At 60.0% G+C, this 56,910-nt stretch carries 54 protein-coding genes (1 of these 54 only partly in view); 15 read left to right on the forward strand and 39 right to left on the reverse strand.

Features of this window, described 5'->3' with window-relative positions; genetic code table 11:
* Positions 1-35 precede the first annotated feature (35 nt).
* From H7H48_RS00855 to H7H48_RS00885, 7 genes are all read right to left on the reverse strand, one after another.
* A complete protein-coding gene (locus H7H48_RS00855) occupies positions 36-875 on the reverse strand; it encodes a phosphatidate cytidylyltransferase (RefSeq protein WP_229446950.1) in 840 nt (279 codons plus the stop codon).
* Between the two features lie 20 nt (positions 876-895).
* Positions 896-1,612: an isoprenyl transferase gene (locus H7H48_RS00860; RefSeq protein WP_255663315.1), complete on the reverse strand. Its 717-nt coding sequence runs from the start codon at positions 1,610-1,612 to the stop codon at positions 896-898.
* A 39-nt stretch (positions 1,613-1,651) separates the two neighbouring features.
* A complete protein-coding gene (gene frr / locus H7H48_RS00865; RefSeq protein ID WP_229446951.1) occupies positions 1,652-2,212 on the reverse strand; it encodes a ribosome recycling factor in 561 nt (186 codons plus the stop codon).
* 12 nt (positions 2,213-2,224) lie between these two features.
* Positions 2,225-2,971: a UMP kinase gene (gene pyrH / locus H7H48_RS00870; protein WP_229446952.1), complete on the reverse strand. Its 747-nt coding sequence runs from the start codon at positions 2,969-2,971 to the stop codon at positions 2,225-2,227.
* Positions 2,972-3,062: 91 nt separating this feature from the next.
* Positions 3,063-3,986 carry a translation elongation factor Ts gene (tsf, locus tag H7H48_RS00875; protein WP_229446953.1) on the reverse strand — a complete coding sequence of 308 codons (924 nt, stop codon included), beginning with the start codon at positions 3,984-3,986 and terminating at the stop codon, positions 3,063-3,065.
* A gap of 103 nt (positions 3,987-4,089) precedes the next feature.
* The gene (rpsB, locus tag H7H48_RS00880; protein ID WP_229446954.1) at positions 4,090-4,884 is read right to left on the reverse strand and encodes a 30S ribosomal protein S2; all 795 of its coding nucleotides are present in this window, start codon (positions 4,882-4,884) and stop codon (positions 4,090-4,092) included.
* A gap of 162 nt (positions 4,885-5,046) precedes the next feature.
* The gene (locus H7H48_RS00885; RefSeq protein WP_229446955.1) at positions 5,047-5,880 is read right to left on the reverse strand and encodes a cell envelope integrity EipB family protein; all 834 of its coding nucleotides are present in this window, start codon (positions 5,878-5,880) and stop codon (positions 5,047-5,049) included.
* A 228-nt stretch (positions 5,881-6,108) separates the two neighbouring features.
* Here H7H48_RS00885 and H7H48_RS00890 point away from each other — a divergent pair, with 228 nt between their 5' ends.
* The 3 genes from H7H48_RS00890 (at position 6,109) to H7H48_RS00900 (ending at position 8,544) form a co-directional block, all read left to right on the forward strand.
* The gene (locus tag H7H48_RS00890; RefSeq protein ID WP_229446956.1) at positions 6,109-6,576 is read left to right on the forward strand and encodes a RidA family protein; all 468 of its coding nucleotides are present in this window, start codon (positions 6,109-6,111) and stop codon (positions 6,574-6,576) included.
* On the forward strand, positions 6,576-7,286 hold the full coding sequence (locus H7H48_RS00895; protein WP_229446957.1) for a glycerophosphodiester phosphodiesterase: 711 nt from the start codon (positions 6,576-6,578) through the stop codon (positions 7,284-7,286). Before H7H48_RS00890 ends, H7H48_RS00895 begins: the two co-directional genes overlap by 1 nt.
* A gap of 85 nt (positions 7,287-7,371) precedes the next feature.
* Entirely contained in the window at positions 7,372-8,544 is a 1,173-nt protein-coding gene (locus tag H7H48_RS00900; RefSeq protein ID WP_229446958.1) for a GNAT family N-acetyltransferase, read from the forward strand.
* Positions 8,545-8,550: 6 nt separating this feature from the next.
* Here the strand turns inward: H7H48_RS00900 and H7H48_RS00905 are convergent, their stop codons facing one another.
* Positions 8,551-8,880, reverse strand: coding sequence for a multidrug efflux SMR transporter (locus H7H48_RS00905; RefSeq protein ID WP_229446959.1), 330 nt, complete (start codon positions 8,878-8,880; stop codon positions 8,551-8,553).
* Between the two features lie 107 nt (positions 8,881-8,987).
* Between H7H48_RS00905 and H7H48_RS00910 the strand changes: the two genes are divergently transcribed.
* Positions 8,988-9,413 carry an HIT family protein gene (locus H7H48_RS00910; RefSeq protein WP_229446960.1) on the forward strand — a complete coding sequence of 142 codons (426 nt, stop codon included), beginning with the start codon at positions 8,988-8,990 and terminating at the stop codon, positions 9,411-9,413.
* 25 nt (positions 9,414-9,438) lie between these two features.
* Here the strand turns inward: H7H48_RS00910 and H7H48_RS00915 are convergent, their stop codons facing one another.
* The 4 genes from H7H48_RS00915 to clpS form a co-directional block, all read right to left on the reverse strand.
* Positions 9,439-9,789, reverse strand: a complete 351-nt coding sequence (locus H7H48_RS00915; RefSeq protein WP_229446961.1) for an AzlD domain-containing protein — start codon at positions 9,787-9,789, stop codon at positions 9,439-9,441.
* The gene (locus tag H7H48_RS00920) at positions 9,786-10,535 is read right to left on the reverse strand and encodes an AzlC family ABC transporter permease (protein WP_229448041.1); all 750 of its coding nucleotides are present in this window, start codon (positions 10,533-10,535) and stop codon (positions 9,786-9,788) included. Before H7H48_RS00920 ends, H7H48_RS00915 begins: the two co-directional genes overlap by 4 nt.
* Positions 10,536-10,644: 109 nt before the next feature.
* Positions 10,645-13,104 (reverse strand): ATP-dependent Clp protease ATP-binding subunit ClpA, encoded by a 2,460-nt coding sequence (gene clpA, locus H7H48_RS00925; RefSeq protein WP_229446962.1) that lies wholly within the window; start codon positions 13,102-13,104, stop codon positions 10,645-10,647.
* A gap of 8 nt (positions 13,105-13,112) precedes the next feature.
* Positions 13,113-13,442, reverse strand: a complete 330-nt coding sequence (clpS, locus tag H7H48_RS00930) for an ATP-dependent Clp protease adapter ClpS (RefSeq protein WP_229448042.1) — start codon at positions 13,440-13,442, stop codon at positions 13,113-13,115.
* A 352-nt stretch (positions 13,443-13,794) separates the two neighbouring features.
* Here clpS and H7H48_RS00935 point away from each other — a divergent pair, with 352 nt between their 5' ends.
* Positions 13,795-15,156, forward strand: a complete 1,362-nt coding sequence (locus H7H48_RS00935; protein ID WP_229446963.1) for a D-alanyl-D-alanine carboxypeptidase family protein — start codon at positions 13,795-13,797, stop codon at positions 15,154-15,156.
* A gap of 47 nt (positions 15,157-15,203) precedes the next feature.
* Here H7H48_RS00935 and H7H48_RS00940 read toward each other — a convergent pair whose 3' ends face one another.
* The 8 genes from H7H48_RS00940 to H7H48_RS00975 all read right to left on the reverse strand — a co-directional run bounded on the left by H7H48_RS00940 (position 15,204) and on the right by H7H48_RS00975 (position 22,686).
* A complete protein-coding gene (locus H7H48_RS00940) occupies positions 15,204-15,899 on the reverse strand; it encodes a DnaJ domain-containing protein (RefSeq protein ID WP_229446964.1) in 696 nt (231 codons plus the stop codon).
* Positions 15,896-16,633 carry a VWA domain-containing protein gene (locus H7H48_RS00945; RefSeq protein WP_229448043.1) on the reverse strand — a complete coding sequence of 246 codons (738 nt, stop codon included), beginning with the start codon at positions 16,631-16,633 and terminating at the stop codon, positions 15,896-15,898. The genes H7H48_RS00940 and H7H48_RS00945 overlap by 4 nt, the downstream gene beginning before the upstream one ends.
* A gap of 66 nt (positions 16,634-16,699) precedes the next feature.
* Positions 16,700-17,134: a DUF1489 family protein gene (locus H7H48_RS00950; RefSeq protein ID WP_229446965.1), complete on the reverse strand. Its 435-nt coding sequence runs from the start codon at positions 17,132-17,134 to the stop codon at positions 16,700-16,702.
* A 71-nt stretch (positions 17,135-17,205) separates the two neighbouring features.
* Positions 17,206-18,606, reverse strand: a complete 1,401-nt coding sequence (locus tag H7H48_RS00955) for an L-serine ammonia-lyase (RefSeq protein WP_229446966.1) — start codon at positions 18,604-18,606, stop codon at positions 17,206-17,208.
* Positions 18,607-19,194: 588 nt separating this feature from the next.
* On the reverse strand, positions 19,195-20,004 hold the full coding sequence (locus H7H48_RS00960) for a YdcF family protein (RefSeq protein ID WP_229446967.1): 810 nt from the start codon (positions 20,002-20,004) through the stop codon (positions 19,195-19,197).
* Positions 20,005-20,044: 40 nt separating this feature from the next.
* Positions 20,045-21,526, reverse strand: a complete 1,482-nt coding sequence (gene gatA / locus H7H48_RS00965; protein WP_229446968.1) for an Asp-tRNA(Asn)/Glu-tRNA(Gln) amidotransferase subunit GatA — start codon at positions 21,524-21,526, stop codon at positions 20,045-20,047.
* 72 nt (positions 21,527-21,598) lie between these two features.
* Positions 21,599-21,886 (reverse strand): Asp-tRNA(Asn)/Glu-tRNA(Gln) amidotransferase subunit GatC, encoded by a 288-nt coding sequence (gene gatC / locus H7H48_RS00970; protein ID WP_229446969.1) that lies wholly within the window; start codon positions 21,884-21,886, stop codon positions 21,599-21,601.
* A gap of 92 nt (positions 21,887-21,978) precedes the next feature.
* Entirely contained in the window at positions 21,979-22,686 is a 708-nt protein-coding gene (locus tag H7H48_RS00975) for a metal-dependent hydrolase (RefSeq protein WP_229446970.1), read from the reverse strand.
* A gap of 124 nt (positions 22,687-22,810) precedes the next feature.
* Here H7H48_RS00975 and ruvX point away from each other — a divergent pair, with 124 nt between their 5' ends.
* On the forward strand, positions 22,811-23,296 hold the full coding sequence (gene ruvX / locus H7H48_RS00980; RefSeq protein ID WP_229446971.1) for a Holliday junction resolvase RuvX: 486 nt from the start codon (positions 22,811-22,813) through the stop codon (positions 23,294-23,296).
* Here the strand turns inward: ruvX and H7H48_RS00985 are convergent.
* Together H7H48_RS00985 and H7H48_RS00990 are read right to left on the reverse strand one after the other, a co-directional pair.
* Positions 23,242-23,574 (reverse strand): DUF6105 family protein, encoded by a 333-nt coding sequence (locus tag H7H48_RS00985; RefSeq protein ID WP_229446972.1) that lies wholly within the window; start codon positions 23,572-23,574, stop codon positions 23,242-23,244. The genes ruvX and H7H48_RS00985 overlap by 55 nt on opposite strands.
* Positions 23,574-24,146, reverse strand: a complete 573-nt coding sequence (locus H7H48_RS00990; protein ID WP_229446973.1) for a hypothetical protein — start codon at positions 24,144-24,146, stop codon at positions 23,574-23,576. Before H7H48_RS00990 ends, H7H48_RS00985 begins: the two co-directional genes overlap by 1 nt.
* A 163-nt stretch (positions 24,147-24,309) precedes the next feature.
* Here H7H48_RS00990 and H7H48_RS00995 point away from each other — a divergent pair, with 163 nt between their 5' ends.
* Entirely contained in the window at positions 24,310-25,248 is a 939-nt protein-coding gene (locus H7H48_RS00995) for an AEC family transporter (protein ID WP_229446974.1), read from the forward strand.
* Here H7H48_RS00995 and H7H48_RS01000 read toward each other — a convergent pair.
* Positions 25,230-26,858 (reverse strand): acyl-CoA dehydrogenase family protein, encoded by a 1,629-nt coding sequence (locus H7H48_RS01000; protein WP_229446975.1) that lies wholly within the window; start codon positions 26,856-26,858, stop codon positions 25,230-25,232. The two genes, H7H48_RS00995 and H7H48_RS01000, sit on opposite strands and share 19 nt — an antisense overlap.
* 203 nt (positions 26,859-27,061) lie before the next feature.
* Here H7H48_RS01000 and H7H48_RS01005 point away from each other — a divergent pair, with 203 nt between their 5' ends.
* From H7H48_RS01005 to dprA, 4 genes are read left to right on the forward strand one after another with little or no spacing between them, the layout of a single operon-like run.
* Entirely contained in the window at positions 27,062-28,024 is a 963-nt protein-coding gene (locus tag H7H48_RS01005) for an aspartate carbamoyltransferase catalytic subunit (RefSeq protein ID WP_229446976.1), read from the forward strand.
* Positions 28,021-29,307 carry a dihydroorotase gene (locus tag H7H48_RS01010; protein ID WP_229446977.1) on the forward strand — a complete coding sequence of 429 codons (1,287 nt, stop codon included), beginning with the start codon at positions 28,021-28,023 and terminating at the stop codon, positions 29,305-29,307. The genes H7H48_RS01005 and H7H48_RS01010 overlap by 4 nt, the downstream gene beginning before the upstream one ends.
* A 29-nt stretch (positions 29,308-29,336) precedes the next feature.
* Positions 29,337-29,951, forward strand: coding sequence for a glycerol-3-phosphate 1-O-acyltransferase PlsY (plsY, locus tag H7H48_RS01015; protein ID WP_229446978.1), 615 nt, complete (start codon positions 29,337-29,339; stop codon positions 29,949-29,951).
* Positions 29,948-31,081, forward strand: a complete 1,134-nt coding sequence (gene dprA / locus H7H48_RS01020; protein WP_229446979.1) for a DNA-processing protein DprA — start codon at positions 29,948-29,950, stop codon at positions 31,079-31,081. Before plsY ends, dprA begins: the two co-directional genes overlap by 4 nt.
* Here the strand turns inward: dprA and H7H48_RS01025 are convergent.
* Positions 31,043-31,273, reverse strand: coding sequence for a hypothetical protein (locus tag H7H48_RS01025; RefSeq protein ID WP_229446980.1), 231 nt, complete (start codon positions 31,271-31,273; stop codon positions 31,043-31,045). The genes dprA and H7H48_RS01025 overlap by 39 nt on opposite strands.
* A 284-nt stretch (positions 31,274-31,557) precedes the next feature.
* Here H7H48_RS01025 and topA point away from each other — a divergent pair, with 284 nt between their 5' ends.
* The 4 genes from topA to H7H48_RS01045 are packed head-to-tail and all read left to right on the forward strand — an operon-like array spanning position 31,558 to position 37,740.
* Positions 31,558-34,179: a type I DNA topoisomerase gene (gene topA, locus H7H48_RS01030; protein WP_229446981.1), complete on the forward strand. Its 2,622-nt coding sequence runs from the start codon at positions 31,558-31,560 to the stop codon at positions 34,177-34,179.
* A 4-nt stretch (positions 34,180-34,183) separates the two neighbouring features.
* Entirely contained in the window at positions 34,184-36,523 is a 2,340-nt protein-coding gene (gene rnr / locus H7H48_RS01035) for a ribonuclease R (protein ID WP_255663316.1), read from the forward strand.
* Positions 36,523-36,969, forward strand: coding sequence for a DUF983 domain-containing protein (locus H7H48_RS01040; RefSeq protein ID WP_229446982.1), 447 nt, complete (start codon positions 36,523-36,525; stop codon positions 36,967-36,969). Before rnr ends, H7H48_RS01040 begins: the two co-directional genes overlap by 1 nt.
* A gap of 30 nt (positions 36,970-36,999) precedes the next feature.
* Positions 37,000-37,740 carry an NUDIX domain-containing protein gene (locus H7H48_RS01045; RefSeq protein WP_229448045.1) on the forward strand — a complete coding sequence of 247 codons (741 nt, stop codon included), beginning with the start codon at positions 37,000-37,002 and terminating at the stop codon, positions 37,738-37,740.
* A gap of 114 nt (positions 37,741-37,854) precedes the next feature.
* On the opposite strand, the gene H7H48_RS01050 is transcribed toward H7H48_RS01045, so the two are convergent.
* The 15 genes from H7H48_RS01050 to H7H48_RS01120 all read right to left on the reverse strand — a co-directional run.
* Positions 37,855-38,676: a sulfite exporter TauE/SafE family protein gene (locus H7H48_RS01050; protein WP_229446983.1), complete on the reverse strand. Its 822-nt coding sequence runs from the start codon at positions 38,674-38,676 to the stop codon at positions 37,855-37,857.
* A gap of 85 nt (positions 38,677-38,761) precedes the next feature.
* A complete protein-coding gene (gene dusA, locus H7H48_RS01055) occupies positions 38,762-39,778 on the reverse strand; it encodes a tRNA dihydrouridine(20/20a) synthase DusA (RefSeq protein WP_370633299.1) in 1,017 nt (338 codons plus the stop codon).
* A 351-nt stretch (positions 39,779-40,129) separates the two neighbouring features.
* A complete protein-coding gene (locus tag H7H48_RS01060; protein WP_229446985.1) occupies positions 40,130-41,551 on the reverse strand; it encodes a sulfatase in 1,422 nt (473 codons plus the stop codon).
* A gap of 2 nt (positions 41,552-41,553) precedes the next feature.
* Positions 41,554-42,474, reverse strand: a complete 921-nt coding sequence (locus tag H7H48_RS01065; protein WP_229446986.1) for a carbohydrate kinase family protein — start codon at positions 42,472-42,474, stop codon at positions 41,554-41,556.
* On the reverse strand, positions 42,471-43,502 hold the full coding sequence (locus tag H7H48_RS01070) for an ABC transporter ATP-binding protein (RefSeq protein WP_229446987.1): 1,032 nt from the start codon (positions 43,500-43,502) through the stop codon (positions 42,471-42,473). The genes H7H48_RS01065 and H7H48_RS01070 overlap by 4 nt, the downstream gene beginning before the upstream one ends.
* A 3-nt stretch (positions 43,503-43,505) precedes the next feature.
* A complete protein-coding gene (locus H7H48_RS01075; protein WP_065815939.1) occupies positions 43,506-44,339 on the reverse strand; it encodes a carbohydrate ABC transporter permease in 834 nt (277 codons plus the stop codon).
* Positions 44,336-45,211 (reverse strand): carbohydrate ABC transporter permease, encoded by an 876-nt coding sequence (locus tag H7H48_RS01080; RefSeq protein WP_229448049.1) that lies wholly within the window; start codon positions 45,209-45,211, stop codon positions 44,336-44,338. The genes H7H48_RS01075 and H7H48_RS01080 overlap by 4 nt, the downstream gene beginning before the upstream one ends.
* Before the next feature lie 143 nt (positions 45,212-45,354).
* Entirely contained in the window at positions 45,355-46,620 is a 1,266-nt protein-coding gene (locus tag H7H48_RS01085; protein WP_229446988.1) for an ABC transporter substrate-binding protein, read from the reverse strand.
* 79 nt (positions 46,621-46,699) lie between these two features.
* Positions 46,700-48,262, reverse strand: coding sequence for a hypothetical protein (locus H7H48_RS01090; protein WP_229446989.1), 1,563 nt, complete (start codon positions 48,260-48,262; stop codon positions 46,700-46,702).
* Positions 48,259-49,521 carry a Gfo/Idh/MocA family protein gene (locus H7H48_RS01095; protein ID WP_229446990.1) on the reverse strand — a complete coding sequence of 421 codons (1,263 nt, stop codon included), beginning with the start codon at positions 49,519-49,521 and terminating at the stop codon, positions 48,259-48,261. Before H7H48_RS01095 ends, H7H48_RS01090 begins: the two co-directional genes overlap by 4 nt.
* 75 nt (positions 49,522-49,596) lie before the next feature.
* Positions 49,597-50,580 (reverse strand): hypothetical protein, encoded by a 984-nt coding sequence (locus tag H7H48_RS01100; protein ID WP_229446991.1) that lies wholly within the window; start codon positions 50,578-50,580, stop codon positions 49,597-49,599.
* A 165-nt stretch (positions 50,581-50,745) separates the two neighbouring features.
* The gene (locus H7H48_RS01105) at positions 50,746-51,975 is read right to left on the reverse strand and encodes an NAD(P)/FAD-dependent oxidoreductase (protein WP_229448050.1); all 1,230 of its coding nucleotides are present in this window, start codon (positions 51,973-51,975) and stop codon (positions 50,746-50,748) included.
* Between the two features lie 173 nt (positions 51,976-52,148).
* Positions 52,149-53,801, reverse strand: a complete 1,653-nt coding sequence (locus H7H48_RS01110) for an OFA family MFS transporter (RefSeq protein WP_229446992.1) — start codon at positions 53,799-53,801, stop codon at positions 52,149-52,151.
* Positions 53,802-54,066: 265 nt separating this feature from the next.
* On the reverse strand, positions 54,067-56,085 hold the full coding sequence (locus H7H48_RS01115; protein ID WP_229446993.1) for a HAMP domain-containing sensor histidine kinase: 2,019 nt from the start codon (positions 56,083-56,085) through the stop codon (positions 54,067-54,069).
* Positions 56,078-56,910 carry the 3' portion of a sigma-54 dependent transcriptional regulator gene (locus tag H7H48_RS01120; RefSeq protein ID WP_229446994.1) on the reverse strand. The gene runs 568 nt beyond the window's last position, so the window shows 833 of its 1,401 coding nt (coding positions 569-1,401); its start codon lies off the right edge, out of view; it ends in the stop codon at positions 56,078-56,080. The genes H7H48_RS01115 and H7H48_RS01120 overlap by 8 nt, the downstream gene beginning before the upstream one ends.

Below are 56,910 nucleotides of genomic sequence, written 5' to 3' on the forward strand. Positions count from 1 at the left end.
TCGCGGCAGTTCCATGGCAAATGGTTCCGGTGTCTTCAGATCCTGAAAAGAGCGTGAGCCGGCGACTCTGCACCGCCCAAAAGCGCCGCCAACAGATAGAGCACCAGGGCAGCCGCCATCAGCCCATCCACCCGGTCCATTACCCCGCCATGGCCGGGGATGAGATTGCTGGAATCCTTCACGCCATTTCTGCGCTTGAGCGCCGATTCGAACAGATCGCCGACCTGAGAGACAATGGCCAGTATGAGCGCGATCAAGGCAATCAGAACGGCACCATGAGCCGCGCTCTCATGAAGCGCGAAAGCGCCACCTGCAAGCACGGCGAAAACCGTTCCGCCGAGTGCGCCGCTCCATGTCTTTCCAGGTGAAATGGAAGGGGCAAGCTTCGCTCCGCCCAAGGTCCGGCCGGTAAAATAGGCCATAATGTCCGTCGTCCAGACGACTGCAAACAGGAAGAGAATCGCAAACAGACCCGATCGGTCATCAGCCCTAAGATGTACAAGCGCCAATGTGGGCGCGGTGGCATATGCGAGCCCTGCAACCAATCCAAAACCGGTTCCGGACGCCCAGCCCTGCAATGCCAGGAGGAGAAGCGCCGCCGCAAGGCCAAGAAACAGGATCGTTGCCGGCTGCCCAAACACCATCAACACCATGATCGCGGCCAGCAATGCAGCACCGAGACCGGTGTGCATATTCAGGCTTCGCTCCGAGCGCATGGCGCACCATTCATAGAAAATGGCGCCCGCCATGACCGCGGACATCAGCCGAAACGGCAAACCGCCAAAATACGTAATCAGGAGAACAGCGAGGCCAAGAACAATCGCCGAAATGATGCGCAATTGCAGATTGCTACGCGGGCGACCGGGTGCCGGCATCCCCTCCTCCCCACGCTCGTTCATAGGACGGCTTCGCGGGCTCCGACACCGCCGAAGCGGCGCTCGCGGGCATTGAAGGTGGCGATGGCGGTTTCAAGATCGGCGCGACCGAAATCGGGCCAATGACAGGGCAGAAAGACAAATTCCGCGTAAGCGGCCTGCCAAAGCAGGAAATTCGACAAACGCTGCTCGCCGCTCGTTCTGATGATCAGATCCGGGTCGGGAATGCCGGCGGTGTCGAGATAACCACCAAACGCTTCCAGATCGACGGCGCTGGTGTCCAGTCGGCCCGACTGCACGTCGCGCATCAATGCTTTCGCAGCCCGCAAAATCTCGTCGCGCGCGCCGTAATTGAACGCGATCACCAGGTTCATATTGGTGTTATCCGCAGTCAGATTCTCGGCTTCCAACAGGAGCGACTTGATGTCCTTTTCCAGGTTTTCGCGGTCGCCTATGATGCGCACACGAACACCATTTTGATGCAACTCAGCAAGATCGCGACGAATGAACAGGCGCAGAAGCCCCATGAGGTCGTTGACCTCAGAGGGGGGCCGCGACCAGTTTTCCGAGGAAAAGGCGTAGACAGTGAGCCAGTTGATGCCCAGTTCGCCAGCCGAACGCACGGCGTTGCGCAGCGCTTCCACACCGGCGCGGTGTCCGGCCCGGCGCGGGAGACCCCGCGCTTCGGCCCAGCGACCGTTTCCGTCCATGATTATGGCTATGTGCGCCGGCTTCAACTGCTAGTCTCCCCTCGCCTCCTGCGGATCCCACAGTGGCTAAACCTGCATGATCTCGGCTTCCTTGGCGGCGAGCAGCTTGTCGATGGCCGAAATCGTTTCGTCCGTCATCTTCTGCACCTGATCGGACTGCGCGTGCAACTCGTCCTGGCTTATCTCGCCATCCTTTTCGGCCTTTTTGAGGTGCTCCATCCCGTCGCGGCGCACATGCCGGGCGGCGACCTTCGCGTTCTCCGCGTATTGATGCGCGATCTTCACGAGTTCCTTTCGGCGTTCCTCATTGAGCTCCGGCAAGGGAATGCGCAGTGTCGATCCATCCACGATCGGATTGAAACCAAGGTTCGATTCGCGGATCGCCTTGTCTACAGCATTGACCATGCTCTGGTCCCATACCGCGACCGAGATCATGCGCGGCTCCGGAACGGAAACCGTTGCCACCTGGTTGATCGGCATCGCCGCGCCATAAGCCTCGACCTGGATCGGATCGAGAAGATTGGCGGAAGCCCGACCCGTCCTCAGCGAAGCCAAATCGTGCTGGAAGGCAGTGGTCGCCCCATCCATACGCCGCTTGAGGTCTTTAAAATCAACGCCGTCGGCCATCATTAAATCTCCTTACGCACCGGCACGCTGTTCTGCTTCGGCGTCATCGGACACGATGGTGCAATGTCCGCCGCCTTTCAAGATGGCGTTGAATCCGCCCTCTTCATGAATCGAGAAAACGATTATCGGAATGTGGTTCTCGCGCGCAAGAGCAATCGCGGCAGTATCCATGATCGCCAACCCATCTCTGATCACCTGCGCGTGGCTCAGGCGCTCATAGCGCGTCGCATTCGGGTCCTTGCGCGGATCAGCAGAATAAACCCCGTCGACTTGCGTCCCTTTGAAGAGCGCGTCCGCGCCGATCTCGGCTGCCCTGAGTGCTGCCGCCGAATCTGTTGTGAAGAACGGATTGCCTGTACCGCCGGCGAAAATCACCACCTTGCCCGCGTTCATGTAGCTTGTGGCCTGACGCTGTGAAAAGCTCTCGCACAGCTCGGGCATGGCGATTGCCGACATGACCACTGCATCGACCCCCATCTTTACCAGGGAGGTGCGCAGCGCCAGCGAATTGATGACTGTCGCGAGCATGCCCATGTGATCGCCGGTCACCCGGTCGCCGCCCTTGGAGGCCACGGCAACGCCGCGGAAGATGTTGCCGCCGCCGATAACGACCCCGACCTCGACGCCTAACCTTCGCGCTTCCAGAATGTCGCGCGCGATGCGGTCAACCACCGAAACATCGATACCGAACCCCTGCTCACCCATCAGGGCCTCGCCGGATGCTTTCAGAACAACGCGCCGGTAGCGTTTCTCGGTCATCTTCAAAGTCTCCAAATTTGACCCTGCGTTACACGAAGGGCGCCGCGTTGTCACGCGGCGCCCTTCGTCTTCAAACAGCTATTCGCAGGTCTCAGGACTTTGCGGCAGCAGCCACTTCAGCGGCGAAGTCGGTTTCTTCACGCTCAATACCTTCACCAAGCGCGAAGCGGACGAAGCTGACGATCTTCGCCGGCGCACCGATTTCCTTTTCAGCCTCGGCAAGAGCCTTTTCGACTGTCAGGTCGGGGTTCATCACGAAAGCCTGCTTCAGGAGCACGACCTCCTCAAAGAACTTGCGCAGACGGCCTTCGACCATCTTTTCAATGATGTTCTCCGGCTTGCCGGACTGGCGCGCCTGGTCGGAGAAGATATCCTTCTCGCGGGCAACGGCTGCCGGATCGACATCGGCCTCGGTCAGAGCCAGCGGATTGGTCGCGGCCACATGCATGGCGACCTGACGGCCAAAAGCGCGTGCCGCGTCGGCATTGCCTGTGGTCTCGATCGCCACCAGGACGCCGAGCTTGCCGAGGCCATCGGTGACGGCATTGTGGACGTAGCTTGCAACTGCACCGTTTTCGACGGACAGCTTTGCCGAACGGCGCAGCGCCATGTTCTCGCCGATCGTGCCGATGGCGTCCTTCACCGTGTCGGCAACGGATTTGCCCGTTGCAGGATAGGTCGCGGAGGAGACCGCCTCGATCGATCCATCCGTCCCCAAAGCCACGGTGGCGATGTTGCTCACCAGAGCCTGGAAAGCATCGTTACGGGCAACGAAATCGGTCTCGGAGTTGACCTCGACGACAACAGCGCTGTTTGCATCGGATGCAACGCCGATCAGGCCTTCGGCAGCCGTACGGCCTGCCTTCTTGTCGGCCTTGGCAATGCCCTTCTTGCGCAGCCAGTCCATGGCTGCTTCCATGTCGCCATTGTTCTCGGTCAGGGCTGTCTTGCAGTCCATCATGCCTGCGCCGCTCTTCTCGCGCAGTTCCTTGACCATTGCTGCTGTAATGCTCATCGTCGCCTCTTCATCAATCTTCTAACAAAAACGGCCGCGTAGCCTTTGGTCTGCCGCGCGGCCGCCGCGGGGCTCAAGCCCCACATTTTCGGAACGGCGCTGGTTAGGCGTCCTTGTTTTCTTCTGCTGCCGGCGCTGCGGCTTCGTCATCCAGTGTGGGCTCTGCCGGAGCCTCGACAGCCTCACCGATATCGAGGCCAAGGGCGCCCTGCTGACGCTCAATGCCGTCGATTGCCGCCTTGGCAACGAGATCGCAGTAAAGCGCGATAGCGCGCGCCGCATCGTCATTGCCCGGGATCGGGTAATCAACAACGTCCGGATCGCAGTTCGAATCGACGATCGCCACCACCGGAATTCCGAGGCGTTTGGCCTCCTGAACGGCAATTGCTTCCTTGTTGGTGTCGATCACGAACATCAGATCGGGCGTGGAGCCCATGTCGCGGATGCCGCCGAGGGCGCGGTCGAGCTTCTCACGCTCGCGCTCCAGGTTCAGGCGCTCTTTCTTGGTAAAGCCCTGAGCATCGGACGCCAGCAGCTCATCGAGCTTGCGCAGACGCTGGATCGAGTTGGAGATGGTCTTCCAGTTGGTCAGCATGCCGCCAAGCCAGCGGGCGTTCACATAATACTGTGCCGAACGCTTCGCCGAATCGGCAACGATCTCGGAAGCCTGACGCTTGGTGCCGACGAACAGGATGCGGCCGCCCTTGGCGACGGTGTCCGAGACGGCCTTCAGCGCCTGGTGCATCAGCGGCACGGTCTGGCTCAAGTCGATGATGTGAACATTGTTGCGGGCGCCAAAGATGTAGTTGGACATCTTCGGGTTCCAGCGGTGGGTCTGGTGACCAAAGTGAACACCAGCTTCCAGAAGCTGGCGCATGCTGATATCGGGCAGTGCCATTCGTTATCCTTTCCGGTTGAACCTCCACGGACCGTCAGGCGGAAACCGCCACCGGAGGCGCTGGCCGGATGTCTCCCGAGCAGAACCAAGATCCGTGTGTGGAATGCGCGCGCATATAGAAGCTTATGGCGCAGAATGCAAGCGTTTGGGCGGAGAATGAGCCTATTTGGTGCAGTCCGCCCCTTCTTTCGTCTCCTCGAACATCGTCAAATCGACAAGCTGGCCGCGAATCGAGAACTCGTCATAGTTCATCTCCAGGCTTCGCGTCACGCCGCTCTCATGAAGGAGAAAACTGATCTCATAATCGGGCAGAGCCTCACCACGCTCCTCATTCGGATCAAAATAGGCGATGCTCACAGGCCAATAGGATTGGTTTTCAAGTGGGGCGGCGGCGGACCGTTCCGCATCGCTCTTACCGATAGGCTTCGCCTTGCCGATCGTCACCGAGGTCATCATCACCCGGTCCGCGTCCTCGGAGCTGTCATAAAGCGAGGTTTGATAGAAGCCGCCGCCAGCTTCTGCCTTTGCCAGCACTTCTTTCATGTGCTGCACCGGAAATTGCGTCGGCTCGAGCGTCTCGCTGCGACGGTCAGGTTTGGAAAGCTCAACCAGCGTCTCGCCATCTTCCAGCCGGGCGACACCCTTCACCTCCCGATCCAGCATGTTGTCGAGATACATTTTGTTGACGAACTGGAAAACCTTTCCCGCGCCATCCTCGTAGGTGGTGGTCTGCTGGTCCGAAAGCCGCGATGCGTCGTCCGTTTCGAGACGCATGACGAAACGAAAGGTGGTCGTGTAGCCCTCACAGACCGAGCCAGCAAACTCATAGACCATGCGCCCGGTAATACCGTTTATTCCGGAACGGTCGCTCGCCCGGTCCAGGGAGAGGTCGTAAACAGCCCGATGTGGCAGCAATTTCGGGGCAGCCTGAGCGAAGCTCGTCCCAGTAAGCGGTACAGAGAGCAGAGCCAAGGCAAATAGGCGCAATGAGCGCATGAACGACCTCCGATATTCGGCATTTTACGGTCGGAGCACAGCGTGACCGTCTGGATGGTTCCGTTTGAAGGAGAGTCGTGGCGGAAGCGAGGCAAATATGCAACCTCCCCCTGCGGCACATCCCCCCTGCCGGTGGATTCGATTGCGAAAGTGTCGCAACTGACGTTTAGTTTTGTCTGTAAGGCGGCGTTGCCGTGCTGAGACACAGTGAAATTCCAGGAGACCAAAATGGCACGTGAAATCGAGAAAAGATTGCTGGAACTGGGCGTCGAGCTGCCCGAAGCGGCAGCGCCTGTCGCAAACTACGTGCCTTTCGTCCAGACCGGCTCATTGCTGATGACATCCGGGCAGCTTCCTATGAAAGACGGCAAGCTGATGGCAATGGGGCTTCTTGGCCGCGAATTGGGCACCGAGGCCGGCAAGCTTGCGGCCAAATGGTGCACGGTCAATGTGCTTGCCCAGGCACGGGCAGCCCTCGGCGATCTGGAGAAGATCAAGCGCGTCGTTCGCATTTCCGTCTATGTCGCCTCTACTCCGGATTTCACCGATCAGCACCTCGTTGCCAACGGCGCTTCGGATTTCCTCGTGGCCGCTCTTGGAGATCGCGGGCGGCATGCGCGGGCGGCTGTCGGCATGGCATCGTTGCCGATGAACGCACCGGTGGAAATAGACGCCATTATCGAGGTCGCCGAATAATGCCCGCGCTCGACTGGCTGACAGCGCGCCCGATCGCGCATCGCGGTCTGCATGACATGAACCATGCACGTTGGGAGAACACGCTGTCGGCATTCAGCGCCGCCGCTGATGCCGGTTATTCCATCGAGTGCGACGTGCATCTGTCATCTGACGGTGTCCCAATGGTTTTCCATGACCATGCATTGCGTCGCCTGACGGGGCAGGATGGAACAATTGCGGGGAAATCGGCCCGTGAAATGGGCGCATTGAAGGTTGGTGATACCGCCGATCATGTGCCGACGCTGCGCGAGATGCTCACGCTCGTGGCGGGCCGTGTTCCGCTGGTGATCGAGCTGAAGGGCGCCGAAGGACATGACGATGCGCTTGTCGCCAATGTGACTGAAGCGCTTCGAGACTATTCCGGCGCGGTGGCGCTGATGTCGTTCGATCACCGTCTCGTGCGCCAACTCGCACATCTTGCTCCCCACCTACCACGCGGACTGACGGCAGAAGGCCCTTCTCCAACGGCGATGGAGGCGCATTTTTCCATGTTGGCGAATGACATTTCGTTCGTGTCCTACGCGGTGGACGAATTGCCGAACCCGTTTGTGCGATTTGTGCGCGAGCGCCTTTCCATGCCTGTCATCACCTGGACCGTGCGCGATCCGGAAGCCATCAAGCGCACCTTTGCCTACGCCGATCAGATGACCTTCGAGGGGTTCACCCCTTGACTCACCCGATGTGGCGCACCTCTTGAAGCGTCCCCCTGTGCACACTTAGTTAGACCTATGACGAAAGCAACAAACGGATGCGCTCATGTCGGATGAAGTGACGCTGACGGTCTCTCCGTCGCTCGCCGATGTGCCGCAAGCCGATTGGGTGGCCCTTGCCGGAGCTTGCCGGGAAACAGGGGAGACACCCTACAACCCTTTCGTGTCCCACGCCTTTCTGACAAGTCTGGAGGACAGCGGTTGTGCGGTGCGCGAAAGCGGATGGCTGGGGCAGCACCTGCTTTTGCGGAGCAGCGACGGCGCCCTGCTTGGTGCGGTGCCGTGTTACCTCAAATCGCACAGCCAGGGAGAATATGTCTTCGACCACGGCTGGGCGGACGCTTTTGAACGTGCCGGTGGCCGATATTACCCAAAACTGCAGGTTTCCATCCCGTTCACGCCTGCTGCCGGACCTCGCCTTCTGGTTCGCAAAGGCGCGCCTCAAGAGACTGTTCGCGAGGCACTCGCCGAGGGCATCAAGACACTGACGGAAAGGCTCGGTATTTCATCGGCCCATGTGACCTTTTCAACCAGCGACGACATTGCGGCGCTGGAACGCGCCGGGTTCCTGCTGCGGACGGACCAGCAGTTTCACTTTTTCAACCGCGACTATCACAGCTATGACGATTTTCTCGATACGCTTGCTTCACGCAAGCGCAAGGCCCTCAAAAAGGAGCGTCGCACTGCGCTTGAAAACGGGGTCGAGATCGATTGGCTGACCGGCCGTGATCTTACAGAGGCCGTATGGGATGATTTTTTTGAGTTCTACACGGACACAGGAAACCGCAAGTGGGGCCGCCCCTACCTCAACCGCCGCTTCTTTTCGCTGATCGGCGAACGGATGGCAGACGACATCCTCCTTGTCATGGCGCGGAGGGATGGGCGCTTTATTGCCGGCGCCATCAACTTCATCGGCTCGGATACATTATTTGGCCGAAACTGGGGTTGCATCGAACACCACCCCTTCCTGCATTTCGAGGTTTGCTATCATCAGGCAATCGAGTTTGCCATTGCGCGTGGACTGAGGCGGGTGGAAGCCGGTGCACAGGGCGAGCACAAGCTGGCGCGCGGCTACGAGCCGATCACCACGCGGTCGGCTCATTTCATTCCCCATCCCGGCCTGCGTCGGGCGGTGGCTCAATATCTTGAGATGGAGCGGCAGGACGTGGCGGAAATCCACCGCGTTCTGCAAGCGCATACGCCATTTCGCAAAGGCTGATGCCGGTCAGTGCATGACCGATTTTGAGAAAAGATTGATCACCAGAACCCCAGCTATGATCAGCCCCACCCCAAGAACAGCCGGAGTGTCGAGAGTCTGTTGGAACCATAGCCAGCCGATGGCGGTGATGAACACGATCCCGGCACCGGACCAAAGAGCGTACACGATACCCACCGACATGGTGCGCAGCGTCAACGAGAGGAAAAAGAACGCAACCGCATAGCCGATGAGCGTCACCAGCGAAGGGGTGAGCCGTGTGAACCCTTCTGTCTGCTTGAGTGCGGTTGTTGCAACGACCTCGAAAAGAATGGCGATGATCAGATAAAGATAGGTCACGCACTCACCTTTTGGAAAACCCGGCGAATCGGCCGGTGCCCGGAGTTGACGGCCCGGAGATTAGCGCAGAAAAATGCCGCCGCAATTGCCCGAGACCAGAGGTTCCCATGACCAGTGCTCCCTATGACAAGAACAATGTTTTCGCCAAAATTCTGCGTGGCGAACTTCCCTCTCACAAGCTCTATGAAGACGATCAAACCTTCGCGCTCATGGACATCATGCCGCGCGGAGATGGCCATTGTCTGGTGATCCCGAAAAAACCAGCACGCAATATTCTCGATGTCGAGGAAGACAGTCTCGCCGCCGTGATGCGCACGGTCCAGAAGCTCGCGCGCGCAACCAAAGCCGCCTTTAACGCGGATGGCGTGACCATCCAGCAGTTCAATGAACAGGCGGGAGGTCAGGTCGTGTTCCATCTTCACGTTCATATAATTCCGCGCTTTGAAGGGGTTCCGCTGCGTCCGCATACCGGCGAAATGGCGGACAATGCCGTTCTTGCAGAGCAGGCGGAGAAAATCCGCGCTCAGCTCTAGAGGCGCCCCTCGGGAGTGGCAGTCATCAGCCGATCAGGTAAAGCCCGGAAAGTAGAACGGCTTCGGCGACGGCAATGCCGGCGAGAATCTGCTTGCGTGACAGGAGGTAGGCGGCAAATCCGGCTATGGCCGCCCCCACTCGCAGCGCAAGGGGAGAATCAGCGAGCGCTCCGGAAGGAAAGACAATGAGGTTGGCGATCACGGCAGCCACAAGCGCCGTGGCGATGCAACGCACGAAGACGAGAATGTCGGATTCATCTGACATCTTGCCCCCGAGATAGACGCCGAGATAGCGCCACGTATCGGTTGCAAGCCAACCGGCAAGAAGAATGAACAGATAGGGCCACCACCAGGCATCAAACGTATCGAAATTCACGTATCTGCGCCCTTCTTCAGACGGATTCTGTGCCAGATATAGGCGGCACCGCCGGCAATGCCGCCCGCAGCCAGCAGATCGAAGCCAGGCAATATCAAATGAAACACCGGTCCGCTCAACAGGCCCAGCACCATCGCCACATGCCCTGCCCGCTCGCGTGCCGAACCCCAGAGCGAGGTCAGAAAGTAGATGGGCGTCAAAAAGAAGAGAGCCGCCGACACCTGCAGCGGCAAGCGTTCAGCAAGAAGGAATACGGTTGCCACCACACCCATATTCACCAGAACCAGCGTGGTTCCGATACCGGTGTAATAGGCGGTCCTGAGATCCCGCGGCACAGTTCTGAAACTTTCCATGGCGAGGACCCATGAGGTAATCGCCACGAAGTGTGAGAGCGCGTACAATACCCATTTGCGGGTACGTGGTCCGCGCATTTCCGGGGTCAGGGCAACCACCATCGGTGCCAGACGAACCGAGGAAAGCGCGACGGCGAAGGCTGCAGCGATGAGACTGTTGCCGGCTATCATCGCGCCGATCAGCACCACCTGCGCCGGCAATGCCCAAACCACACCAGTCATGAAAACAGTCTGCGGCAAGGTAAGCCCTGCCTCGCGTGCAAGGCCCGCAAAACCCACAAAGGCGCTGACCAGAACCAAGCCGGGAACAGAAAAACAGCGGCGCACGCCCCGCAGATACCAGCTGATGTGGCTTTCTTTGCTATCCGATTCGACTGTCGTGTTTTCATTCATCGATGCAGGAACTAGCACAGCCAGGTCCTGCGGGCGATACGACGAAGGCGTGGGTGCTTGGGACACCCACGCCTTCCAAATTGGTCCACTTCAGGCAAACGCTCGTTTCTCAGCCCTTGCGCGGCAATTGCGGCACCAGGCTGCGCTTGGGTGGTTCCTTCGGCTTTTGTGCCTTGGGTTTCGCTGCCGCTTTGGGTTTGCGGGTTTTCTTGACAGCGGGTTTCGCCTTCTTTCTGGCTGGAACCTCGTCGCGAGGTTTGATCGGAGCGTCGTCAGGCACCGCATCGAGTTTCAGGCCGCTTTCACCTGAATCATCCTTCTCGACCGTAACCCGAACCGTACCGCCCTTCTTGAGACGGCCAAAAAGCACTTCCTCTGCCAAGGGCTTCTTGATGTGCTCCTGGATCACGCGGCCAAGGGGGCGCGCGCCCATCCGTTCGTCATATCCCTTATCCGCCAGCCAGGCGACCGCCTCGTCCGACAGATCGAAGGTAACGCGGCGCTCGGCGAGCTGCGCCTCAAGCTGCATGACGAATTTCTGCACGACCTGATGAATGACCGGAACCGGCAGAGCGCCAAACGGAATGACGGCGTCGAGGCGGTTGCGGAACTCCGGCGTAAAGAGACGGTTGATCGCCTCCATATCGTCGCCTTCACGCTTCGATGACCCGAAACCGATGGCCGGCTTGGCGAGATCGGCCGCACCCGCATTGGTCGTCATGATCAGGATCACATTGCGGAAATCGATGCTCTTGCCATTGTGATCCGTGAGCTTGCCGTGATCCATCACCTGCAGGAGGATGTTGAACAGATCCGGGTGCGCCTTCTCGATCTCATCAAGGAGAAGCACACAATGCGGATGCTGATCGACACCATCGGTCAGCAGGCCGCCCTGATCGAAACCGACGTAACCGGGCGGAGCACCGATCAGGCGTGAGACAGTGTGGCGTTCCATATATTCGGACATATCGAAACGCAAAAGCTCGACGCCCAGCGATGCAGCAAGCTGTTTGGCGACCTCGGTTTTGCCCACGCCTGTGGGGCCCGAGAACAGATAAGAGCCAATCGGCTTTTCGGGCTCTCTCAGGCCGGCACGCGCCAGCTTGATCGCGGAAGAAAGCGCGGTGATGGCTGCGTCCTGCCCGTAAACGACACGCTTGAGCTCGTCCTCAAGCGTCGCGAGAATCTTCTCGTCATCAGCCGAAACGGTTTTCGGAGGAATGCGGGCCATCGTGGCGATGGTGGCCTCGATCTCCTTAACGTTGATCGTCTTGCGGCGTTTCGCTTCCGGAAGGAGCTTCTGCGAGGCGCCCGTCTCGTCCAACACATCGATCGCCTTGTCTGGCAGTTTGCGATCGTTGATGTAGCGCGCGGACAGTTCGACCGCGGCCTTCACGGCTTCGTTGGTGTAACGGACCTTGTGGAACTCTTCGAAATAGGGCTTCAAGCCCTTCATGATTTCGATGGCATCCTCGACCGTGGGCTCACTGACATCGATCTTCTGAAAGCGCCGCACCAGAGCGCGGTCCTTCTCGAAAAACTGCCTGAATTCCTTGTAGGTGGTCGAGCCGATACAACGGATCGTACCAGACGATAAGGCAGGCTTCAGAAGATTGGATGCATCCATTGCGCCGCCAGAGGTGGCACCGGCACCGATCACGGTGTGGATCTCATCAATGAAGAGAACAGCACCGGGGAAGTCCTCCAGCTCCTTCACGACCTGCTTGAGACGTTCCTCGAAATCACCGCGATACCGGGTGCCCGCCAAGAGCGAGCCCATATCGAGCGCGAAAATCGTCGCGTCTGACAGCACATCCGGCACATCGCCTTCGACAATGCGCTTTGCAAGCCCTTCGGCAATCGCCGTCTTACCAACGCCGGGATCACCCACGTAAAGCGGGTTATTCTTGGAGCGGCGGCAAAGAACCTGGATCGTGCGATTGATCTCCGGTGCGCGCCCGATCAGCGGATCGATGCGCCCTGCCCGCGCCTTCTCGTTGAGATTGACGCAATAGGCCGTAAGCGCATCCTGCGCCTGCTTCTTCTTGTTGCCGTCCTCGGCCTCTGCCCCTGGTGCTCCGGTGTCTTCGTCATCCGCACCACGCGGCGTTCTTGCCTCCGACCCACCGGGCCGTTTGGCAATGCCGTGACTGATATAGTTGACCGCGTCGTAACGCGTCATCTGCTGTTCCTGCAGAAAATAGGCCGCATGGCTCTCCCGTTCGGCAAAGATCGCTACGAGCACATTGGCGCCCGAGACTTCCTCGCGTCCCGACGATTGCACATGGATGACGGCCCGCTGGATAACGCGCTGGAAACCGGCAGTCGGCTTGGAATCCTCGTCATAACCGGTGACGAGATTGTCGAGCTCGCCGTCAATATATTTGATCACCGTCTCCTTGAGCGCCTCGAGATCGACATTGCAGGCGCGCATTACGGCTGCAGCGTCCGAATCGTCGATCAGCGCAAGAAGCAGATGCTCGAGCGTTGCATACTCATGGTGGCGCTCATTGGCGAAAGTAAGCGCCTGATGCAGTGCCCGCTCCAAGCCTTGGGAAAAAGCCGGCATTCAATACCTCATTTCTTTTCCATCACGCATTGAAGCGGGTGCTGGTGTTGGCGGGAGAAGTCCATCACCTGCGTTACCTTGGTCTCAGCCACTTCAAACGTGAACACGCCACATTCACCCACACCGTGATTGTGTACGTGCAGCATAATTCTGGTCGCGGCTTCGCGATCCTTCTTGAAGAAGCGCTCAAGCACATGAATGACGAACTCCATCGGGGTGTAATCGTCATTCAGCAACAATACACGATAGAGACTCGGTTTCTTCGTCTTGGTTTTCGTACGCGTGATGACCGCAGTTCCACGATCGGAACTGTCACCATCTTTCTCGCCATCCTGCATTCGCCAGACGTCGTGCTGCATGGCTTCACCGATATTCAAAAATTCCATTCCCTATGCCGAGCCCTTACGTGGGACATGTAGGTACCCTTGCGACAATTTTAAGCCCTTATCCGTTCCTGACAATATGGGTGACGGGGTTTTGCGTTCAAAACTACGCCATCATCACCCTGGATGGTTCAGACATTCATTCCAGCCGGCATCCGGACCGGTCAATCCTTCAATTTCGAGTCAATGTTAAGAAATTCCGTCAACGAATAGCTCACCATAAACGGATTGGTAACGCCGCCGCCGATAGGGTGATGGGAAATGGGCCTGCGAGTGGGGATGCCTCGCAGCCTGAAACCAGATGCAAATGGGTGTAATCGTGCGTCAGGCGTTGTTGGGTAGAGCGAATCTTGTGCGGCTATCAGGCAAGATTCTCACTGCACTTTTCATTTCCGGTATCGTCATGTTGGGCGCGGCAGAACAGGCTTCTGCTAACGCCAAATATGCAGGCATCGTCATGGATGCGAAGACCGGCAAGGTTCTCTATGAATCAAATGCCGATGCTCCGCGGTATCCCGCCTCGCTCACCAAGATGATGACGGCCTATATGATCTTCGAGGCGCTTTCGACGGGCCGTATCAGCAAAGATACACGCATTCCCGTTTCGCGGAACGCTGCCGCCGAACCTCCGACAAACATTGCATTGCGTCCCGGTGACAGCCTGACCGTGGACCAGGCTATCCGGGCGCTGGTAACCCGTTCCGCCAATGATGCCGCGACCGCAGTGGCTGAGTTTCTTGGCGGATCGGAAGCCAAGTTCGCTTCCATGATGACCGCTAAGGCGCGCCAGCTCGGCATGTCGCGGACCACGTTCAAGAATGCGCATGGTCTGCCGAACAGCCAGCAGAAGACGACTGCGCGCGACATGGCCAAGCTCAGCATCGCCCTGCGGGAGCACTATCCGCAGTATTACAGCTATTTCCAGACCAAGTCCTTCACTTACAAAAAGCGTCGCTATGGCAACCACAACCGCCTGCTGGGCCGGGTGAAGGGTGTCGATGGCATCAAGACCGGATACACGCGTGCATCCGGCTTTAACCTCGCAAGCTCCGTGCAGGCCAATGGTCGCAGCATTGTCGCTGTGGTCATGGGCGGACGCACGTCACGCAGCCGCGATGCCCACATGGCGGATCTTATCGAACGCTACCTGAATCAGGGGTCGACCGGACGGGATCGCATGCTGATCGCCAAGGCTCCGGGCGGTGCGCGCACCGCGCTTGCTGCCATGATTCCAGGCAAACAGGTTCCCTTGCCGACCGAACGTCCCGAAGTGGAAACGCTGACGGCCTATGCGCCTGAGCAGCCGGTCAAGGCCGCAGCAGTCGTCAATGCATCCGTGCCGCGCCCAAGTGCCCCGGTCGCTGCAGTCGACCCCATGCCGACGGCTTCAACCGCTCCAGAAGCGCAGGGTGCGGGATCTATCGGCGGCTGGGTCATTCAGGTTGCCTCCATGCCCAGCGAGGATGAGGCGCTGATGTACCTTGCAGAAACAGAGAAGAAGGCTGGCGCCGTGCTTGCGAGCGCAGTGCCGATTACCGAGACATTCGAGAAAGGTGGCGTGACTTACCACCGCGCTCGTTTTGTCGGGTTCGCAAGCAAGTCCGACGCATGGGGCGCCTGCGCGTCACTGAAGAAGAAGAGCATCTCCTGCTACGCCGTGCAGCAGTAAGACCGGAGTTTTTGATGAGTCAGGATAGTGTAGCGCGTACCGGGAACTCACTCATGAGCGGACAGCAAAACGTCGCGGGCCTGGTTGACACGGGCAGCAAGAGACGAGGTACCTCCCATGTCGGGATGCAGGCGCTGCATCAGGCGGCGGTGAGCCTCTCTGATCTGCGCAACGGTCGCACCTCGTTCAAGACCAAGGACCTCATAGGCCTCCTCCTCGGTCATGGGGCCCGTGCCCGGCGCAACTCCCTCCCCCCGGTCGCCATTCGATTGCGCGCCATCGCGCCAGGCGGGGAATTCGCTGTCAAGATAGGTTTCCAGAAGCCGTAAGCTCTCTTCATCGCTTTCAAGCTCCGCATAGAGCGAAAGCAGCTCTTCCAGTGTCATATCTGCGAGCCGGCGCCCTTCGTGCCGGCCGGCAAGCACCGAGCCGGACAACGCTCCGCTATCGTGATCCAGTTCCATCTCGAGTGCTGCCGAGCGCACGATTGACTTTTGTCCCGGCTTTTTGACCTGCCCCATCTTCAAACGTGCAGAACCAAACCAGGCGACCGCGGCTGAGAGCAACATGCCGCCGATCCCTGCCCTGCCGGCAAACAGCATCACCACACCGGCAAGCGCCAGCAATGTCGGGCCGGCGATCCGCAACGTGTTGGCCACCCGCTTCGGGTTTGCATTCAAGAAAGCGAAACTACCCAGAGTTAAAAGCAGCAGTAGTGCAAAGAAAAAGAACGGGAAGCTCATTGGTCTGTGCCGCCGCGGAGATGTTCCAGCATTCTGCGATCCTCGGGCCTGTTGCGATCGCTCAGTGCCTTGAGACCGCCCGTGGCATAAACGGCCACAGCCGAAAGGAGCCTACCGAGCTCGGCCGCGGATCGCGCATCGAAGCGAAACCATGCGCCCTTCGACAGACGGGCGATTTCGCGAAAAGCCCGTTCAGCAATCGGATCATGCCCCTCCTGAAAGACGAATACCGGCACGCCGCTCAGGCCAAGACGCCCGGCCTTGTCCGATAGATCGTCGACGCTCTCTTCCATGGCGTCGCCGATATAGACGAGCGCGTTTACCTTCTCGCGTGCGGTTTCCTTGAGAGCGTGCGCCAGAACCTTGCCGATCTGCGTGTGGCCGCCACGGCAGTCAATCTTTGTCATGAGCGTCTTCAACGCCTCTGTATCGCGCACGAAGCGCGAGGCGCGGCTTTCGCCAAAACCCCGGAAATAAACGAGTTGTACATTGAGCGAGCCCGCTTTGCCCACGGCATCAAACATCTCGGCCTGAAGTTTGCAGGCAAGATCCCAGGTGGGTTGCCGGCTCATCGTAGCGTCCAGCGCAAGAATGAGCCGGCCGTTGCCGGCGCCGCGCGCGGGCGCGAGGGCACGCGCCTGCCGCACAAAGGCATCGATGGCGCCCGATGATGAACGGGTGTCGGTGGGTTTTGTGTCTGCGCGACGCGGCGCGGGCGTTTTCTTTTCGCTCATAAGAAGAAAGATGGGCGTCCACAAACTGGTTGCAAGGCTCATCGCCAGCCTGCGCCAGATGAGACGCTACAGCAAGCCGAGTTCTGTCAATTCGCGACGCAGTTCCAAAGGCATTTCTGCATCGTCCCCGGCGCTGCCGAGATCCTGTGGCGCATCCTTTGGCTCGAGATATCGCCATCCCTGGAACGCGCGGCGTGGCTGAAACTGAGTGCGCACCAGTTTGGGCTCCAGCACCAGATGACAGCGCGACACACCTTCTGCATCACGGAACGGCCGAATGTCCAAAAGTCTTTGCCGACACTGCACCGTGCCCTTGATTACCCAATAGAGAGACCCGCCCTCGGTAAGCTCAGCCACACGTTTCGGCACCATGCGCGTGGTGTGAAACTGTTCAGCCGGCTCCCCCCGCGCCTGCTTTTCTCGAAGACGCAGCGCGATCCAGTCCTGCAATTGCTCGACGCTTTCGCAACCGACGCACAATTTTATGAGGTTGAGTGCCATCCTTCAAATGTCGGGCGCTGCCCGGCCAAGGTCAAGCACGATAGCCGCCCCTCCACAGCGTAGAACGCCGCTCAGCATTCCACGACGTTTACCGCCAGTCCGCCCAGGCTTGTTTCCTTGTAACGCTCGTTCATATCGACACCGGTCTGCCGCATCGTTTCGACTGCAGCATCAAGCGACACGAAGTGCGTCCCGTCACCTTTCACCGCAAGAGAGGCTGCCGTGACGGCCTTGACCGAGCCCAGGGCGTTGCGCTCGATGCACGGGACCTGCACAAGTCCTGCAACCGGGTCACAGGTCATGCCCAGATGGTGTTCGAGAGCTATTTCGGCGGCGTTCTCCACCTGTGCAGGCGTGCCGCCCAGCACGGCGGCTAAGCCCGCCGCGGCCATCGCAGAAGCCGAGCCGACTTCACCCTGACAGCCGACCTCCGCGCCGGAGATGGAGGCATTGTGCTTCACGATGCCACCGATCGCGGCAGCAGTCAGAAGGAAATCGCGAATGCCGTTGGCATCAGCGTCGACGTGGAATTTCTGCCAGTAACGCATGACAGCAGGCACCACGCCGGCCGCGCCGTTGGTCGGAGCGGTTACCACGCGGCCGCCGCTGGCGTTTTCCTCATTCACGGCCATGGCGAAAACGGAGAGCCAGTCATTCGCTGCGAGAGGATTGGGGCGGTTCTGACGCCAGTCTTCTTCCAGCCTGTCATGCAGCTGCCGCGCACGACGGCGCACGTTCAAGCCGCCGGGCATGATGCCGTCCTGCGAAAGACCACGTTCAATGCATGCGTCCATGGCCTGCCAAATACGATCCAGACCGGCATCAAGGTCTGCCCGGGTCATATGTGCTTCTTCGTTCGCCCGCTTCATCTCGGCGATCGATAATCCGCTTTCGGCCGCCATTGCGAGCATTTCGCGCGCGCTCGCAAAAGGGAACGGAACATCGGAGGCCTCAGGCTTTCTGGACTGGTTCTTCAGCGTCTGCAGTTCCTCCTCGGAAACCACGAAACCGCCACCGACGGAATAATAGATACGTCTCAGCAGGCGCCTGCCATCCGCATCATAAGCGTTGAATGCCATGCCGTTTGCATGACCGGGCAGAGCCTCTTTCTTGTCGAGCACGAGGTCGCTTTGCGGATCGAACTGGTACGGCTGATGTCCCGCCGGTCGGACCATCTTCTCGGCAGCAATCGTGGCGAGCTGTTCGTCCATGCGGTCTGGGTCGACGGTTAGAGGATTGTACCCAGCAAGTCCGAGGATTACCGCACGGTCCGTGCCGTGGCCCACACCGGTAAAGGCAAGAGAGCCATGCAGGCTGACACCTAGTCGGTGAACAACACTCCCGGCCGGGCGCGGCCAGTCGTCGCCGGCCACCTCAGCCAGAAAACGTTCCGCCGCTGTCATGGGGCCCATAGTGTGCGAACTCGAAGGTCCGATGCCGATCTTGAACAGGTCGAAAACGGAAAGGAACATGGGCGAAGGCTCCGGATGTGGCCAGATGAGGAAATCCCGCAGTGTGCCCCTCTCGACAATGAAGAAGAGGTGCGCTGACACGACTGCGACATCGCATGATGTAGGCGATTTCCCCAAACAAGCAAAGGGCGCAGCGATTGCGCTGCGCCCTTCGACTTTAAAGAACCGATGTTGTGCGGTTTTGCTGGTAATTCAGCTTGCCGTTGCTACGACCGCTGCCGTTTCGGCGCCAATCAAGAGCCATGCCAGAAAGATGATTCCCGCAAGCCCGATCACTGCTTTGGCGGTTACGCCCCAGCAGGATCTCTCAACGCTATCGTCCATGCATATCCCGTTTTTTCAATTCAATCTCCGAACGGGATGATCCCGATCGCCGATCTGTGGAGGCGGGAGATACTCCTCCGCGCAGGCTTCTGCAAGTCCAAAAACGGCAAAATCGCGACCTGGAAAATGTTCGGAAACCCCAGAAAACGAGGGTTTTCCAGCATAATCAGGCACTTGGGGCCATAAAGGAATTTTCAACAGATGTGGCAAAATGCGGACATTTTTGCTGCAACGCACCATCCCTGTGCCGGGAAAGGCCTCGACTCACCGCGAGGAAGGCTTCGGTCCAGGAAAAAGTGCATCCGTTCTACCGGCCATTCGATAGGCTACGAGGCCGATCCATTCACGTATGCCAAGGGTCGTGTTTCGCAGGGAATCGAGTGCGTTGTCTTCCGCCAGACCCGGCTTTTCGTTGCCGGCTGTTTTGTAATCCACCGGCCAGGGTGTGACTGGAAATCCGGCTTTGCGAAACACGCCCACGGCGCGCGGCATGTGAAAGGCTGAGGTGACGAGAAGCCAGGTCTCACCTGCGACCGGCTCAACAAGCTCTCTGGAAAAAACTGCGTTCTCAAACGTGTCGCGCGAACGGTTCTCCAGAACAAGGCGCTCCGCTGCCACGCCAAGCGCGCTCAAAAGGCGCGGTGCAGTATCCGCATCGCCCTCCCCGGCGAGAAAAACAGCGCCCTGCCCTCCAGAGATCAAGATCCTGGCCTGCGGGAACCTGCGCGCGAGAATCGCGACTTCCACAAAGCGGTCGCCGCTGGCGTTCAGCTCATAGCCGCCCCGCGCCATATTGATGGAGCCTTCCAGCCCGCCACCCAGAACGACGATGCCATCAACCCTGTCCGGGACAGGCTCCGGTTTGTGAAAGCGATCTTCCAGCGGCCCGAGCACCAGCGCTCCGAGCGTTGTCCAGGCTGAAAGAACGAGCACCAGAAGAGACAGGCCACTCGCTGCCAGCGAGAGGCGGCGCCAACCGAGAAATGCGGTGAGAAGCGACACCGCGATCATGATTGCGACCAGGCTGAGGGGCTGAAGGAACAGCCAGCCAATTGCAGAAACGAGATGGAACATGGTGCGGCCCCTGTTCTAGGTCAAAACCGCACCATGCGAACTACCACCACCTGTTCGGTGCAAAACGCCCTGCGGCCTGTTCGATCACATGCGCCGTGCGGAACAGTGTCTCTTCGTCGAATGGCTTGCCGATGAGTTGCAGTCCAAGCGGCAGGCCTTTTGGGTCGAGCCCGGCCGGCACAGCGATGCCGGGCAAGCCCGCCATGTTCACCGTGACCGTGAAGATATCATTGAGATACATCTTCACCGGATCGGACGCCATATCCTGATCCGCGATGCCAAAGGCGGCCGAAGGTGTGGCCGGCGTCAGGATGGCATCGACGCCCTCATCGAAAACCTGCTCAAAATCGCGTTTGATGAGCGTGCGCACTTTCTGGGCCTTGAGGTAATAGGCATCGTAATAACCGGCGGACAGAACATAGGTGCCGATCATGATGCGGCGCTTGACCTCACGGCCGAAACCGGCAGCACGGGTCTGCTCATACATGTCGGCAATGTCCTTGCCGGGCACGCGCAGGCCGTAGCGCACGCCATCATAGCGCGCCAGGTTGGATGAGGCTTCGGCCGGCGCGACGATGTAATAGGCTGGAAGCGCGTATTTGGTGTGCGGCAGCGATATGTCCACGATCTCCGCGCCTGCATCGCGCATCCAGTCAATGCCCTTTTTCCAAAGCGTCTCGATCTCTTCGGGCATGCCCTCCATACGGTATTCCCGGGGAATGCCGATCTTCAGACCTTTGACTGACTGGCCGATGGCTGCTTCGTAGTCCGGCACCGGCAGGTCGACGGAGGTGGTGTCCTTGTCGTCCACAGAGGCCATCGATTTCAAGAGAATTGCCGCGTCGCGGACGTCGCGCGCAATGGGCCCTGCCTGATCAAGCGAGGAGGCGAAGGCCACCGTGCCCCAGCGCGAGCAGCGGCCATAGGTAGGTTTGATGCCGACCGTTCCGGTGAAGGCGGCGGGCTGGCGGATCGACCCGCCCGTGTCCGTTGCCGTGGCGCCCGCACACAGGAAGGCGGCCACAGCCGCGGCAGATCCACCTGACGAACCGCCTGGAACGAGATCGGCATTGGAGCCTTCGGCGCGCCACGGGTTGATAACCGGACCATAGTAGGAGGTCTCGTTGGACGAGCCCATGGCGAACTCATCCATGTTGAGCTTGCCGAGCATCACCGCGCCATCAGCCCAAAGATTGGCCGTGACTGTGGATTCGTATTTGGGCTTGAACCCATCAAGGATGTGGCTTGCTGCCTGGGTGTGGACATCCTGCGTTGCAAACAGGTCCTTGATGCCGAGCGGAATGCCTTCCAGAGCGCCAGCTTCGCCCTTCGCGATCTTTTCATCACTCGCTTTTGCCATGGCGCGCGCCCGGTCATGGGTGACGGCGACATAGGCGTTGAGCTTGTTATTGGCGGCATCGATGGCCGAAAGATAGGCCTCGGTCAGCTCGGTGGCGGTGAAGGCCTTTGAGGTCAGCTTCTCGCGCGCTTCGGCAATTGTGAGTTTGGTGAGCTCTGTCATGGAAGTTCCGTGAAAATCCCTGAAAATCCAGCGCCCCCTCAGGGCGCGATTGATTGGAAGCGGATGAGACTTCTATTCGACCACTTTGGGAACGACGAAGAAATTGTCTTCCGAGGCCGGCGCATTGGCGACGATATCGTCAGCCTTGTTGCCGTCGGTAACGCCGTCCAGGCGCTTCTTCATCGCCATCGGAATGACGGAGGTCATCGGCTCGACGCCCTCCACATTCACTTCGTTCAATTGCTCGACGAAACCGAGAATGGCATTGAGTTCGCCCGTCATGCGCTCGGCATCGGCCTCGTCAACGGCAATGCGGGAAAGGCGCGCAACACGCTTCACGGTATCGATGTCCACGGACATGGTTTTCTCCAGGCGCTTATTGGCTGCGCCCCGGCTATAATCGGCGCGCGGGCGGCGTGCAACCGCCAACGCGCTCAGACGCACCGGATTTGCTAAAGAGATATGCTCTCGCCGACTTTGAGCGAGGGCACGTTCACGCCCGATCCTTCCATGCCGTCGATGAATTTCTGCGCCGTCTGATCGATAATCGGGAAAGAGCCGAAATGGCAGGGAAGAACCGTCTCGAACTTGAAGTAGCGACGGCAGGCAAGGGCAGCCACCGCCCCTCCCATGGTGAAGCGATCACCGACGGGCACCAGACCGATTTCAGGCTGATGCAACTCGTGAATCAGCGCCATGTCGCTAAAGATGTCTGTGTCGCCCATATGGTAGAGCGTCTTTTCGCTGGGAAAATGGAGCACCAGACCCGCAGGGTTCCCGAGATAGGTATTTGTGCCGCCCTCGCCTGAGGAAGAGGAGGAATGCTGCGCGTTGACAAAGGTGGTTGTAAAACCGCCGCAATCGACCGTGCCGCCATGATTGCCAGGGTTGATCCGATCCTGGTCGACGCCTCTGCCAACCAAAAACATGCAGATCTCAAAATTGGCGACGAGCATGGCGCCTGTCTTTTTAAGAATTTCGACGGCATCGCCGATGTGATCGTCATGGCCATGGGTCAGCAGCACATGGGTCACGCCTTCCGCCGGCTCCTCCCATCCACCATTCCAGGAGGGGTTGCCGCTCAGAAACGGGTCGATCAGGATGTGAGCGTCACCCGCATCCACGCGGAATGCCGAATGGCCATACCAGGTCAGCTTCATGGGATTGTCCTCCTTGTTTTCTAACGCGCAGCGCTCTGAAGGGCGGCTATCGCGTATCGGCTGCTTTCCGTGTAACCGGTGCGGCGCTAAAACGATCCCTCAGTCCTAATCGGAGAAGATAGTTTTGTCAGTGGTTGACCTGCAGGAACTCCCCGCTTTTCTCAAAGCAGGCCAGACACTGGCCGGCCTCGATCTGGGCACCAAGACCATCGGGCTTTCAGTCTCCGATCGCGGCCTGTCCCTTGCCACACCGCGACAGGTGATCATGCGCAGGAAGTTCACCCAGGATGCAGAAGCACTGATTGCGGCTTTCGAGCGCGACAATGTGGGCGGGATTGTCATCGGCCTGCCGGTGAACATGGACGGAAGCGAAGGACCGCGTGCGCAGTCAACGCGTGCCTTCATCCGCAATCTCGAGCGGCTTACCGACCTTCCCGCCGCCTTCTGGGACGAGCGCATGTCGACCGTCGCTGCCGAGCGCGCCCTTCTGGAGATGGATGTGTCACGCAAGAAAAGGGCGGAGCGGATCGATTCGGCCGCCGCCGCCTTCATTCTTCAGGGTGCGCTTGACAGGTTGCGCACTTCCGGAGCTGCCTCCCCCGAGCGATAAGCGGAGCGCTTCTCCTTGAACCAGGCCCAGAGGGCGCGCCGGCGTCGGAACGCGATGATGGCCAGAAGGATGACGCTGTCGAGCAAGCAGGCGCGGGCGACCATGCCTGGAATGATGGTCGGATCGATGCCCAGGATATTGCCATAGATCCGAAACAGCAGATCATTCATCTCGCGGCTGAAAAAACTCAGGCCGAAATTGATGTCATGGTAGGAAAGTCCGTACCATCCCCAGAACAGGCCGAGCGGGAGCGCCCAGAAGATCAGCAGATAACGCATTACGGGCTCCAATGATCGTTGGCGGGCGGCGCGATGTGCAGCCGCTGTCTTCGGGCAACACGCGTTGCCATTGCATCATGTGCGGCGTCGATAATCTGCAGTGTCGAGACACGGGACATGGGCGACGTGGCCGGCACAGATCTTTCCTGTTCGGCAAAGGCCTCTTCCCGACGCAGCACAAGATGAGTCGCCAGAACAGCGAGGAATTTTATCGTTGTGGGGGTGGAGGGCGAGAAGGCGGCTGCATTTGCAGCAACCCCGGAATGAAACACGTCAACAAGCAGCATGACCAGAGCCGCCGCACAGGCAAGGCCTGCGACATTTGCCGTCTCGCGCCTGTCACCGTTTTCGAGCACGGATACGAGGAAGGTCCATATGAACAGCGCAGCAACCAGCGCTTTGCCCAACACGATTCCAAGATGGCCCAAGAACATCGTGAATTGCCAAGCCCCAGTCCCCCCCGAAGAAACGGTCGGCACAACAATGCCTTCGACCTGCGCGGCTGACCACGAAGCCAAGCCGAAAATGACGGCCCAGTAGACAGACAGAAGGATTGAAAATGTGCGGTTCATGACTCTCGTTCCCGGATGAAAGTCACACTGAACCGCCGCAAATCTCCCTGCAACGCTTACCAATCATTAAGGTTAACTTTCACATGTGCGGAGAGCGGCCCTCCGGCTTTACAGACTTGTGGCCGGCCACTAGCAATAAGATCCCTTCTCTTGCCGGTTTCCCATGTTCGCGATCTTCGAAAGCACCCTGCCGATTTTCCTGCTCATCATCGCAGGAAATGCGCTACGGCGGACGCCGCTTATCAGCGACGATACCTGGCCGGGACTGGAGCAGCTTTGCTACTGGTTCCTTTATCCGGCGCTGCTTTTCATCACCATTGCCAATGCGGACTTTTCAAAACTGAGGCTAGACGCCCTGCTTGGGGCCCTGGTGGTTTCGGTTCTCGGGATGATCCTTCTGGTGCTGGCCTTGTGGCCTGCTCTGAAAGCGAGCGGATTGATCAAGCACAGTCAATACTCCTCGCTCTTCCAGACCGCAGTTCGATGGAACGGCTTCATGGCGCTGGCGGTTGCCCAGAAGCTCTTTCCTCCTGAAGGTGCGGCCGTGGTCGCACTTGTGATGGCGACAATCATCATCCCCATCAACATCGCGTCGGTGTTCGTGGTCACACGCTTCGCCGACGGTAGTGCATCCTGGTCCAAGGTCCTTCTGGATGTCGTGCGGAACCCGTTGATTCTGGCGGCGGCGGCAGCGGTGGTGCTGAGATTTTTGCCCTTCGGCCTCTACCCGCCCTTGAACGAGACACTGGACCTCGTCGGTCGCGCCGCGCTCGGAATGGGGCTTTTGACCATCGGCGCCAGCCTGCGTCCGGGCGATTTCCTCGCTGCACCGGCAGCCTTGTGGACGTCTGCCTTCTTGAAACTGATTTTCTTTCCGGCCCTCATGATATCGATGGCGCTCGCTTTTGGCGTCACCGGGCCGGCCCTCGACTATCTGGCGCTTTGTGCGGCGGTTCCCACAGCCATGAACGGCTATCTTCTCGCGCGGCAGCTCGGAGGCGATGCGCCACTTTACGCAAGCATCACCACGCTGCAGACGGCGCTCGCCTTCTTCACGATACCGCTTGTTCTAACGGTTGTTGCTCAGCTCGCCTCCGGATAAAGCACGTCGAGGATGGAGGCCGCGTCGTGGCGCGCATCCAGCATTCCGTAGGTGCTGCGCCACTGGCCTGCAAGACGCGTCTCGATGAAAGCATCCGCAACGCGTCCGGCACCCATGCGTTTCAACTCGGCTGCGGCTGCCGCCAGCGCGAGCTGTTCGGTCAGGATGCGGGCCGATCCCTCGTCGGTCTGACAGACGCGGGCAGCAGCGGCCAAAACCTCCAGCGTTGCGCCGCCCTTTTCACCAAGGTCTCTGCCAATCATCCCAAGCACATCGTCAAAAAGCCCGGCGTTGCGCTCAAGCACGCGCAAGACGTCGAGCCCCATCACATTACCGGAGCCTTCCCAGATCGCATTGACAGGGGCTTCGCGATAGTGGCGGGCGAGCGGTGCCTCCTCGACATAGCCATTGCCGCCAAGGCACTCCATAGCCTCATAGGTCACAGCGGGTGCCAGCTTGCACACCCAGTATTTGACAACCGGCGTCATGACGCGCGCGAAGGCCGCATCACCGCGGCTGTCGGCGGCCTCGTCAAAGGAACGCGCAAGTCGCATCGCGAGCGCTGTTGCCGCGGCAACGTCAAGTGCCATGTCAGCCAGCACCCGCATCATCAGCGGTTGCTCGATGAGCCGCGCGCCGAACACCTGGCGGTGGCGCGTGTGATGAACGGCCTCCGCCAATGCCGCACGCATGATGCCCGCCGAGCCCAGTGCACAGTCGAGCCGTGTCAGCGTCACCATGTCCATGATGGTGCGGATACCACCACCCGGCTCGCCAACCAGTTCGCCCATCGTCCCGTGGAACTCCACCTCCGAGGAAGCATTCGATCGATTGCCGAGCTTGTCCTTGAGACGCTGAAAATGCAGGCCGTTTCCGCTGCCATCCTCCAGCACGCGCGGAACGAGGAAACAGGACAACCCCTTGTCGACCTGCGCAAGAACGAGAAAGGCGTCCGACATCGGTGCTGACAAGAACCACTTGTGCCCGGTCAGGCGATAGATCTTGCCTTCAAGGCGTTCGGCGCGGGTCGTGTTTGCGCGCACATCGGTTCCGCCCTGCTTCTCTGTCATCCCCATGCCGATGGTGATGCCGCTTTTCTGCACGACGGGCTTGTTCGAATGATCGTATTTGCGAACGGCCACGCGTGGCGCCCAGCGGCGAAACAGCGTGTTGTCCGCCATCAGCGCCGCCAGCGAGGCGTTTGTCATGGTCAGCGGGCACAGATGGCCGCATTCAAGCTGCGCGGTCAGATAGAAGCGCGCGGCGCGTATCTGATGACGATGGCCCGCCTCAACTTCCGTCTTCTCCCAAATGGAAGAATGAAGTCCATTTGCGGCCGAACGGCGCATGAGCGCGTGATAGGCGGGATGATACTCGACCAGATCGAGCCGGTTTCCATATCGGTCATGCGTTCTAAGTTGAGGTGTCTCGGCATTGGCCAGACGTGCCAGATCAAGTGCTTCCTGATTGCGCACGAAACGGCCAAGCGTATCGAGTTCTTTGCGCACAGGTTCCGAGAACCGCTCTGCCGCCTGCATCAGCAAGGGATCGCTGCGCCAGGCATTGGTGCCGGCGATGGGAGGCGACTGGTTGGTTACGTCATGCGTCACGGCTTTACTCTATCACAACAAAAGCAGCGCGCCGGGAATCAACGCGTGCTCAACGACCCATAGTGGCAAGCACACCTTGCCAATCGATGAAAGCTTGATGAGCCACAAAAACACAAAAGCTGTTATTTGTGCCCGGCAGATGGGTTCAGCACGTGATGCGCGCTTGCAGCGGTTCTGACTGCAGCCTATAGCAGGCTCTTGAGATGACAAACGCCTCTTTCCCACTTTACCCGCACCGCCACCTGCTTGGCATAAAGGGGCTGTCGCCCCTCGACATCGAAACACTTCTCGACCGTGCCGACGCGGCCGTTGCCATTTCAAGGCAGCAGGAGAAGAAGACGGCCGCTCTGCGCGGCCGTACGCATATCAACCTTTTCTACGAAGCCTCCACACGGACCCAGTCCTCGTTCGAACTGGCCGGCAAACGGCTCGGCGCGGATGTCATGAACATGTCCGTCGCAAGCTCCTCGACCAAGAAGGGCGAGACGCTGCTCGACACCGCGATCACGCTGAACGCCATGCGGCCCGACATTCTGGTGATCCGGCACGCGGCGGCCGGTGCGGCAGCGCTCCTCGCCCAGAAGGTTTCATGTTCTGTCGTCAATGCGGGCGATGGCGCTCATGAGCACCCGACGCAGGCCCTGCTCGATGCGCTCACGATCCGCCGAGCAAAAGGCCGCATCGGCGGGCTTACCGTGGCGATTTGTGGCGATGTGCTGCATTCGCGCGTGGCGCGCTCGAACATCGTTCTGCTGAATGCGATGGGCGCTCGAGTGCGGGTCGTTGCGCCCTCCACACTTCTTCCCGCCGGCATCGGGCAGATGGGCGTGGAACCCTTTACGAGGATGGACGAGGGCCTGAAAGGGGCGGACATCGTGATGATGCTGCGGCTCCAGCGTGAGCGGATGGCGGGATCTCTCATTCCCTCGGTGCGGGAATATTTCCGCCATTTCGGCCTCGACGCCGAGAAACTGAAGGCGGCCAAAGACGATGTGCTGGTCATGCATCCCGGCCCCATGAACCGCGGCGTCGAAATCGCCTCCGAGATCGCCGACGGGCCGCAAAGCCTCATTCAGGAGCAGGTCGAGATGGGCGTGGCGGTGCGCATGGCCGTGATGGAAGCGCTGCTCGATCCGCGACGCAACGCCGAGGGAGGCGCGGCATGAGCGCGACCGTCTTTCAGAATGCCCGTATTGTCGATCCTTCGCGCGGCATAGACGAAAAAGGAACAGTCATCGTCGCCGACGGGAAGATTCTTGCCGCAGGTGCCGATGCCCAAAATCAGGGTGCCCCTGAAAACGCGGACATCGTCGATTGCCAGGGACACGCTGTCATCCCCGGCCTTGTCGATTCGCGTGTCTTCATTGGCGAACCCGGCGCAGAACATCGCGAAACCATCGCTTCAGCGAGCCGGGCCGCAGCGGCAGGCGGTGTGACATCCGTTATCATGATGCCCGATACCATCCCGGTGATCGACGATGTTGCGCTGGTGGAATTCGTCAAACGCACCGCACGCGATACTGCAACGATCAACGTGTTTCCGGCTGCATCCGTAACCAAGGGGTTTGCTGGCAAAGAGCTGTCCGAATTCGGGCTGCTTCACGAGGCCGGCGCGGTCATGCTCACCGAAGGGCGTTCGACAATTAGCAACGCTCTGGTCATGCGGCGTGCCCTCACCTATGCCCGTGATCTGGGCATCACCATTGCCCATGAAACGCAGGACCCACATCTGGCTTCCTCCGGTGTGATGAATGAGGGACTTTTCGCGAGCTGGCTCGGGCTTCCCGGCATTCCGCGAGAGGCCGAAACCATACCGCTTAGCCGAGACCTGATGCTTGCCGCCCTGACAGGCGGCCGTTATCACGCCGCGAAAATCTCCACCGCAATGTCGGCAGCGGCCATCGCCCGGGCCAAGAATGAAGGAGCGGATGTCAGCGCAGGCATCTCAATCAACCATTTGACGCTGAACGAAAACGACATCGGCGACTACCGCACATTCTTCCGGCTTTCGCCGCCCTTGCGCACCGAAGATGACCGGGTCGCCATGGTGGAGGCGCTGAAAAACGGGGTCGTCGACATCATCGTTTCCTCGCACGATCCGCAGGACGTGGATACAAAGCGACTACCGTTTGCCGAAGCCGAAGCCGGCGCCATCGGTCTTGAGACACTGTTGGCGGCATCTTTGCGCCTTTATCACAACGGCGACCTGTCACTGATGCGTCTCGTCGAATGCCTGTCCACCGCGCCGGCGCGCTTGTTTGGTCTGCCCGGCGGTACGCTCAGGCCGGGCGCAGACGCTGATCTCACGCTGGTGGACCTGGACGCGCCATGGATCGTGCGTGAGGCCGACATCCGGTCGTTGTCGAAGAACACGTGCTTCGAGGGTGCGCGCATGCAGGGCCGGGTCTTGCAAACAATGGTTGCAGGCCGCACAGTATTCTCGGCCTGAGCGAAACACGGTTTGAGGGAGAGAGCCAGATGCCGGACCCTATCAGTTGGCAGATTGCGCTGCCCTATCTCGCTGCAGCGCTCCTTTTTGGCTATCTGCTCGGCTCCATCCCCTTCGGCTTGATCGTCACGCGCCTGGCGGGTCTTGGCGATGTCCGCAAGATCGGTTCGGGCAATATCGGCGCGACCAACGTCCTGCGCACCGGCAACAAGAAGCTGGCTGTTCTCACACTGTTGGGCGATGCCCTCAAAGGCACGGTCGCCGTTCTTCTTGCCGGTCTTTATGGACCTGATCAGGCGATCGCGGCAGGGCTTGGTGCGTTTCTTGGCCATCTCTTTCCTGTCTGGCTGGGCTTCCGCGGCGGCAAGGGGGTGGCGACCTATCTCGGCGTCCTGATTGCGCTCGCCTGGCCGGGTGCCATTATCTTCGCCGTGGTCTGGCTTACCGTGGCCTTCGTCACGCGCTATTCATCGCTTTCGGCCCTCGTCGCCGCCCTTGCTGTTCCGGTCGGGCTTTACATCCTCGACTATGTTCAGGCGGCTGAACTCTTTGTGCTGATGAGCGCAATCGTCTTTATCAAGCACCGTGCGAACATTTCACGGCTGATAGCGGGAACCGAAACGCGCATTGGGGGCAAGGGGTGACGGGGCATGGCGCTGCCGCTCGGCTTAGCGACCGACAGCGCCTCGCCTGGTTGCAGCTTCTGCGCAGCGAAAATGTGGGCCCGGTCACTTTTCGACAACTCGTCAATCATTTTGGCTCGGCCGAAACCGCCCTGCAGATGCTTCCAGAACTCGCGGCACGCGGCGGCGCGACACGACGTATTGTCATCGCCTCACAGGCGGATGCGGAGCGGGAACTGGAAGAGGCAAGCCGCCTGGGCGCCCGTTTCGTCGCTGTAGGAGAACCTGAGTATCCCCCGTTGATGCGCCGCATGGATCAGCCGCCCCCATTGCTCGCCATGAAGGGGGATCTTTCCATCCCACTTCGGCCGACAGTCGCACTGGTCGGAGCGCGCAACGCATCACTCACCGGCATAAAGATGGCAAAGCAACTGGCGGCGGAGCTCGGCAAGGCCGGCTTTTCCGTCGCATCGGGCCTTGCCCGCGGGATCGATGCCGCGGTGCACCAGGGCAGTCTCGACAGCGGCACCATCGCCGCGCTTGCCGGCGGCCTCGATCGACCCTACCCGCCCGAGAATCTCACCCTTTTTGAGGAAATCGCGAAACGGGGAACCGTTCTTAGCGAAATGCCGTTTGGTTGGGTGCCGCGGGCGCGCGATTTCCCCCGCCGCAACCGTCTTGTGGCAGGCATTGCCTTTGGCCTTGTGGTGGTAGAAGCAGCAAAACGCTCGGGCTCTCTCATTAGTGCGCGGCTCGCCGGAGAGATGGGACGGCTTGTCTTCGCGGTGCCGGGTTCGCCGCTCGATCCTCGGGCAGGCGGCACGAACACGCTGCTGAAGGACGGGGCAATTCTGGTCACGGAGGTCGATGATATTGTTTCACAAATCACCCCACTCCTGGAGAAACCACTGCCCGAACCTGACCGCCTGGAAGAACCACCGCCCACGACGGCGGCGGCGCCTCCCAATGACAGAGATCGCGACAAGATCGTTCAGTTACTGGGCCCCTCGCCCGTTCTGATAGACGACATCATCCGTCACACCGGCCTTCATCCCTCGCAGGTGCTTACTGTTCTGCTCGAGCTTGATCTTGCCGGACGACTTGAGCGGCATTCAGGAAGCGCGGTCTCGCTTCTTCCCGGGGACGCCTAGCCCCATTCCACTCCCCTGAAGTCGGTAAGGCTGGTCACCGCGAATGATATCGCTTGCCTCGAGATATGCCATCTCGATCATATAGGCGAGCAAGTCGCAGCGTTCTGCGAGCGCCATGGTTCGCAATTGGCCGAGCATCGCCTGCATATAGTCAAGCGCGTCGGATCGGCCCCCACCAGAATGTTCGCCCATTCGCCGACACTCCCTTCCAGCGCACGGCACCCCTTGGTGTTGCCCGAAATTATCCGTCCCCGGCCATTCTCCATTAAGGACCCAGATGAAGTATACACACCATTATAAACAAATAAACGGAAAATTTACGATAAACAAACACTGTCCACAGGCGCTTTGTAGCGGATGAAATTCCCGATAACCCTTGACCGCACGACAAAGCACGGCCATTTGACGAGGCTGGATTCGTTCAAAATGCGAGGCGCTGCAAGATGCCGGACGCCTGCGGGGAAATCTGAAAGCTTATGGATCTCGTTATCGTCGAGTCGCCGGCCAAGGCGAAAACCATCAACAAATATCTGGGTTCGAACTACAAGGTTCTGGCTTCGTTCGGCCATGTCCGCGACCTTCCGCCCAAGGATGGCTCGGTGCGTCCTGACGAGGATTTTGCCATGTCATGGAGCGTGGACAGCCCCTCCTCCAAGCGGCTCAGCGACATCGCCAAGGCTGTGAAGGACGCCGACACGCTCATCCTCGCCACCGACCCCGACCGCGAGGGTGAGGCGATTTCCTGGCATGTGCTGGAAGTCCTGAAGCAGAAAAAGGTTCTGAAGGACAAGCCGGTCCAGCGTGTTGTTTTCAATGCCATCACCAAAAAGGCCGTACTCGATGCGCTCGCCCATCCCCGTGAGGTCGATGCGCCGCTGGTGGATGCCTATCTTGCGCGCCGTGCACTTGACTATCTGGTAGGCTTCACGCTCTCGCCCGTCCTGTGGCGCAAGCTGCCGGGCGCGCGCTCGGCGGGCCGCGTCCAGTCGGTCGCGCTTCGGCTTGTCTGCGACCGCGAGGCGGAGATCGAACGGTTCGTCCGTGAAGACTACTGGCAGATCGCCGCCGCGCTCGTCACGCCGCGTCAGGAAAGCTTCGAGGCACGGCTGACGACGGTCGACGGAAAGAAGCTGCAGAAGCTCGACATTAAGAGCCAGGAGCAGGCCGACGACATCAAGGCGATGCTTGATGGAGCCACGTTCAAGGCAGTCTCCGTCGAGGCGAAGCCCACGCGTCGCAACCCCGCACCACCCTTCACCACGTCGACCCTGCAGCAGGCCGCCTCCTCGCGCCTCGGTTTCGGAGCGTCGCGCACCATGCAGGTGGCGCAGCGCCTTTACGAAGGCATCGACATTGGCGGTGAGACAGCCGGTCTCATCACCTATATGCGTACCGACGGCGTTCAAATGGCGCCCGAGGCGCTCGATCAGGCCCGCAAGGCGATCGGCGCGGAATTCGGCGAGCGCTATTTGCCCGAAAAACCGCGTTTCTATTCGGTGAAAGCCAAGAATGCGCAGGAAGCGCATGAGGCGATCCGCCCCACGGACTTCTCTCGCACACCCGATCAGGTGCGCCGCTATCTCGATGCCGATCAGGCCCGTCTCTACGAAATGATCTGGAAACGCGCCATCGCCAGCCAGATGCAGCCAGCCGAGATCGAGCGCACCACGGTCGAGATCGTGGCCGAGAATGGCGCCCGCAATGCGGGCCTGCGCGCCGTCGGGTCAGTGATCCGGTTCGAGGGTTTCCTTGCCGCCTATGCGATCGATAAGGATGAGAACGCCGAGGACGAGGAAAGCCGCCGCCTGCCTGAAATCCACGAGGACGAGGAGCAGACGCGCGAAAAGATCGAGGCTACCAAACACACGACCGAGCCACCGCCGCGCTACTCGGAAGCCTCGCTCATCAAGAAGATGGAAGAGCTCGGCATCGGCCGCCCCTCCACCTATGCGGCGACGCTCAAAACGCTTGAGGATCGTGACTATGTGACGATCGAAAAGCGCAAGCTCATGCCTCAGGCTAAGGGCCGGCTGGTCACGGCATTTCTGGAGAATTTCTTCGAGCGCTATGTGGAGTATGATTTCACGGCGGACCTTGAGGAAAAGCTCGACAAGATTTCCGACGGACAGCTTTCCTGGAAGGACGTGCTGCGCGACTTCTGGCAGGATTTCTCCGGCCATGTGGACGAGATCAAGGAGCTGCGCGTCACCAATGTTCTCGACGCGCTGAACGAGGAACTTGCGCCGCTCGCATTCCCCGCCAAGGAAGATGGCAGCGACCCGCGCGCCTGTCCGCGCTGCGGAACCGGTCAGCTTTCCCTGAAACTCGGACGCCACGGCGCCTTTGTCGGCTGTTCCAACTATCCCGAATGCGGGTTCACCCGCCAGTTCGGCGAGGCCGGCAACGGCGAGAATGGCGAAAACGGTCTCGATGGCGACAAGGTGCTCGGCAAGGACCCGCACACCGAGGAAGAAATCACGCTGCGCTCCGGCCGTTTCGGCCCCTATGTCCAGCGCGGCGAAGGCAAGGAAGCCAAGCGCGCCGGCCTGCCGAAGGGCTGGGCGCCTGATTCCATCGACATCGAAAAGGCATTGGCGCTCCTCTCCCTGCCGCGTGATGTTGGCCAGCACCCCGAATCCGGCAAGATGATATCCGCCGGCATCGGGCGCTATGGCCCATTCCTGCTGCATGACGGGGCCTACGCCAATCTGGAAAGCGTCGAGGACGTGTTCTCCATCGGGCTAAACCGTGCTGTCACCGTGATTGCGGAAAAACAGGCCAAGGGCGGGCGCGGACGTTCCACGCCGACGGCCCTCAAGGAGCTTGGCGATCATCCTGACGAGGGCGGCAAGATCACCGTCCGCGACGGGCGCTATGGACCTTATGTCAATCACGGCAAGATCAACGCCACCCTTCCCAAGGGGAAGGACCCAATGGATGTCACGCTTGAGGAAGCCTTGGAGCTGATTGCCGCCAAGGCGGCCAAGGGCGGCAAGAAGAAGCCGGCGGCGAAAAAGAAGGCGCCCGCGAAGAAGGCGACAACGGCGAAAAAGACCACCGCGGCGAAGAAGAAAACCGCAGCCAAAAAAGAGGAATAACGCCTTGGCGCGCAGCATTTCCGGCAAGTCGAAAGCAAAGACCCGCACCCTCGGCAAAGCCGGACGCAACGCGAAATCTGCCACGGCGGCAGCGGGGGACGGTCTTCCCGATCGCGATGCGGTGCTGCGCTTCATCAAGGACAATCCGGACCGCACATCGAAGCGCGACATCGCCAAGGCTTTCGGTCTCAAGGGCGGTGACCGGATCTGGCTCAAGGACATTTTGCGCGAGCTTCAGGACGAGGGGCTCCTTAAGAAGACGCGCAAGCGCCTGTTGCGTCCCGGCGCGCTGCCGCATGTCGTGGTGCTCGATGTCTTCTCACGCGATGCCTCCGGCGCGCTGCTGGCACGGCCCGCAGAGCGGGAGGATCAGGACGAGGGCGAAGGCCCCCTGCCCCTCGTGGAAATCCGCACCCAGAAAGGCGGCAAGGCTGCCGGCATCGGCGACCGCGTCCTGGCCCGTGTCTTCCCCACGGAAAACGGTGAAGGTCCCGCCTATACGGGCCGCGTGATGAAGGTCTTCGAAAAGCGGCGGCAGAGCATTCTTGGCGTCATTCGCAAGTCGAAGGATGGTGTGTTTCGCATCGAACCCGTCGAGCGCACCCAGCGCGAGCTCGTGATTGACGGGAACGATCTGAACGACGCGCAGGATGGCGATCTGGTGGAGATCGAGCCCATCTCCGGCGGACGCTACGGCCCCGCGCGTGGCAAGGTGATTTCGGTCATCGGTTCGCTTTCCAGCGAAAAGGCGGTCTCCATGATCGCCATTCACGCGCATGAGATTCCGCATATCTTTCCCGACGGGGTGATCGCCGAGGCGGAAGCCGCAAAGCCCGTCACGCTTTCAGGCCGCGAAGACTGGCGCGACATGCCGCTCATCACCATTGACCCAGCCGACGCAAAGGACCATGACGATGCCGTCATGGCCGAGCCCGACCCGGACGAAAAGAACCCCGGCGGCTTCATCGCCACCGTCGCCATTGCCGATGTCGCGCATTATGTGCGGCAGGGTTCCGCACTCGACCGGGAGGCCCTGAAACGCGGCAATTCCGTCTATTTTCCGGACCGTGTCGTTCCGATGCTGCCCGAGCGCATTTCCAACGATCTGTGCTCGCTGCGCGAAGCAGAGCCGCGTCCGGCCCTTGCCGTGCGCATGCGTTTTTCGGCGTCCGGCCAGAAGGTCGGTCACAGCTTTCATCGCGTCATCATGCGCTCGGCGGCGAAACTCTCCTACCAGCAGGCACAAAAGGCCATTGACGGCGAGCCGGACGATAAGACGGTCCCGCTTCTCGAGCCCATCCTAAAGCCGCTATGGGATGCCTACGCGGTTCTGAAACGCGGGCGCGACAACCGCCAGCCACTCGAACTCGACCTTCCGGAGCGCAAGATCCTTCTCAAAGAAGATGGCACCGTGGATCGCGTGGTCGTCCCACCGCGTCTTGATGCGCACAAACTGATCGAAGAATTCATGGTGCAGGCCAATGTCGCGGCAGCCGAGACGCTTGAGGCCAAGCGCCAGGCGCTGGTCTACCGCGTCCACGATGCCCCGTCGCTTGCCAAGCAGGAGGCCCTGCGCGAGTTTCTGCGCACCTTCGAGATCTCGCTGGCGCGTGGCGCGCAGCTGAAGCCCGCCCAGTTCAACGCAATCCTTGCCCGCGTGCGTGACACCGAACACGAACAGCTCGTCAACGAGGTCGTGCTGCGTTCGCAGAGCCAGGCGGTGTACGCGCCTGAAAATCTTGGCCATTTCGGCCTCAACCTGCGCCGCTACGCCCATTTCACCTCGCCCATCCGCCGCTATGCGGATCTGATCGTCCATCGCGCGCTGATTGCCGCTCTCGGTCTTGGCAAGGACGGGCTGACACAGGAGGAGGAAGCCCGGCTTGAAGAGACCGCAGCGCTGATTTCGGCCACCGAACGGCGTGCCATGGCCGCCGAGCGCGACACGGTTGACCGGCTCGTTGCCGAGCATCTGTCGGGCCGCGTCGGCGAGGAATTCGAAGCCCGCATTTCCGGCGTCGCCAAGGCGGGACTTTTTGTCCAGTTGCCGCAATATGGCGCCGATGGCTTTGTGCCTGTCTCCACACTGGGAGACGAATACTATATTTATGATGAGGCGCGCCACGCCATGGTGGGCGAGCGCAGCGGGCGCGGCTTTCAGTTGGGCGACAGCGTGTCGGTTCGCCTGGTCGAGATCGCGCCACTGGCCGGTGCCATGCGATTTGAAATGCTGAGCAAGCCCGAGAAGCTGCCGGGATCGATGAAATCCTTCCACAAGGCAAAGGGTCGCTCCGGGCGCGCTTCGGGCAAAAGCCGCCGCGCCGCGCAGGGCAGGAGACGGTGATGGAAGAAAAGGTTTATGGCGGTAGAGCCGCCGCAAAGCGGCCTGAACGCCCGCTCATGGAAGCCATGAAACGCGGCTTCCTGGGCCGCTGCCCCAATTGCGGAAAGGGAAATCTCTTTCGCGCCTATCTGAAGACGGCCGACAAATGCCCTGAATGTGGCGAGGAATTTCACCACCATCGTGCCGACGACCTGCCGGCCTATCTGGTGATTTTCATTGTCGGCCACATCGTGGTCGGCGCCTTCATGGGCATGGAGGCCCTCACCGACTGGCCAGGCTGGGTGCACCTCGCCATCTGGGTTCCCGTCACACTCGTCATGTCGCTCGCCCTGATCGGCCCCGTCAAGGGAGCGATCGTCGGGCTGCAATGGGCTTATTACATGCACGGCTTCGGTGATGAAGACGACCAGACGGAAACACACCCGGAACTGGGAAAACACTCCTAGGAGATGGCCATGAACGAGCGTCCCAATCGCATGGATGGTCTCGACAAGGCCGCCGTCGACCGCGCGGAGGCAAAGGATTTTTCGCTCGGCGGCAAACCCATGCGGCCACGCGATGCGGCAACGCTTATCCTGCTTGACCGCAGCGGTGACGAAGTGCGCGTGCTGATGGGACGCCGTCACCGCAAGCATGCCTTCATGCCGGGTCGTTTCGTGTTTCCCGGCGGGCGCACCGATCCTGCCGATGGCCGCATTCCCGTGGCTTCCGGTCTGCATCCCGACGAGGAACGCCGGTTGATCGGCACCGGGTCACGCGCGACACCGGCCCGGGCCCGTGCCGTCGCCATGTCCGCCATCCGCGAAACCTATGAGGAAGCAGGTCTTTTGATCGGTGAGAAAACCGCTTTCTCCACCACGGCAAAAGACTGGCAGGGTTTTGCCGAAAACGGCGTCTGCCCCTCGCTGTCCGGCCTGCGCTACATCGCCCGCGCGATCACGCCGCCCGGCCGCGTGCGCCGCTTCGACACCCGGTTTCTGGCCGCCTGGCGCGACGATGTGGCGGTGGAACTGCCCGATGGCGGACCGACGCATGAGCTGGAAGAACTGGTGTGGCTTTCCATCCCGGAAGCGAAAAAGACCGAAGTGCCGCTGATAACCTGCACGGTGCTCGATGATCTGGAGCAACGTCTGAAGATCGACCCGGACCTCAATCCGGGAGCGCCGGTTCCCTTCTATTCCATGCGCTACAACCGCTTCGAGCGGAAACTGATCTAGGAACGTTCATCCTCAGGATGGTCTGCGCTGCGGGCATGGTGCGTGGTTCGACAAGCTCAGGCATTGCAGCCACCGATCAAGCGAAACATTGAGATCAAGGAGTGGCGGCCCAGCCTAAAGCAGACTCCAGCCAAACCGGGCGGCCACGATGATCATGAAAATGCCGAACGCCGTTTCGAGTTTTCTCTTGTCGAGCGCATGGGCGATCCGCACCCCCAGCGGCGCCACAAGGAGCGTGATCGGTATGATGAGCAGGACGGCAATCCAGTTCACATAGCCGGTGGAGGCCACCGGCAGCAGCGGTTCTCCCCATCCCGCCCAGACATAGCCGAACAGGCCCGGGATCGAGATCAACACGCCCACCCCCGAGGACGTCGCAACCGCCTGGTGCATGGGGCGGTTGAAAAGAGTCATGAACGTGTTGTTCAGAACACCGCCGCCAATGCCCATCAGGGTCGATAGAAATCCGATCAATGTGCCGACAAGCGAGCGGATGGGATTTGCCGGCAGCTCAGTTCCCAGACGCCAGGTCTGCCGGTTCAAGAGCAACCGGACTCCCACCAGAAACGCGATGACCGCGAAGATCGCCCGTAGCCCGCCACTTGAGACGTAGGCCGCAAGGAGGGTCGCCAGAACGACACCGACAGGAACAGCAACAACGAAGCTGCGCAAAAGATCCATGTCCACCGCACCCCTCAGATAATGCGCGCGGAAGGAACGCAGGGAGGTCGGCACGATGATGGCGAGCGAGGTGCCGACGGACAGGTGCATGCGTACTGCCTCGTCCACGCCGACAAGCCCGAACACCTGATAGAAGACGGGCACGAGGATTGCCCCGCCACCTATGCCGAAAAGACCAGCCAGAACGCCTGCCACCACGCCTGCTGCTGCCAGCGCGGCGGCAAACATGGCGATTTCGCCCATAGGCAGGTTCATGATGTCCCCCTCTCAAACCCGAAGCAGCGTCGCCTAGCTAGCGCTCACGCCGCACAAATGCAATTTCCGTCTGCGAGGATCAGCCTCAGGCCGCATCGCGTTTTGTGGCGAGATCGACCGCTGCGAATGCCTCGCGCAGGATCTCGCTTCCCGCCCCCGGTCTCGTGGCCTTGCTGGAGAGGATCTGCCGATAGCGCCGTGCACCGTCGAATCCATGAAACAGGCCGATCATGTGCCGCGTCACATGCGACAGCCGCCCCCCTTGACTGATGTGCCTGTCGGCATACTCGGCCATCGTTTCGATCAGTCCGTGAAAATCCACCGGCTCGGGCGTATCGCCATCCAGGAAAGCGTCAACTCCTGCCAGGAGCGCCGGGCTCTGATAGGCAGCCCGTCCCAACATCACCCCATCCACATGCTCCAGGTGACGGCGCGCCTCTTCGAGGCTGAGGATACCGCCATTGATGCCGATAAAGCGATCCGGGTTGGCCTTTTTGAGACGATAGACGCGATCATAGTCAAGCGGCGGGATTTCACGGTTTTCCTTGGGGCTCAGTCCCTGCAGCCAGGCCTTTCGGGCATGCACCCAAAGCGCATCCGCGCCCGCCGTCCAGGCTGCATCCGCCAACGCGTCAAGCGCGGTTTCGCTGTCCTGATCGTCCACCCCGATCCGGCACTTGACCGTCACGGGAACCGACACCCTCGCCTTCATCGCCGCAACCCCGGCGGCCACCACTTCGGGCGTCTTCATGAGGCAGGCTCCGAATGTGCCCGACTGCACCCGGTCCGAAGGGCAACCCACATTCAGATTGATTTCGTCATAGCCATATCCGGCGCCGATCTCGGCAGCTTGTGCAAGTTTATGAGGATCCGACCCACCAAGCTGCAGAGCAACCGGATGTTCGCTCCGATCGAAGCCCAGCAACCGGTCGCGATCCCCGTGGATGGCGGCATCGGCGACGATCATCTCGGTATAAAGAAGCGCCTTGCCCGTGAGCTGCCGGTGGAAATAGCGGCAATGTCGATCCGTCCAGTCGATCATCGGGGCGACGGCGAAAAATCGACCTGTACCCGAGTGTGATTTTCTCTCGTATTCCAACACTTACACCGTGTTCTTCTCAATCAAAATTGATGTCTCGGCCCTCGGATTTATGCGTGAAAACCGACGCTTGCAGCTTCTCGCTCAAATCCAGATGACGACTGAAACGGTCACACCGGAGCCTGGGCCGGCCTTAACCAGCGTCAAGCCGCAGATGCCCATGAAGCACCAAAGCGTTGGCACGGTGGTTCTCGTGGCTCACCTAGCACGAGACAAAAGTTTTTGACAGTCGGCGCCTGCCAACACGAGCTTACGGGCTGTTAAACCCCAACCGATCGGCCGTTCAGGCGGAAATTGCGCGCATGTAGCGATGCCAAGGCCCGGTCGGGAAAGCTGCTGTAATCGCTCTTCCAGTCAGGAGCCACCACGCCCGTCAGTCTTGGGATGATGGATGTCGAAATCGAACCTGTCAGGCAGGACAAGGCCTTGCTCGAGATGGTGCGACACCGCACGAACGGACACACCGTCGCGGTAAAGCCACGGGTCGGCAGTTTCTCGCTGCCAGTGTTCCATTCGCGTACGAAGCTCGGCCAGCAACGCCGCGTGATCCGGCTCGTCCGCAAGATTGCGAACCTCATCGGGATCAGCCTCGAGATCGTAGAGCTCTTCCGCCGGTCGGCGTATATAGCTCTCCAGCGATCTCTCCCCTATCATGACCGGTGCGCGGTTGCGCATACCCTCCCAGGAGAGCGAGCCATAGAGATCACCGGAAAAGGGAAAATCCAGTTTCCAGGCGACATTGCGATGATATTTGTAGCGTGGGGTCCGCAGGAAGCGCGTCGGCCAGTAGTTCGTGATTTCATGAAAGGTGTGTGACCCGAACACGATCTGCCAGTCCGGCAGGAGCGCTGCTTCTTCCAGAATGGGCAGCACCGAGCGGCCACGGCGCGCACCCTCCCCACCCTGCCAGCCCGCCCAGTCCAGAAAGGTCGGCAGCACATCGGCGAAGGACACAAGGTTTGGATTGACCACCCCGCCCAGGCGACCAGGAACGCGCATGATCAGCGGCAGATGAACGCCCGCGTCGTATAAGGTCGTTTTGGAATTCAGAAACGGGGCACCATTGTCGCTCAAAAAACAAACGAGCGTGTCATCGGCAAGGCCCTGCGCCTTAAGAGCTGCAAGCACGCGTCCCACCCCCTGATCGAGCCGGTGCACCGAGCTGTAATAGGCAGACAACTCCCGGCGAACCTCCTCGATATCCGGCAGGAAAGGTGGCACCGTGACCTTCTCCGGCGCGTATTGCCGCCGCTCGACGTCCGGATCGAGTTCCTCCTCATTGCCAAAACCGCCGCGGGTCATGTCGCGGTGTGGGTCAACAAACCCGATCGTCAGGAAAAAGGGCCGGTCCTCGCGCTTGGCCCGCTGGAAAAACGCCTCTGACTGGCGGGCCACCCATCCGATGTTTCGGGTCGCGCTTTCTTCGCGCACCGACCAGGGATAAACGCTTGGCGGCCCCACGTGGATTTTGCCAATGATGCCCGTCAGATGGCCGAGCCGGTTGAAGAGAGCCGGCGCCGTTTCGACATGATCGAAGGTCATGAAATGGTGATTGTCATGATGCAGGCCATACTGGCCGTTCTCATGGGTATGAAGGCCCGTATAAATCACTGAACGGCTGGCGCTGCAGGATGCCGTCGACGTGAAAGCCATGTCAAAACGTGTTCCGGCAGCTGCCAGCGCATCAATGTGCGGGGTATCGACGGCCTTTTCGCCGTAACAACCAAGCATGCGACCGAGGTCGTCGGCGATGAGGAGGAGGACATTCCGCGCCATGGTCACGCCGCAGGTGCCAGTGGAGAAGATGAGCGGGGAAACTCCGAAATCACCCGGCCGGCCACATCAATGCCGCAGGCAAGCGCTGAGCGAATGGAAGCGCCCCCCGCGACGGCATGCAAATAACCTGCATTGAATGCGTCCCCTGCTCCGACCGTGTCGAAGACGGAAAGGTCACGCGCTCCACATTCTGTGACCGCCCCATCGCACAGACAAAGCGCGCCTTCCGCCCCACGTTTGACGATGAGCCGGGTTGCTGGTCGCAACCGGGCTGTGAACCAGGGGAAAGCCTCCGCCAGCGTCTCCGCAGCGGCGAGGCCGATGGTTTCTTTCTCATTGAGAAGGATATGATCGGAATGTTGGAGCCATTCCTTGGCCTGGTTGCGCGCCTCTGGCGTCCACCCCTCCCCGGGCCAGCCGGGATCGATCGCGATTTCCGCCCCCCGGCCCTTTAGAGATCGAAGCAATGCGTCGTGGTCAGGCAACAATGCGGGCATGGTGAAGGCACCACTGACCAGCGCCAGACCGGTTGATACATCCACATTCCCTGTCACCTGCTCAAAGAACGGCAGGTCGAGATGGTCCAGATGGCCGTTGGTGGAAAAAAAGGTGCGTTCCGCGCCGGCATGCAAGATACCCACGGAAATGCTGGTGCGCGCAGGCAGTGCCCTCACGCTGTCGAGCGGACCATCGAACTGCTGTGCGATCATCTGACCTGCAGGATCACTGCCGACTGCGGAGAGAAACCCACAAGGGTGTTGCAATCGCTTAAGGGCCAGCGCGGTGTTGGCGGCCGATCCCCCGGTTCGAAAATCCGATTGAGGCAAAAAGATTTCCGTCCCCGGCTCCGGCCATTCGTCGATGCAGCCCGTAACGAGATCGAGATTGGCGTTGCCGATGACAAATATCGTACGCGCGCTCATTCCTGTTCCCCTTGCACCAATTGCCGGTCGATTGGCTTGCCGTCTTCGTTGAAGTGATGAATGCAGCCTGCCCGCGGCGTGAGAAAGACCGTGTCGCCAGCCTGGAAGCCGTGATTGCCGACCGCTCTGGCGTTGATCATGCCCGACTTTTCAGTGGCGACGTGGATGAAGGTGTCGCTGCCGAGCTTCTCCACCAGTACGACAGTCCCCTTCCATCGGCCCTCGGTGTGTGAGACATCCAGGTGTTCCGGACGAACGCCAATTGCGTGGGCGCCGGCAGCAGTCGGTTCATCTCCTTCTATGAAATTCATTCTCGGCGAGCCTATGAACCCGGCGACGAACCGGCTGGCGGGGTTTTCATAAAGCTCGAGTGGCGTGCCAACCTGTTCCACCCGCCCGGCATTGAGAACCACAATGCGGTCCGCCAGCGTCATCGCCTCGACCTGGTCGTGGGTAACGTACACCATCGTCGTGCCGGCAAGGCGTTCGTGCAGACGGGCGATTTCGATACGCGTATCGACCCGCAGAGCGGCGTCGAGATTCGACAATGGCTCGTCAAACAGAAACACTTTCGGCTGACGGGTGATTGCCCGGCCGATCGCGACGCGCTGGCGTTGCCCGCCGGACAGCTGCTTGGGCTTGCGGTCAAGATATTGCTCGATCTGAAGCATGCTCGCCGCTTCCCGCACACGGCGGTCGATTTCCGGTTTGGAAAGCCGCGCCTGCTCCAGACCGAACGCCATGTTGTCGTAAACGTTCATGTGCGGATAGAGCGCATAGGACTGGAAGACCATGGAGATACCGCGCTTGGCCGGCACCACGGAATTCACACATGTCCCATCGATGAAAAGCTCGCCACTGGTGATGTCTTCCAGACCGGCGATCAGGCGCAAAAGGGTGGATTTGCCACAGCCGGAGGGGCCAACGAATACGATGAATTCGCCTTTTTCCAGCGACAGATTGATATCGTGTAGAACTTCGACACTGCCGAAGGATTTTTCAACCGATCTGAGTTCGACAGAAGCCATGGTTTACCCCTTGACCGCCCCGGCGGTGAGGCCAGAAACGATCTTTCGCTGAAAAATGAGAACGAGCACCACAAGCGGCAGGGTGACGATGACCGATGCCGCCATGATGTTGCCCCAGGGAATTTCGAATTCACTGAGGCCGGAGATGAGTGCGATGGCGACCGGGACGGTGCGCTGGGAATCGGTCGACAGGAATGTGAGCGCGAACAAGAATTCGTTCCACGCGTGGATGAAGGCCAGCAAGCCGGTGGTGACCATGGCAGGCCACATGAGCGGCAGGAAAATGCGCCAGATGATCGTGAATGAGGACGCTCCGTCGACGATGGCCGCCTCCTCGATCTCCACCGGCATCTTGCGCATGAAAGTGGTAAGCACCCAGACCGTGAACGGAAGCGTGAAGATCATGTAGGAGAAAACGAGCGACCAGAGCGAGTTGAACAGACCAAGGGCCCGGATCACCTCGAACAGACCCGAAAGAACCGCGATTTGCGGAAACATGGAAACCGAGAGGATGGTCAAAAGCAGCAGGCCGCGACCGCGGAAGCGGATACGGCTCAGCGCATAAGCGGCAGTGACGGCCAGAAAAAGAGAGATGAACACCACCACCGTCGCGACGAAAACGGAGTTCAGGATCTGCTTTCCGAAGACGCCATCTGAAATCATGCTCCAGTAGTTCGCCAGCGAAGCCGCCTCCGGCAGATAGTTGACCTCAAAAATCGATTGTCCCGATTCCAGCGAAGTGAGGATCGCGTAGTAGAAGGGAAACACCGCCTGCAGGACGATCACGCCCACCAGCCCATAGAATGCGGCTGTCTTTATCCATCCGGACCAGGTCATCGCTCGTCAGCCTCCACATTCATGCGCGTCGCCCAGATGAAGCTGATGGTCAGAAGGGCAATGATGAGAAAAAGCAGCGTCGAAGCGGCCGACCCGTAAGCGAACTTGTCAAAGTCGAACAGATTATCGCGCGCAAAGACCGACATGGTGCGTGTGCGCTCATTGTTTGGCGTCAACACATAGATGATGTCGAAGACGCGCAGTGCGTCGAGCGCGCGAAAAACGATGGCGACCAGGACGGCGGGCATGATGAGCGGCCAGGTAACGCGGAGGAACAGCCTTACAGGACCGACGCCATCCAGGCGCGCGGCCTCATAGATGTCGCCAGGCACCATCTGCAAGCCGGCCAGAATGAGCAACGCCATGAAGGGCGTGGTCTTCCAGATATCCACGATGAGAACGGCGAGCATGGCCGTGTCAGGCGATGCTGTCCAGGCAATCGGCTCGGCGATGATGTGCAGGCGGAGCAGCATATCGTTCAGGATGCCGAACTGATCATGCATCATCCACGCCCACATTTTCGCCGAAACGATGGTTGGGATTGCCCAGGGGATGAGAACCGCGGCGCGGACGAGGCTTCGCCCGCGAAATTCGCGATTGAGAACCAGTGCGATCACCAGCCCGAAAACGGTTTCGAAGAAAACGGAAATGATGGTGAAGCGCAGTGTATTCCAGACGGCGCGCCACCAGTCGGCATCCACCAGGAGACCGAAATACTCACCTTCCCCGTCACCATAGTCCAGATACTCGAGATAGTTGCGGAACCCGACCCATTGCGCCTGCCCGATAAGGTCGATCGATGCATCGGTGAAACCGAAATAGATTGTGCGGATGAGCGGATAGGCCGCTACGGACGCCAGTACGAGCAGCATCGGCGTGAGAAACAGCCAGGCCGAAAGAATCCGTTGCCTGGAAAGCGTTGATATGCCGGCCTTGCTCGCCACGTGTTCCGATCCTCCATTTCGGAAACCGCGCTACGCCTGCCCTAGCGGGAAGACGCAGCGCGGATTGCTTCTTACCAGGCTGAGCCGCGCAGGCGGTTGAGCCGGGCTTCCAGCTTGCGCAGGTTCTGCTCAGCTGATCCGTCGCCGGACAACGTGTTGTGAACCGCCGTCCAGAACTCCGAAGACACTTCGTTGTATTTGCGCTTGGTTGCAGCCGACGGACGCGGCAGAGCGTTGTCGACGACCGGTTTCCACAGCGGGATGAACTCCTGTGCTTCGCCCACTTCTGCATCGGCATAGACCGCGTTAAGCGTTGGCGGCCGCGAGGTGATGATCGCACGTTCTTTCTGATTGTCGTAATTGTTCAGGAAGCGCACCAGCTCGATGGCTTCCTCGGGATGCTTTGAATATTTGGAGACCCCCAGATGCCAGCCACCAAGGGTGGCAGCCGACTTCTCACCTTCTGCGCCAACCGGCAGCGTGGTCACCGCAAAACTGTCCTTGACGGGCGAATCATCGCCAGCGGCCAGCGCATATGCATAGTTCCAATTGCGCATGAACACGGCATTGCCGGACTGGAACAGGCCACGGGCATCTTCTTCCTTGTAATTCAGCACGCCCTCGGGCGCGATGCTGCCAATCCACGATTTGGCAAGTTCGAGTGCCTCGACCGCCTTGGGGTTGTTGATCCCGATGGACCCGTCTGTTTCGACAATCCGGCCGCCGCCAAAGCTGGCGATCCACTCTTGCGCGTTGCAGGTCAGCCCTTCATAGGCTGCGCCCTGAAACACGAAACCCCACATGTCCGAATTCCCAGCCTCGCGCTCGGCTTCCATGATGCGCTTGGCGGTTTCGGTCATCTGCTGCCAGGTTTTTGGCACCGGTTCATTGTACTTTTCCAAAAGGTCTTTGCGATAGTAAAGCGCGGGAGCGCCCAGGAACATGGGCAATGCAACCAGCTTGTCACCCACGGTCTGCGATTCCACCGCGGCTGGAACGAAATCCCCGATGATGTCCTTGGTGTGCTCGGTGAGGTCGACAAAATGCTCGGCGATCTGCGGCGCACCAATGACGTCGATACGATAAACATCGATGTCGCTCGACTGTGCAGCAAGCCAGAGTTTGTATTGGCCAAATTGATCAGTGGTGGATTCGGGCATTGATACAATGTTGACCGTGTGGCCAGTTTGCTCCTCGAAACGGTCGAGTTCTGCGCGCAGGACCTCATTGTCCTTGCCGATGGCGCCGTGAACGATGTTGAGCTCAGCGGCGCTGGCCGAATAGACCATCAGCGAACTGCCGATGATGGCTGTCGCCAGTGCTTTTAGTGGCTGCATGACATTTCTCCCTTGGTTTGTTCCCAGCTTGCTTTCTTGTTTGCCGGCATCTCCCTGCCGGCTGGGCGAAACAGCGTTCTCATGAAGGACTCTCCTGACGACAGAACACAGGCGAGGTCCAAGCCATCTGCCCATTCGTTTGGCTAAGCCGCACATAGACGTTTTCGCCATTCCTGAATTCGCCAAGACCGACGCTACCCTGCCATTGCCATTCGTGCGGGCGCGGTAGAGCGTGGAAACGATAGGCAGGGCTGTCGATCGGGCCGAGATTGCCACTAAGGGCTCCCTCCGCCAGGCGCTTGACCGGGACCACGATTTCCTGATCGTCCAGCCTTGCCCTGATCCTGCCCTTACGGGCTGTTCGGATGTGCAGCGCCATGCCCTGCATGGCCGGTGTTACATTGTTCGGGTTGGCTTCGGCGGTCACCTCGAAACGAATCTTGTCGCCTGCAATGCTGATGGACGGCATGGGATGCTCCGCATCCTCTCCCTCCAGCGGCGAGACGATCTCAGCACCGCGGAACCGCGGCTCGACCCTGAGTATCTCGCCGTCTTCGAGAGCGATCTCGCCAAGCCAACGATGCGAAGTCCCGCGCGCGCCCCAGCCAAGCTCCAGGTGAAGCATGGTCTCGATAAATCCATCGCTTTCAGGCGTAATGGGGGCCGGCGAAAGCGAGGGCGTGATCCTGTGCCAGATCCTGCCATTGCGCATGATGTCGATGGCGTCGATTGCTCCGCCACCCACGGCTTCAATGATGAGTTCGGCGTCGGCTTGAGGGGGAATTATACCCCCTTGTATCGCATCGCCCACGACAGTCAGGAGATGAATATTGTCGCCTGTCAGCGCATTGGTCTGGCGTTCTCGCATCGCCGACCATATGGCCGCGCGATCCCGTCCACGCGCATAAAGCCCCATGCGACCATGGCCATAGGAACCTGGAAAACCACTGTGGTGATCAGTGTTGCCCACAATGCCGAAGACGTGGCCTGCCGCCAACCCCGCTTCCATGGTCGAACACCCGTCCACCGGCCCCATGGAATGAAGATACCCACGCGCGGATTCTGATGTTTCGGCGCAACCATGCATCGAGAACATCTCCACGAACGGCGAAAGCGACGGCTCGAAGGCCTCCCAGTCAATTCCTCTGGCCCCGTGCCGATATCCGATGTGGTGCGGAAACGAGAGAGCCCTTGAGCCTTTTGCACGATGAAGATTTTCCCGCAATTCGGCCGGGCTCTCGGCAAACTGCATATCGGATGGCTCGAGATCCGCATAGACGATGGTCTGATCGCCATAGGCGCAGGAGTGAATCTCATAGCCAGGGAATACGCTGAAATTGCCCTCATCATCGTAGTGCTGCAGGGTTTTGAAGTGCGCGGGCCAGTTTTTTCGCAGCCGGGCAAAACCTTTTACGTGGAAGTCGACAATGTGAGCCACTTCCGGAACGTCGATCGGCATGTCGGGCCAGGCGGCATGGCCCGTGACCGAGACGAAATCGAGCTGTAGTCGCGCTCTCGCAAGCGCATCCTCAAGACGTCCGTGGCCATATGACATGGCACAATGATTATGGATATCCCCATAGAGCGGCACCACACCCAGCGCGGTAGCCAACGGCATCATATGGTTGGGCAGGTGTTTCAAAGGGCGGCCTCAAGGGTCTCGGGGTCGATGGGCTGCCCATGGCGGCGGAGCGATTTCTGTGCGGCCAGAACCATGCGCAGGGACGCCACGCCCTCGGCAACACCCACGGGAGGGGCTTCTCCAGCGTAGAAACGGCGGAGGGTGCGAACGAGTTGGAGATCCGCGCCGAAATGCGTGGATCCGCGTTCCGGGTCCTTGAAACCGATCGTTTCGCGGCGGTGGCCATAATCGGCCACGAGGTCGATCTCTCCTGAATGCCGCTCCATGCGCAGGCGACCGGAGGAACCCACAATCTCCAATGTCTCCTGATCTTCTGCCCAGGGGCCGAAGATCGCAAAGAACAGGCAGGCGGTCATGCCATTGGCGTAGCGAACGCTGATGACGGCATGGTCATCAATGTCGGAGCCCGGCAGATACACGCAATTGTCGTTTCGATGCTCGACCCTGCGGGCACGGGTCCAGCTTGGATTGGCAACCTGGCCGACCCCCTCGAACCGGTCGACGAGCGTTTCATGTCTGCGATAGGGGCACTCCCGCTCGCACTCGCTGCAGCGCTCCGGCGCATCCGGATCGGGTTTGAAAATCCCACTTCGCCCGCCCACGGCGGAGACAGAGAGAGCGGGTGCGCCTGCGATCCAGTTCAAAACGTCGAAATGATGGGACCCCTTGTCGTTCAATGCACCGCCGGAGCGCGCATTGTCGCGGTGCCAGAGCTGAAGATAGCGCGTATAGGGTATGACGGACCGCAGAAGGATCATCTGCGGATCGCCGATCGCGCCTTCATGCGCAAGGCGCGCGGCTTCAATCCAGGGCCGTTCATAGCGGCGGGTAAAACCCATCATTACAGGCGCGCCAGACTGCGTTTCTGCCGCCTTTATGGCAAGTGCATCGTCAAGCGTCACCGAGATCGGCTTGTCGAGATAGACCCGCTTTCCGGCGGCAATCGCCGCCTCAACCGGTTTGCGATGTGCATCGGTGTGCGTGGTCACCAGCACCAGTTCGACCGACGCGGAGCCGACGGCATCGTCCAAAACGTCAAAGACCCTGACCCGGTGGTCGATGCGGCGATCTGCATAGATAGCGTTGAGATGCTCTGCAGCAAACTGCGCCCGATCGGGCAATGTGTCGTACACACCTACGATCCGGAACCCGGTCTCGGCAGCGATCTCGGCCATGCGTGTTCCGACGAAGTAGACACCCCGCTCCCCCGCACCGATGATCGACACCCCGACCGTGTTTTGCGGCCTACCCAAATCCATGCCTTCTCTCGCTCCTCCAGATTGCGAGAGAAATCTATTTGAGTATAATTGTCGCTACAATATAACTTATACCCATCAATCGAGCTTAATGATGCTGCCGTGCGGCTTGTAGCTGATCTCCAGATAATGCGTTTCGGGCTCCCTATCCCGAAACGCAACACGGTCTGCAAGAAGCGTCTCGAACAACGCGAATTTTTCGGCGTTACTGTTGCCAACGACATCGAAGCGGTTCAGGTGCTCCGAAGCGAAATCGGTGCTTCCGAGCATCACGACGCTCAGGTTCTCATGAACGGCCGGTCCGAGTTCGTGAATGGCCCGCTCCAGCATAAATCCCTCCGTCACGCCCCAGACGATCAGCGCGGTGAAAGGCAGGCTGCCATCCGGTTTCTGCTGTCGCGCGAGAGCTTCCTGGATATCTGCGACACTGTATCCGCCGGGCAACTTGTCGATCTCGATCAACCATTCCGGTCGCGAGGATGGCAAAGACTTGCTCAGCAGCAGATATTCCCGCCGCGCCATGGCAATCTGTCGTGCCTTGTGAGCCGAGGTGAGAAACGCGATACGCTCATGCCCCTTATCGCGCAGGACCCCGAATGCAACGGACAGCGCCTCGCGCCAGTTGGTCCCGACCGCGTCAGCGTCGATGCCAGTTGCGGAAACACCATCAATGACAATGCTCTTCACATGTTTTCGCAATGCAGCGAGAAACTCTATGGAAAGCACCTCGAAGTGGAGCTGTAAGAGACACGTCTTGAACTTGCCGATCTTGCCCAGAACAGAGAGGGCCTGCTCCTCGGTCGAATACCCGATCTGCAGAACGCTGATACCGCGTTGCTTCAACCGCTGCTCGACCTCTTGCAGAACGTTGCGGGCAATCCGGCTGTCGGAAACCCGATAGAGGACCAGAAGATCTCCTTCCCACGCCTCCTGCTCATCCTGTTCATAAGGATCACAAACAACGATGCCGGCTCCGGGGCGAGCCCGGATTCTTCCCTCGGCCAGATAGGGTTGCAAAGCACGCTCCACGGTGCGTTGAGCCGTGGAAAAGCGCCGCATCATCTCACGAACCGTTGGCAGGTGATCTCCCGGAGCAGCCCCAGAGATCCGGGCGTCAAGCCATTCCGTCAGGGATCTCAATTTGGAGGCCGTGGATTTCTGCATCGCTTGAGTATAAATTCAAAATGAACTCACTTCAATCAAGCGCCGACCTATTTCCTCTTCGCGTCAACGTGCAGCCATCGCCATCGCCGCCTTCAAGGCGGCGAGGCCTTCATGCACCAGCGCGACGGGAGGGGAAAACCCTGCGGCCAGCATCCGCCGTGCCATCATGTGTTCGCCCGGACGATTGACGGTTTCGACAGCCACAAGCCGCTCGCCGGAATAGAGATATACCGCGAATGCACCGCTCGCAGGGTCGCCGGTCATTACCTCCCCGTCGACATTGAGGGTAAGTCCCGCCATCTGCAGCTTACGCTCACCCTGATCAGACCAGAACCAGGGCACCGCATCGTAGGTGGCGTCCTTGCCCAGCATCGATTTTGCAGCGACACGCGCCTGATCGGTGGCATTCTGGACCGATTCAAGGCGCAATCTCCGTCCGGTACCGCTCTGCGGGAAGGAAACGCAATCGCCGATCGCATAGATGTCCGCTGCAGTGGTGCGACAGGCGACATCCACATGAACACCGTTGTCGCAGACAAGACCAGCAGACTGGGCCAGGGAGGTGTCTGGCAGTGCTCCAATTCCCACCAACACCAGATCAGCGGGAAGCACGTGGCCGGACGATGTCGTCACACCAGTTAAATGGCCGCGCTCGCCATCAAACCGCTCGATACCGGTATTGGTCATGAGCCTTACGCCGAGGCTCTCGTGATAAGCATGCATATGCTCTGCAACGGATCTGCTTACAGCGCGGCCGAGGATGCGATCAGCCGCTTCGATGACCGTTACGCTCATTCCGGCCACGGCAGCAGTGGCGGCCACCTCAAGTCCGATAAAGCCGCCACCGATCACGACGACGTTCTGTGCTTTCGCCAATGCATCGCGCAGACGACGAGCATCCGCGCAGTCTCGGAGATAAAAAATACCCTTGAGCTCGGAGCCCGGGACCGACAGCCGGCGGGGCTGCGCCCCTGTGGCAAGCAGGAGCTTGCTCCATTCAACTTGGTTGCCGTCGTCGAGCCTCAATGTGCGGGCAACCGGGTCGATGGCCGTCGCCCGAACACCGCGAAGCAATTCGATATTGTTTGTTTCATAGAACGCCTGCGCCCTCAGGATCTGCGGCTCCGCATCGGCGGCTTTCAGGAATGCCTTCGAGAGCGGCGGTTTATGATAGGGAAGTTCTGGATCTTTCGAGACAAGCGTTAGCCGCCCCTCAAACCCTTCCTCGCGCAGGCTCGAAGCAGCCTGAACGCCCGCGTGGCCTGCACCGATGATGATGATATGCCCGTCCAGTGTCCGTCTCCCGCTTCGAGCCACCCCAGAATGCCAAGATCGACATAGTGGGCGTTGGCCTCTTGAGCAAGGTGGAACCGAAGACGCCGCCGCTCTCCCTTCGTGGCCTGGTTCAAGCGATTTTTGCCCTCCGGCGGGGCTCACACCGGAGGGCAGCGCTGCAACAACCCTGCTTAGAACAGGGCCGCGGTCTTCTGCAGCGTGATCCAGACACCCCACAAAATGGGAATGCCGACGACGGCCCAGGCGGCCAGCGCCTTGCCATCGAAACCGCCCTTGCCGATGCCGAAAGAGCCGGTGGGGCCGGCATCGGCCGCGGCAGACTTTGCCTGAAGCCTGGCGACCTCTTCTTCCGACATGTACCACTTCTCCGAAAGCGGCTTGACCAGCATGTTGCAGACCAGACCGAGAAGCAGCATGCCGGCAAGGATATACATGGTGAAGTCATAGACCTGTTCACGCGGGATGCCGGCATTGAGCTGGGCCTCGCGAATGTAATTCACCACCACCGGGCCAATGATGCCGGCCGTCGCCCACGCCGTCAGAAGACGACCGTGAATGGCGCCGACGAACTGGGTGCCGAATATGTCGGCCAGATAGGCCGGCACCGTGGCGAAGCCACCGCCATACATGGACAGAATGATCCCGAACATCAGAACGAAGAGCACCTGGCTGCCCATATGGGCTGCAGAAGGGGCCAGCGCATAAAGCACGATGCCAATCAGAAAGAAGGCGTAATAGGTGTTCTTGCGGCCGATCTTGTCCGACAGCGAGGCCCAGAAGAAGCGTCCACCGATGTTGAACAGTGAAAGAAGACCGGCAAAGCCCGCGGCAATTGCGGCAATGGCAGACTTCTGTGACGCATCCAGCTCGTTGAATGTCAGCTCCGGCATGCCGAGCAGACGCCCGCCAAAAATCTCCTGAAGCATGGGCGAGGCCATACCGATCACGCCGATGCCTGCCGACACATTGAGTGTAAGCACGGCCCAGATCAGCCAGAACTGCTTGGTTTTGTGGGCATCGCGCAGATGGACGTGCCGCGATGTGATCATCGATTTTGCGCTCTTTTCCGGCGGTGTCCAACCCTCCGGGCGCCAGCCCGCAGGCGGAATGCGATAGCCGAACGCGCCCCCCATCATGAAGACGAAATAGATGGCTGCCATGATCAGGAAGGTCTGCCAGACACCTACCGAATGGGCGGTCTTGAACGTGTTCATGAGCATGTCGGCCAGGGGCGCGCCGATCATGGCGCCACCGCCAAAGCCCATGATTGCCATGCCTGTCGCCATGCCGCGCCGGTCCGGAAACCATTTGATCAGGGTCGAGACCGGCGAGATATAGCCAAGCCCAAGGCCGATGCCGCCGATCACGCCGGCGCCCAGCCACATCAGCCAGAGCTGGTGAAACATCACGCCGATGGCGGCCACGGCGATGCCGCCGCACCAGCAGAAGGCTGCAACCACGCCCGCCTTGCGCGGGCCCGCTCGTTCGAGCCAGCCGCCCCAGATCGCCGCGGCAGACCCGAGCAGAACGAAAAACAGCGTGTAGATCCAGCCCAGATCCGAAACGCGCCAGTCACAACTCGTCGTGAACAGTGCGCTGACAAGGGTCATGTCCTCGCACACCACACGCTCAGAAATGCCGATGGCCTGCGTCAGCGGAAGCCAGAACACGCTGAAACCATAGGCCATGCCGATGCACAGATGAATCGCGAGAGCAGCCGGTGGCACCAGCCATCGGTTGAAGCCCGGCTGGGCGATGATCCGCTCCCTGTCGAGAATGCCGCCTTCGGGGGCGCCGGATAATGTTTCACTTGCTGCGGACATAAGTCTCCTCCTCCCGCCGGGTTACCCGGCAGCCGTCCTGCTGGTTAAACATGTGATGATCCCGATTGATGCGGCCTGCCGCCCTCCGCAACAGGCGCGCCCGGGTCGGGACCCGGATGTCGATAGCGTCCTCCTCTTACCTCGACGTGAGATAAGCAACGCTCGTGCCAGCAAGCACGCGTCAATGATTTCATGGACTTATCGGATGCGCGATCGCCGCAATGGACAATTTGTCCAAATCATCAGGACAAATTGTCCGGCGCGATCACCGGGCTTCGGGCAGCCAGATCGTGAAGCAGGTTCCCTTGCCGGGTCGGCTTTCCACCGAGATTTTGCCGCCCTGGCGGCTTACCAGCGTCTGGCTGATCGACAGGCCAAGACCGGTTCCTTCGCGCCGCTTTGTGGTGAAGAACGGATCAAAGATCTTCTCCAGCATTTCGGGCGTCATGCCGACGCCGGTGTCGGTGACCTCGATGGCGAGTCCCTGCCCGGCCTCCATATCCTCATCACGGGTGATGATTGAAAGCGTCCCTCCGTCGGGCATGGCGTGAATGGCGTTCACGATCAGGTTCACGAGCACCTGCTGAAGTTCCGTGCGGTTCATCAATACGAGCCGGGTGGCCAGATGGTGCTGGTTAACGGTGATTTCCGCCTTGTTAAGCAGGTGTTGAACGAGGGGCAGCGTATCCGCGATCACGTCTTTAGCGGCGTGCCGTTCCAGAAAACCTGCATATTCCTCCGGCTTTGCGAACTGGAGCAGCTTGGTTACGATCTGGCTGATGCGGTGCACCTGCTCGTCTAGGAGGCGGAATTCGGTTTGCGCCTCGTCGGCTCGCTCACCCATCACCTGACGCACCACTTCAAGGTTGCCCTGTATCACCGCAATCGGATTGTTGATTTCATGCGCGACGCCGGCGGTGATCTCGCCAATGGCCGCGAGTTTTTCCGACATGATGAGCTGCCGGGTTGTGGCCTCCAGCTGCCGGTTTGCGAGGCGCAGTTCGCGTGTGCGCTCCTCGACGCGCGCGTTCAACTCCTCGTTCCAGGCGCGCAACTGCCTGTCACGCTCCTGCAATTGCTCCAGAAGCAAATCGAGATGCTGCGCCACCCGGCCGATTTCATCATCGACGCCGCGAATGCCCGTGCGCGCGCCCAGATCCCCGCCCTCCACCTCGGAGATCGTGCCCGCCATGCGCTCCAGCGGCTTGAAGATCGAGCGCGCCCAGCGCAGGAACAATGGAACGCTCAGCGCCGTGATCGCCAGAAACGCGGCAGCGATGGTCAGGAGCGTCGTGTATTTGGCTTGTGTGAAGGGCGCTTCCAGAAAACCGACATAAAGCATGCCAACCCGCTTGCCGAAACTGTCGGTGATCGGCTCATAAGCGGAGATATACCAGTCATTGACAACGAAGGCGCTGTCGAGCCAGACGCGCCCCTCGCCAAGCACCGCTGAGCGCACAATGCTCGAAACGCGTGTACCCAGCGCCCTGCGCCCCTCGAAGAGCCGGACATTGGTGCTGATGCGGACATCGTCGAGGAAGAGTGTCGCGGTTCCCTGGCTACCCTCCGGCAGGCTCGCCTCGCGATAGACGAGATCGTTGATCGTGTCGATGAACTCGAGGTTCCGGTTGAGGAGGTTGCCGCCAACAAGGGCGGCGGGGCGTTCTCCGGGAAGGCGAACCGGCGTTGCGGAGTGAACCACCATGCCGCGCGTTTCCGCAGCCCGGTCTGTCGGCACGGCGTTTGCCGTGGGCACCAGTTCCAGCCGGGCGCGCGTGGCAAGGGCCGGCGCGATCGCGGCCAGTTCTTCCCCGGAGAAAATGTCGATCCCGGTGGAAGCCTCCCCTTCAAGGGCCTTTCCGATGATCGGCCAGTCCGAGCGCGGTTCGTTTGCAAGTCTTGGAGCGGATGTGACAACCTTCCCGTCTGCCGGTATGAGATACAAAAAATCGAGATCGAGCGCGCTGCGGTGCTCTTCGAGGAGCGCTTCCAGTCCGTCGCCACCGTCTTCCACGATATCGCGAAACCGCGCTGAGTCTCCCAGCGCCGTGATCCGCTCTCTCGTGTTTTCCAGAAGCCGCGCGAAATATTGATGCGCGATGGTCAGATCGCCATTGACCTTGGAGATCAGCGCGGCATCGAACTTCGCATTCCACCGATAGACTGCCATGCCCAGAAGCAAAGGCAGGATCACAAGTGTCGGCAAAAGCGCGATCACGAGGAGGCGAAAGCGGACCGAACGTCCCTGCCCTCCGCGCCGGGCCGGTTCTAATCGGTCAGACATTCCAGGCCGCGCACTTGCGGTCGATTGTCTTGCGGGAAATGCCAAGTTCGCGCGCTGCCGCTTCTCGGTCACCGCCCAGCCTGTTCAGCACCGCCAGGATATGGCGACGCTCGATCTCGGCAAGGCTTTCTCCGCCCTCGGCGCTTTCAGGCCTGGCGCGCGCGCCTCCACCGAAATCGTCGGGGAAACGGCCGAGGATCAGCGTGCGCTCGACAAGATTGCGCAATTCGCGCACATTGCCCGGCCAAGCATAGGCCGCAAGAGCCGCCCGCGCCTGTGCCCCGATGGGCACTTTGGGCATTCCAAGCTGTTGCGAAAGCTTGGCCATGAAGAGAGCGGCAAGTTCCTGCACATCCTCACCGCGATCCCTGAGCGGCGGCAGATGGATCTGCATCACATTGATCCGAAAGAAAAGATCGGCGCGAAACTGGCCAGCCTCCACGAGATTTTCGAGTTCGGCATTCGTTGCAAAGACAAAACGCAGATCGACGGGAATTTCGCGTTCCGACCCCACGGGTCGGATACGCCGGTCCTCCAGCACGCGCAGCAGTTTGCTCTGCGTGGCAAGCGGCAACTCGCCGATCTCGTCGAGAAACAGGGTTCCCCCCTGCGCATGCATGAAAAGCCCTTCGCGCGCCGTCTCCGCCCCGGTGAACGCGCCCTTAAGATGGCCAAACAATTCCGTCTCGATCATGTCGGGCGGAATGGCCGCGCAATTGACCGGCACGAAGGGCTTGTCGGCCCGTTCCGACAAGGAATGGAGAGAACGCGCCGCAACCTCCTTGCCCGTGCCGGACTGGCCCGTCAAAAGGACCGAGGTCGGAA

Origin of the sequence: Nitratireductor sp. B36, from assembly GCF_020833685.1 — a bacterium.
Taxonomy (GTDB): domain Bacteria; phylum Pseudomonadota; class Alphaproteobacteria; order Rhizobiales; family Rhizobiaceae; genus Nitratireductor.

What these genes read in the sequence shown, in the direction of transcription:
- H7H48_RS01085 (WP_229446988.1), bottom strand. Translation starts at nt 46,620, where the DNA reads ATGCAGCCACTAAAAGCACTGGCGACAGCCATCATCGGCAGTTCGCTG.
- H7H48_RS01040 (WP_229446982.1), top strand. Translation starts at nt 36,523, where the DNA reads ATGGAAGAAAAGGTTTATGGCGGTAGAGCCGCCGCAAAGCGGCCTGAA.
- H7H48_RS00935 (WP_229446963.1), top strand. Translation starts at nt 13,795, where the DNA reads ATGGGTGTAATCGTGCGTCAGGCGTTGTTGGGTAGAGCGAATCTTGTG.
- H7H48_RS00990 (WP_229446973.1), bottom strand. Translation starts at nt 24,146, where the DNA reads ATGAACCGCACATTTTCAATCCTTCTGTCTGTCTACTGGGCCGTCATT.
- H7H48_RS00960 (WP_229446967.1), bottom strand. Translation starts at nt 20,004, where the DNA reads ATGTTCCATCTCGTTTCTGCAATTGGCTGGCTGTTCCTTCAGCCCCTC.
- H7H48_RS00920 (WP_229448041.1), bottom strand. Translation starts at nt 10,535, where the DNA reads ATGAATGAAAACACGACAGTCGAATCGGATAGCAAAGAAAGCCACATC.
- H7H48_RS01065 (WP_229446986.1), bottom strand. Translation starts at nt 42,474, where the DNA reads ATGAGCGCGCGTACGATATTTGTCATCGGCAACGCCAATCTCGATCTC.
- H7H48_RS01025 (WP_229446980.1), bottom strand. Translation starts at nt 31,273, where the DNA reads ATGGGCGAACATTCTGGTGGGGGCCGATCCGACGCGCTTGACTATATG.
- clpA (WP_229446962.1), bottom strand. Translation starts at nt 13,104, where the DNA reads ATGCCGGCTTTTTCCCAAGGCTTGGAGCGGGCACTGCATCAGGCGCTT.
- H7H48_RS00900 (WP_229446958.1), top strand. Translation starts at nt 7,372, where the DNA reads ATGTCGGATGAAGTGACGCTGACGGTCTCTCCGTCGCTCGCCGATGTG.
- tsf (WP_229446953.1), bottom strand. Translation starts at nt 3,986, where the DNA reads ATGAGCATTACAGCAGCAATGGTCAAGGAACTGCGCGAGAAGAGCGGC.
- H7H48_RS00855 (WP_229446950.1), bottom strand. Translation starts at nt 875, where the DNA reads ATGCCGGCACCCGGTCGCCCGCGTAGCAATCTGCAATTGCGCATCATT.
- H7H48_RS01075 (WP_065815939.1), bottom strand. Translation starts at nt 44,339, where the DNA reads ATGACCTGGTCCGGATGGATAAAGACAGCCGCATTCTATGGGCTGGTG.
- H7H48_RS00955 (WP_229446966.1), bottom strand. Translation starts at nt 18,606, where the DNA reads ATGTTCCTTTCCGTTTTCGACCTGTTCAAGATCGGCATCGGACCTTCG.
- H7H48_RS01050 (WP_229446983.1), bottom strand. Translation starts at nt 38,676, where the DNA reads ATGAACCTGCCTATGGGCGAAATCGCCATGTTTGCCGCCGCGCTGGCA.
- H7H48_RS01115 (WP_229446993.1), bottom strand. Translation starts at nt 56,085, where the DNA reads ATGTCTGACCGATTAGAACCGGCCCGGCGCGGAGGGCAGGGACGTTCG.
- H7H48_RS00950 (WP_229446965.1), bottom strand. Translation starts at nt 17,134, where the DNA reads ATGGCACTCAACCTCATAAAATTGTGCGTCGGTTGCGAAAGCGTCGAG.
- H7H48_RS00885 (WP_229446955.1), bottom strand. Translation starts at nt 5,880, where the DNA reads ATGCGCTCATTGCGCCTATTTGCCTTGGCTCTGCTCTCTGTACCGCTT.
- clpS (WP_229448042.1), bottom strand. Translation starts at nt 13,442, where the DNA reads ATGCAGGATGGCGAGAAAGATGGTGACAGTTCCGATCGTGGAACTGCG.
- plsY (WP_229446978.1), top strand. Translation starts at nt 29,337, where the DNA reads ATGCCGGACCCTATCAGTTGGCAGATTGCGCTGCCCTATCTCGCTGCA.
- frr (WP_229446951.1), bottom strand. Translation starts at nt 2,212, where the DNA reads ATGGCCGACGGCGTTGATTTTAAAGACCTCAAGCGGCGTATGGATGGG.
- H7H48_RS01010 (WP_229446977.1), top strand. Translation starts at nt 28,021, where the DNA reads ATGAGCGCGACCGTCTTTCAGAATGCCCGTATTGTCGATCCTTCGCGC.
- H7H48_RS00895 (WP_229446957.1), top strand. Translation starts at nt 6,576, where the DNA reads ATGCCCGCGCTCGACTGGCTGACAGCGCGCCCGATCGCGCATCGCGGT.
- H7H48_RS01070 (WP_229446987.1), bottom strand. Translation starts at nt 43,502, where the DNA reads ATGGCTTCTGTCGAACTCAGATCGGTTGAAAAATCCTTCGGCAGTGTC.
- H7H48_RS00985 (WP_229446972.1), bottom strand. Translation starts at nt 23,574, where the DNA reads ATGCGTTATCTGCTGATCTTCTGGGCGCTCCCGCTCGGCCTGTTCTGG.
- H7H48_RS01045 (WP_229448045.1), top strand. Translation starts at nt 37,000, where the DNA reads ATGGATGGTCTCGACAAGGCCGCCGTCGACCGCGCGGAGGCAAAGGAT.
- H7H48_RS00945 (WP_229448043.1), bottom strand. Translation starts at nt 16,633, where the DNA reads ATGAGCGAAAAGAAAACGCCCGCGCCGCGTCGCGCAGACACAAAACCC.
- topA (WP_229446981.1), top strand. Translation starts at nt 31,558, where the DNA reads ATGGATCTCGTTATCGTCGAGTCGCCGGCCAAGGCGAAAACCATCAAC.
- H7H48_RS01095 (WP_229446990.1), bottom strand. Translation starts at nt 49,521, where the DNA reads ATGGATTTGGGTAGGCCGCAAAACACGGTCGGGGTGTCGATCATCGGT.
- H7H48_RS01060 (WP_229446985.1), bottom strand. Translation starts at nt 41,551, where the DNA reads ATGGCGCGGAATGTCCTCCTCCTCATCGCCGACGACCTCGGTCGCATG.
- H7H48_RS01110 (WP_229446992.1), bottom strand. Translation starts at nt 53,801, where the DNA reads ATGTCCGCAGCAAGTGAAACATTATCCGGCGCCCCCGAAGGCGGCATT.
- H7H48_RS00975 (WP_229446970.1), bottom strand. Translation starts at nt 22,686, where the DNA reads ATGAAGCTGACCTGGTATGGCCATTCGGCATTCCGCGTGGATGCGGGT.
- gatA (WP_229446968.1), bottom strand. Translation starts at nt 21,526, where the DNA reads ATGACAGAGCTCACCAAACTCACAATTGCCGAAGCGCGCGAGAAGCTG.
- H7H48_RS00910 (WP_229446960.1), top strand. Translation starts at nt 8,988, where the DNA reads ATGACCAGTGCTCCCTATGACAAGAACAATGTTTTCGCCAAAATTCTG.
- rpsB (WP_229446954.1), bottom strand. Translation starts at nt 4,884, where the DNA reads ATGGCACTGCCCGATATCAGCATGCGCCAGCTTCTGGAAGCTGGTGTT.
- H7H48_RS00995 (WP_229446974.1), top strand. Translation starts at nt 24,310, where the DNA reads ATGTTCGCGATCTTCGAAAGCACCCTGCCGATTTTCCTGCTCATCATC.
- H7H48_RS00890 (WP_229446956.1), top strand. Translation starts at nt 6,109, where the DNA reads ATGGCACGTGAAATCGAGAAAAGATTGCTGGAACTGGGCGTCGAGCTG.
- H7H48_RS01080 (WP_229448049.1), bottom strand. Translation starts at nt 45,211, where the DNA reads ATGCTGCTCGTACTGGCGTCCGTAGCGGCCTATCCGCTCATCCGCACA.
- pyrH (WP_229446952.1), bottom strand. Translation starts at nt 2,971, where the DNA reads ATGACCGAGAAACGCTACCGGCGCGTTGTTCTGAAAGCATCCGGCGAG.
- H7H48_RS00940 (WP_229446964.1), bottom strand. Translation starts at nt 15,899, where the DNA reads ATGAGCTTCCCGTTCTTTTTCTTTGCACTACTGCTGCTTTTAACTCTG.
- H7H48_RS01100 (WP_229446991.1), bottom strand. Translation starts at nt 50,580, where the DNA reads ATGATGCGGCGCTTTTCCACGGCTCAACGCACCGTGGAGCGTGCTTTG.
- gatC (WP_229446969.1), bottom strand. Translation starts at nt 21,886, where the DNA reads ATGTCCGTGGACATCGATACCGTGAAGCGTGTTGCGCGCCTTTCCCGC.
- H7H48_RS01005 (WP_229446976.1), top strand. Translation starts at nt 27,062, where the DNA reads ATGACAAACGCCTCTTTCCCACTTTACCCGCACCGCCACCTGCTTGGC.